43 protein-coding genes (1 of these 43 running past the window's edge) are annotated in these 57,671 nt (G+C 71.6%); 16 read left to right on the top strand and 27 right to left on the bottom strand.

Annotated features, from left to right (window positions below; all coding sequences use genetic code 11):
• Positions 1 to 701, bottom strand: the 5' portion of a protein-coding gene (locus ABZ930_RS00215; protein WP_361538913.1) for a sugar ABC transporter permease. Its footprint begins 313 nt before the window's first position; only the first 701 of its 1,014 coding nucleotides appear in the window; the start codon lies at positions 699 to 701; its stop codon lies off the left edge, out of view.
• 14 nt (positions 702 to 715) lie between these two features.
• A complete protein-coding gene (locus ABZ930_RS00210; RefSeq protein ID WP_361538910.1) occupies positions 716 to 2,032 on the bottom strand; it encodes a sugar ABC transporter substrate-binding protein in 1,317 nt (438 codons plus the stop codon).
• Between the two features lie 222 nt (positions 2,033 to 2,254).
• Here ABZ930_RS00210 and ABZ930_RS00205 point away from each other — a divergent pair, with 222 nt between their 5' ends.
• Positions 2,255 to 3,547, top strand: coding sequence for an ROK family transcriptional regulator (locus ABZ930_RS00205; RefSeq protein ID WP_361538907.1), 1,293 nt, complete (start codon positions 2,255 to 2,257; stop codon positions 3,545 to 3,547).
• Positions 3,548 to 3,550: 3 nt separating this feature from the next.
• Here ABZ930_RS00205 and ABZ930_RS00200 read toward each other — a convergent pair whose 3' ends face one another.
• The 4 genes from ABZ930_RS00200 to ABZ930_RS00185 form a co-directional block, all read right to left on the bottom strand.
• Positions 3,551 to 4,591, bottom strand: coding sequence for a LacI family DNA-binding transcriptional regulator (locus ABZ930_RS00200; RefSeq protein WP_361538904.1), 1,041 nt, complete (start codon positions 4,589 to 4,591; stop codon positions 3,551 to 3,553).
• Positions 4,592 to 4,684: 93 nt separating this feature from the next.
• Complete coding sequence (locus ABZ930_RS00195; protein WP_361538901.1) at positions 4,685 to 7,117, bottom strand: glycoside hydrolase family 3 C-terminal domain-containing protein; 2,433 nt, start codon at positions 7,115 to 7,117, stop codon at positions 4,685 to 4,687.
• Between the two features lie 66 nt (positions 7,118 to 7,183).
• A complete protein-coding gene (locus ABZ930_RS00190; protein ID WP_361538898.1) occupies positions 7,184 to 8,935 on the bottom strand; it encodes a discoidin domain-containing protein in 1,752 nt (583 codons plus the stop codon).
• Between the two features lie 86 nt (positions 8,936 to 9,021).
• Positions 9,022 to 10,107: a DUF1996 domain-containing protein gene (locus tag ABZ930_RS00185; protein ID WP_361538895.1), complete on the bottom strand. Its 1,086-nt coding sequence runs from the start codon at positions 10,105 to 10,107 to the stop codon at positions 9,022 to 9,024.
• A gap of 348 nt (positions 10,108 to 10,455) precedes the next feature.
• Between ABZ930_RS00185 and ABZ930_RS00180 the strand changes: the two genes are divergently transcribed.
• Both ABZ930_RS00180 and ABZ930_RS00175 read left to right on the top strand, forming a co-directional pair.
• Positions 10,456 to 10,989 (top strand): GNAT family N-acetyltransferase, encoded by a 534-nt coding sequence (locus tag ABZ930_RS00180; protein WP_361538892.1) that lies wholly within the window; start codon positions 10,456 to 10,458, stop codon positions 10,987 to 10,989.
• Positions 10,986 to 11,453, top strand: coding sequence for a pyridoxamine 5'-phosphate oxidase family protein (locus ABZ930_RS00175; RefSeq protein WP_361538889.1), 468 nt, complete (start codon positions 10,986 to 10,988; stop codon positions 11,451 to 11,453). The genes ABZ930_RS00180 and ABZ930_RS00175 overlap by 4 nt, the downstream gene beginning before the upstream one ends.
• A 54-nt stretch (positions 11,454 to 11,507) precedes the next feature.
• Here ABZ930_RS00175 and ABZ930_RS00170 read toward each other — a convergent pair whose 3' ends face one another.
• Positions 11,508 to 13,118, bottom strand: coding sequence for an MDR family MFS transporter (locus tag ABZ930_RS00170; RefSeq protein WP_361538886.1), 1,611 nt, complete (start codon positions 13,116 to 13,118; stop codon positions 11,508 to 11,510).
• 162 nt (positions 13,119 to 13,280) lie between these two features.
• Positions 13,281 to 13,955, bottom strand: a complete 675-nt coding sequence (locus ABZ930_RS00165) for a TetR family transcriptional regulator (RefSeq protein WP_361538883.1) — start codon at positions 13,953 to 13,955, stop codon at positions 13,281 to 13,283.
• 135 nt (positions 13,956 to 14,090) lie between these two features.
• Between ABZ930_RS00165 and ABZ930_RS00160 the strand changes: the two genes are divergently transcribed.
• Positions 14,091 to 14,624, top strand: coding sequence for a DUF4232 domain-containing protein (locus ABZ930_RS00160; RefSeq protein ID WP_361538880.1), 534 nt, complete (start codon positions 14,091 to 14,093; stop codon positions 14,622 to 14,624).
• A gap of 16 nt (positions 14,625 to 14,640) precedes the next feature.
• Here ABZ930_RS00160 and ABZ930_RS00155 read toward each other — a convergent pair whose 3' ends face one another.
• Positions 14,641 to 16,512 (bottom strand): discoidin domain-containing protein, encoded by a 1,872-nt coding sequence (locus ABZ930_RS00155; RefSeq protein WP_361538877.1) that lies wholly within the window; start codon positions 16,510 to 16,512, stop codon positions 14,641 to 14,643.
• Positions 16,513 to 16,855: 343 nt separating this feature from the next.
• Here ABZ930_RS00155 and ABZ930_RS00150 point away from each other — a divergent pair, with 343 nt between their 5' ends.
• On the top strand, positions 16,856 to 18,634 hold the full coding sequence (locus tag ABZ930_RS00150; RefSeq protein ID WP_361538874.1) for a coagulation factor 5/8 type domain-containing protein: 1,779 nt from the start codon (positions 16,856 to 16,858) through the stop codon (positions 18,632 to 18,634).
• On the opposite strand, the gene ABZ930_RS00145 is transcribed toward ABZ930_RS00150, so the two are convergent.
• The gene (locus tag ABZ930_RS00145; protein ID WP_361538871.1) at positions 18,623 to 18,874 is read right to left on the bottom strand and encodes a DUF5133 domain-containing protein; all 252 of its coding nucleotides are present in this window, start codon (positions 18,872 to 18,874) and stop codon (positions 18,623 to 18,625) included. The two genes, ABZ930_RS00150 and ABZ930_RS00145, sit on opposite strands and share 12 nt — an antisense overlap.
• Before the next feature lie 91 nt (positions 18,875 to 18,965).
• Positions 18,966 to 19,685, bottom strand: a complete 720-nt coding sequence (locus tag ABZ930_RS00140) for a PP2C family protein-serine/threonine phosphatase (protein WP_361538868.1) — start codon at positions 19,683 to 19,685, stop codon at positions 18,966 to 18,968.
• A 329-nt stretch (positions 19,686 to 20,014) separates the two neighbouring features.
• On the opposite strand from ABZ930_RS00140, the gene ABZ930_RS00135 reads away from it, so the two are divergent.
• Positions 20,015 to 21,754 carry a GAF domain-containing protein gene (locus ABZ930_RS00135; RefSeq protein WP_361538865.1) on the top strand — a complete coding sequence of 580 codons (1,740 nt, stop codon included), beginning with the start codon at positions 20,015 to 20,017 and terminating at the stop codon, positions 21,752 to 21,754.
• Between the two features lie 7 nt (positions 21,755 to 21,761).
• Here ABZ930_RS00135 and ABZ930_RS00130 read toward each other — a convergent pair whose 3' ends face one another.
• Both ABZ930_RS00130 and ABZ930_RS00125 read right to left on the bottom strand, forming a co-directional pair.
• A complete protein-coding gene (locus tag ABZ930_RS00130) occupies positions 21,762 to 22,457 on the bottom strand; it encodes a response regulator transcription factor (RefSeq protein ID WP_361538863.1) in 696 nt (231 codons plus the stop codon).
• Positions 22,458 to 22,555: 98 nt separating this feature from the next.
• Positions 22,556 to 23,023: a cyclic nucleotide-binding domain-containing protein gene (locus tag ABZ930_RS00125; RefSeq protein WP_361538860.1), complete on the bottom strand. Its 468-nt coding sequence runs from the start codon at positions 23,021 to 23,023 to the stop codon at positions 22,556 to 22,558.
• 448 nt (positions 23,024 to 23,471) lie between these two features.
• Here ABZ930_RS00125 and ABZ930_RS00120 point away from each other — a divergent pair, with 448 nt between their 5' ends.
• The 3 genes from ABZ930_RS00120 to ABZ930_RS00110 all read left to right on the top strand — a co-directional run bounded on the left by ABZ930_RS00120 (position 23,472) and on the right by ABZ930_RS00110 (position 27,019).
• Positions 23,472 to 24,332, top strand: a complete 861-nt coding sequence (locus ABZ930_RS00120) for a universal stress protein (protein ID WP_361538857.1) — start codon at positions 23,472 to 23,474, stop codon at positions 24,330 to 24,332.
• Positions 24,333 to 24,421: 89 nt separating this feature from the next.
• Positions 24,422 to 26,041, top strand: a complete 1,620-nt coding sequence (locus tag ABZ930_RS00115) for an alpha-amylase family glycosyl hydrolase (RefSeq protein WP_361538854.1) — start codon at positions 24,422 to 24,424, stop codon at positions 26,039 to 26,041.
• Positions 26,042 to 26,119: 78 nt separating this feature from the next.
• Positions 26,120 to 27,019, top strand: coding sequence for a TIGR03619 family F420-dependent LLM class oxidoreductase (locus ABZ930_RS00110; protein WP_361538851.1), 900 nt, complete (start codon positions 26,120 to 26,122; stop codon positions 27,017 to 27,019).
• Here ABZ930_RS00110 and ABZ930_RS00105 read toward each other — a convergent pair.
• Positions 27,009 to 28,256 carry a cytochrome P450 gene (locus tag ABZ930_RS00105; protein WP_361538849.1) on the bottom strand — a complete coding sequence of 416 codons (1,248 nt, stop codon included), beginning with the start codon at positions 28,254 to 28,256 and terminating at the stop codon, positions 27,009 to 27,011. The two genes, ABZ930_RS00110 and ABZ930_RS00105, sit on opposite strands and share 11 nt — an antisense overlap.
• A gap of 149 nt (positions 28,257 to 28,405) precedes the next feature.
• Between ABZ930_RS00105 and ABZ930_RS00100 the strand changes: the two genes are divergently transcribed.
• Positions 28,406 to 29,419, top strand: coding sequence for a LacI family DNA-binding transcriptional regulator (locus ABZ930_RS00100; protein ID WP_361538847.1), 1,014 nt, complete (start codon positions 28,406 to 28,408; stop codon positions 29,417 to 29,419).
• Between the two features lie 21 nt (positions 29,420 to 29,440).
• Here ABZ930_RS00100 and ABZ930_RS00095 read toward each other — a convergent pair whose 3' ends face one another.
• The 5 genes from ABZ930_RS00095 to ABZ930_RS00075 all read right to left on the bottom strand — a co-directional run bounded on the left by ABZ930_RS00095 (position 29,441) and on the right by ABZ930_RS00075 (position 35,622).
• Positions 29,441 to 30,454 (bottom strand): LacI family DNA-binding transcriptional regulator, encoded by a 1,014-nt coding sequence (locus tag ABZ930_RS00095; protein WP_361538845.1) that lies wholly within the window; start codon positions 30,452 to 30,454, stop codon positions 29,441 to 29,443.
• 97 nt (positions 30,455 to 30,551) lie between these two features.
• Positions 30,552 to 32,156, bottom strand: a complete 1,605-nt coding sequence (locus ABZ930_RS00090; protein ID WP_361538842.1) for a glycoside hydrolase family 13 protein — start codon at positions 32,154 to 32,156, stop codon at positions 30,552 to 30,554.
• 121 nt (positions 32,157 to 32,277) lie between these two features.
• Entirely contained in the window at positions 32,278 to 33,264 is a 987-nt protein-coding gene (locus tag ABZ930_RS00085; RefSeq protein ID WP_361538839.1) for a carbohydrate ABC transporter permease, read from the bottom strand.
• Between the two features lie 4 nt (positions 33,265 to 33,268).
• A complete protein-coding gene (locus tag ABZ930_RS00080; RefSeq protein WP_361538836.1) occupies positions 33,269 to 34,201 on the bottom strand; it encodes a sugar ABC transporter permease in 933 nt (310 codons plus the stop codon).
• Between the two features lie 86 nt (positions 34,202 to 34,287).
• On the bottom strand, positions 34,288 to 35,622 hold the full coding sequence (locus tag ABZ930_RS00075; protein WP_361538833.1) for an extracellular solute-binding protein: 1,335 nt from the start codon (positions 35,620 to 35,622) through the stop codon (positions 34,288 to 34,290).
• A gap of 478 nt (positions 35,623 to 36,100) precedes the next feature.
• On the opposite strand from ABZ930_RS00075, the gene ABZ930_RS00070 reads away from it, so the two are divergent.
• The 3 genes from ABZ930_RS00070 (at position 36,101) to ABZ930_RS00060 (ending at position 43,075) form a co-directional block, all read left to right on the top strand.
• Entirely contained in the window at positions 36,101 to 38,314 is a 2,214-nt protein-coding gene (locus ABZ930_RS00070) for a discoidin domain-containing protein (protein WP_361538830.1), read from the top strand.
• A 37-nt stretch (positions 38,315 to 38,351) separates the two neighbouring features.
• Positions 38,352 to 41,333: a CARDB domain-containing protein gene (locus ABZ930_RS00065; protein WP_361538828.1), complete on the top strand. Its 2,982-nt coding sequence runs from the start codon at positions 38,352 to 38,354 to the stop codon at positions 41,331 to 41,333.
• A 317-nt stretch (positions 41,334 to 41,650) separates the two neighbouring features.
• The gene (locus ABZ930_RS00060) at positions 41,651 to 43,075 is read left to right on the top strand and encodes a SpoIIE family protein phosphatase (RefSeq protein ID WP_361538825.1); all 1,425 of its coding nucleotides are present in this window, start codon (positions 41,651 to 41,653) and stop codon (positions 43,073 to 43,075) included.
• 50 nt (positions 43,076 to 43,125) lie between these two features.
• Here the strand turns inward: ABZ930_RS00060 and ABZ930_RS00055 are convergent, their stop codons facing one another.
• On the bottom strand, positions 43,126 to 44,628 hold the full coding sequence (locus ABZ930_RS00055; protein WP_361538822.1) for a hypothetical protein: 1,503 nt from the start codon (positions 44,626 to 44,628) through the stop codon (positions 43,126 to 43,128).
• Between the two features lie 236 nt (positions 44,629 to 44,864).
• On the opposite strand from ABZ930_RS00055, the gene ABZ930_RS00050 reads away from it, so the two are divergent.
• The gene (locus tag ABZ930_RS00050) at positions 44,865 to 46,022 is read left to right on the top strand and encodes an aminoglycoside phosphotransferase family protein (RefSeq protein ID WP_361538819.1); all 1,158 of its coding nucleotides are present in this window, start codon (positions 44,865 to 44,867) and stop codon (positions 46,020 to 46,022) included.
• Between the two features lie 382 nt (positions 46,023 to 46,404).
• Positions 46,405 to 48,333 carry an N-acetylmuramoyl-L-alanine amidase gene (locus ABZ930_RS00045; RefSeq protein ID WP_361538816.1) on the top strand — a complete coding sequence of 643 codons (1,929 nt, stop codon included), beginning with the start codon at positions 46,405 to 46,407 and terminating at the stop codon, positions 48,331 to 48,333.
• Between the two features lie 79 nt (positions 48,334 to 48,412).
• On the opposite strand, the gene ABZ930_RS00040 is transcribed toward ABZ930_RS00045, so the two are convergent.
• Both ABZ930_RS00040 and ABZ930_RS00035 read right to left on the bottom strand, forming a co-directional pair.
• A complete protein-coding gene (locus ABZ930_RS00040; protein WP_353940497.1) occupies positions 48,413 to 48,910 on the bottom strand; it encodes a hypothetical protein in 498 nt (165 codons plus the stop codon).
• A 71-nt stretch (positions 48,911 to 48,981) separates the two neighbouring features.
• Positions 48,982 to 51,882, bottom strand: a complete 2,901-nt coding sequence (locus ABZ930_RS00035) for an AAA family ATPase (protein ID WP_361538813.1) — start codon at positions 51,880 to 51,882, stop codon at positions 48,982 to 48,984.
• A 190-nt stretch (positions 51,883 to 52,072) separates the two neighbouring features.
• Between ABZ930_RS00035 and ABZ930_RS00030 the strand changes: the two genes are divergently transcribed.
• Positions 52,073 to 52,795, top strand: coding sequence for a leucine-rich repeat domain-containing protein (locus tag ABZ930_RS00030; RefSeq protein WP_361538810.1), 723 nt, complete (start codon positions 52,073 to 52,075; stop codon positions 52,793 to 52,795).
• Between the two features lie 4 nt (positions 52,796 to 52,799).
• Here the strand turns inward: ABZ930_RS00030 and ABZ930_RS00025 are convergent, their stop codons facing one another.
• The 5 genes from ABZ930_RS00025 to ABZ930_RS00005 form a co-directional block, all read right to left on the bottom strand.
• A complete protein-coding gene (locus ABZ930_RS00025) occupies positions 52,800 to 53,687 on the bottom strand; it encodes a universal stress protein (RefSeq protein WP_361538807.1) in 888 nt (295 codons plus the stop codon).
• 138 nt (positions 53,688 to 53,825) lie between these two features.
• The gene (locus ABZ930_RS00020; RefSeq protein WP_361538805.1) at positions 53,826 to 54,068 is read right to left on the bottom strand and encodes a DUF397 domain-containing protein; all 243 of its coding nucleotides are present in this window, start codon (positions 54,066 to 54,068) and stop codon (positions 53,826 to 53,828) included.
• 84 nt (positions 54,069 to 54,152) lie between these two features.
• Positions 54,153 to 55,322, bottom strand: coding sequence for a thiolase domain-containing protein (locus ABZ930_RS00015; protein ID WP_361538802.1), 1,170 nt, complete (start codon positions 55,320 to 55,322; stop codon positions 54,153 to 54,155).
• Positions 55,319 to 56,413 carry a thiolase domain-containing protein gene (locus ABZ930_RS00010; protein ID WP_361538799.1) on the bottom strand — a complete coding sequence of 365 codons (1,095 nt, stop codon included), beginning with the start codon at positions 56,411 to 56,413 and terminating at the stop codon, positions 55,319 to 55,321. The genes ABZ930_RS00015 and ABZ930_RS00010 overlap by 4 nt, the downstream gene beginning before the upstream one ends.
• The gene (locus ABZ930_RS00005) at positions 56,414 to 57,379 is read right to left on the bottom strand and encodes an OB-fold domain-containing protein (protein WP_361538796.1); all 966 of its coding nucleotides are present in this window, start codon (positions 57,377 to 57,379) and stop codon (positions 56,414 to 56,416) included. It abuts the gene before it with no gap.
• Between the last annotated feature and the right edge of the window lie 292 nt (positions 57,380 to 57,671).

Genomic DNA, 57,671 nt, shown 5'->3' with positions numbered 1-57,671 from the left:
GACGCGGCCTCGTACATCTCCTTGGGGATGTTCTGCAGTCCGGCCATCACGATGAGGAAGGCGAACGGCCAGCCCTTCCACACCGAGACGGTGAGCAGGGCGTAGAAGCTGTTGTCGCCGATCAGCCAGAAGGACGGCTTGTCGGTGACGCCGAGCTGGTCGTGCAGGACGTGGTTGATCAGGCCGTTGTCGTGCTGGAACATGAAGACCCAGGTGATCACGGCGGCGTAGACGGGCAGCGCGTACGGGATCAGGAACAGGGCGCGCAGGATGCCGCGGCCCTTGAACGTCTCCTGCATGAAGACGGCCGCGGCGGTGCCGATCGCCCAGCACAGGCCGACCGACAGGACGGTGAACAGGCAGGTGACGAAGAAGGAGTGGAGCAGCGCCTGGCCGACCGGGGCGTCGAAGTCGACGGCGACCTTGAAGTTGTCGAGGCCCGTCCAGGGAGCCGAGTTCCAGTCCCGGATGTAGAACTGGGTGAGCTCCTTGAAGCTCATCACGACGCCCATGACCATGGGCACGAGGTGCACGAGGAGTTCGAGCACGAGGGCGGGCAGGAGCAGCAGGTAGGGCAGGCCGATCCGGCGGATCCGCCCGGGGCGGCGGCTCTTGCCGCGCGCCGCCCCGGGGGAGTTCTTGCCGACGGCCCGCCCCTCCCCCGCGGGTGCGGGGGAAGGGGCGGTCGTGGACACAGTCATCGGGTTCTCCGTGCTCACTTGGTCGGCATCGACTGCTGCGCCTTGGTCAGCGCCGCCTTCACGGACTCCGTGGTGACCGCCTTGCCGTTGGCGGCGTCGGCGAAGAGTTCCTTGACGGCCGTACCGACCGCTGTCTCGAACTGGGACTCCTCGGCGACCTGGGGCAGCGGCGCCGCGCTCTTGGCCAGGGTGTCCTTGAGCACGCCGGTGGTCGAGGTCCCGAAGGCCGGGTCCCCCTGCGCGGCCTTGACCGGCGGGATGGAGCCGTAGGTCTTGTTGAGGAGCTTCGACTCCTCGTCGCTGGTCATGAACTTCACGAACTTCGTGGCGCCGTCGACGTTCTTGGTGTTCTTGAAGACGGCGATGTTGATGCCGGCGACCATCGAGTTGACCTGGTTGCCGGTGCCGGGGGCGCCGGACAGGACGGGCGCGGGGACCACGCCGTAGTCGTCCTCGGACATGCCCTGCGACTTGAACGTGGAGGCGGCGGCCTGCCACAGGACCATGGCCGTCTTGCCCTTGGAGAAGTCGCTCAGGGACTGGTTCTGCGCGTACTCGGCGTTGCCGGGCGCGATGATCTTGTCCTTGGCCATCAGGTCGACGTACTGCTTGACGGCCGCGACCGCGCCGTCGGAGGTGAAGTCCGGCTTGCCGTCGGCGGTGAACCAGTCGGTGCCGCGCTGCTTCGCCATCACGAAGATCTGGTGGATGTTGTTGGACAGGTTCGAGCCCTCGGCGCCCAGACCCCACTTGCCGTTCTTGGAGATCTTCTTGCCGTCGGCGACGACCTCGTCCCAGGTCGTCGGGGGCTTGGTTATCCCGGCGTCCTTGAACATCTTCTTGTTGTAGTAGAGCGCGTACGACATCGAGTACAGCGGCACCGCCGCCGGGTCCTTGCCCTCGGGGCCGGCCGAGCCGAGCGCCGAGTCGACGAACCGGTCCTTGCCGCCGATCTTGTCGAACTGCTGGGCGTCCCAGGGCAGCAGCGCGCCGGTCGCCTGCAGCGAGGCGCTCCAGGTGTTGCCGATGTTCAGCACGTCGGGGCCCTGCCCCGAGGTGGTCGCGGCCATGATGCGGTTGAGCAGGTCCGACCACGGGACGACTTCGAGCTTGACCTTGATCCCGGTCTTCTTCTCGAACTTGTCGAGCTCCGGCTGGAGGACCTTCTTGTCGACCTGGATGCTCGCACCCTGGTTCGACGCCCAGTACGTGAGGGTCTTCGGGGAGTCGTTGGAACCGCCTCCCGTGGAAGAGCCGCCGCCACAGGCGGTCGCGGCGAGGGCGAGCGAGACGGTGACGGCACCGACGGCGGCTGCTCTGATTCTGCTCATGCTCCAGGTGTCCCTTTCCGGAGGAAGTCGGCTGGGGAAGGCTCAAGAGGGCTCGACGAGGAGCGCGAAGGGGCGCGGCCAACATCGGCGAACCGACCGCCCGCTTCAACTCTTGAACACCCTTACGACTTAATTTAGGACGTGAGTTAAACCGCACGAGAAGGTACCGTCAAGGGGGTCGGAGCTAACAACTTCGAGTCAGACAGAGCCTGAAGGAGACACATGGCCGGGCGGCGCGGTGGACGGACAGTGCACGACCTGCGAAGGGAGAACCGGACCGCCCTATTGCAACAGTTGTATTTCAACGGCCCCATGAGCCGGAACGAGCTGGGCCCTGCGATCGGCCTGAGTTCAGGTTCCATCAGCAATGTGGTGGCCGAGCTCGCCGCGGACGGCCTGGTGGAGGAGGCCGGCAGCGTCGAGTCCGAGGGCGGCAGGCCCCGCACCCTGCTGCGCATCGTGCCCGGCTGCGGGCAGCTGATCGGCGTGGACGTGGGCGAGACCCGGATCAGGGTGGAGCTGCTCGATCTCTCGCTGACCGAACTGGCCCGCGCGGAGCGGCCGTTGGACCTCAAGGGGCATCCCGTCGAGGGCGTCGCCGAGCTGATCGCCTCGGGGATCCACGAGGTGCTCGACGCCGGCCGGGACCGTCCCGGCCCGCTGCTGGGCGTCGGCATCGGCGTGCCCGGCATCGTCGCGCACACCACCGAGGGCGCGGTCGTGCACGGCCAGACGGTGGGCTGGGCCGCGGTGCCGCTGGAGTCCGTACTGCGCCGCGCCTGTCAACTCCCTCCCTCGGTCGACTACTTCATCGACAACGGCGCCCGGACGCTCGGCCAGGCGGAGATGTGGTTCGGCGCGGGACGCGGTACGCAGAACGCGGTGGTCGTGCTCTTCGGCTCCGGCGTCGGCGCCTGCGTGGTGACGGGCGACGCGGCACAGGCGCGGGCCGTCGAATGGGGACATCTGACGGTACGGGTCCGGGGGCGCCGCTGCCGGTGCGGCGCCCTGGGCTGCCTGGAGGCGTACGCGGGCGCCGAGGCGCTGCTCGACCGGTGGCGGGAGGCGGGCGGGAAGCCGCCGCTGGGCGTGGACGAGGAGACGGCGCTGGCCGCGATGATGGACGCCGCGCACCCGCGCGAGCCGGGCCGGGAGCCCGAGCCGACGGCCCTGGCCATCATCGAGGAGACGGCCGAGTACCTCGGCGCGGGCCTGTCCGACCTCGTCAACCTCTTCCAGCCGGACCGCGTCCTGGTCGGCGGCTGGGCCGGACTCCAGCTCGGCGAGCGCTTCCTGGCCTCGGTACGCCGCCATCTGCCGACGTACGCGCTCTCCTACCCGGCGTCCCGGGTCAGCGTGGAACTCGGACGCCTCGGCCCCGACGCGGTGACCGTGGGCGCGGCGACGCTCCCGCTGGCGGCGTTCTTCGCCCGGGGCGGTCGCCCGCCCGAGGCGCCGCGGGAGGTCGAACCACCGGCCTGGCAGGGGGCGTTGCAGGGGCGCGCGCTGCACTGAGCGTCACGCCGACTCGCGCACCACCAGTTCCGGGTCGAAGATCCGCGAGGTGGGCTCGGTGCGCTCGCCGAGGACGAACTCGTGGAGGAGTTCGGCCATCGCCGCCGCCATGGCCTCCACCGGCTGTCTGACGGTGGTCAGGGGCGGCTGACAGGCGAGGGCGGCGCTGGAGTCGTCGAAGCCGACGACGGCCACGTCCTCGGGCACCCGTCTGCCCCGCTCGCGCAGGACGCGGCAGACGCCCTGCGCCATCAGGTCGTTGGCGGCGAACACGGCGTCGATGTCCGGGTGTTCGGCGAGCAGCCGCTCCATCGCGGCGACCCCGCTGTCCAGCGTGAACCCGCCCTCCGCGATCGGGACGTACGGCACGCCACCGCGCTCCATGCCGTCCCGGAACCCGGCGAGCCGCTCCTGTCCCGCGGGCAGGTCGAGCGGCCCGGAGACGGTGGCGGGCCGGCGGCGGCCGCGGGCCAGCAGATGGCGCGCGGCGAGCAGGCCGCCGTCGCGGTGGGCGAGGTCGACGTAACTGATCGGCGCGGCGACCGCCGGCCGCGCGAAGCACACCGCGGGCAGCCGCCCTGCGGCGAGCTGTGCGGGCAGCGGGTCCTCGGCGTGCGTGGAGACCACGAGGGCGCCGTCGGCGCTGCCCTGCCGCAGGTAGTCGACGATCTGGCGGCGCGCTTCGTCGGAGTCGGCGAACATGAGCACGGGGTGCATGGAGCGCGGCCGCAGGAATCCGACGACCCCGGTGACCACGCGGCCGAAGAACGGGTCGGCGAAGACCCGTGTGGTGAAGTCGCCCTGCCCGTCGTCGCGTTCGTCCCCGGCGCCGGACACCACGAGCGCGATGGTCTGCGCCCGCCGGGTGACCAGCGAGCGCGCGGCGTGGTTGGGGGTGTAGCCCGTCCGCTCGACGGCCTCGCGCACCAGGTCCTGAATGCTCGGATCCACGTTCCGTACGCCGTTGATGACCCGGGAGACCGTGGCCCGGGAGACGCCGGCCTCCCGCGCCACGTCCTCCAGGGTCGGCACGCTTCTGCTCATGGCCCCACCCTATCCGCCGCCCTCCCGCTTCGGGGAGCGCTCTCCGACAGTCGGTGAGCAGGTCGCGGGGCTCGTGAGGGGCTGCCCTGGGGGTCACCGGGAGGGCATCACCTCGACCTCCGTCGTCAGGGTCGGCTCCCCGGCCGAGCGGCCCGCGTGCACCCGGTAGGTGCCCGGCTCGGTGCGCCAGTCGCGGGCGTCGGGCGACCAGTGCCGCAGGGCCCGCGCGGGCACGTGCACCTCCACGTCCGTCCGGGCCCCGGGAGGCGCCGTCACGGCCGCGTACCCGGCGAACCGGAGCTCCGGGTGGTCGACCACGGAGTCCGGCCGGGAGAGGTAGACCTGGACCACGTCCCGGCCCGTCCTGCTCCCGGTGTTGCGCACGGCGACGCGGACCGTGAAACCGTCGGGACCGCACCGGGCGGGCGCCTCGATCGCGTCGTGGCTCCAGGTGGTGTAGCCGAGCCCGTGGCCGAACCAGTAGGCGGGCTCCCGGCCCGAGCGCAGCCAGGCCCGGTGGCCGATGTCCAGGCCCTCCGCGTACGCGAGCACGCCGTCGTCGGGGCGGGTCCGGGTGACGGGGGCGTCGGCGAGGCGGGCGGCCCAGGTGGTGGGGAGCCGGCCGCCCGGCTCGGCCCGCCCGAACAGGACGTCCGCGAGCCCGGCACCGGCCTCCTGCCCGGGGAACCAGGTGAGCAGCAGGGCGCCGACGTCGTCCCGCCAGGGCAGTTCGACGGGCCCGCCGGAGTTGACCACGGCCACGGTGCGGGGCTGGGCGACGGCGACGGCGGCCACCAGTTCGTCCTGGTCGCCGGGGAGGGCGAGCGTGACGCGGTCGTGGCCCTCGGACTCGCTGCCCTCGGTGGTGCCGACCACGACGACGGCCACGTCGGCCGCGCGGGCCGCCTCGACGGCCCGGGCCAGCGCCGTCGCGGGATCCGGGGGTGGCGGTGCGGCGGTCAGCAGGGTGGCGCGACCGGTGTCGGGGGCCAGGGAGCGGCGGGCCACGACCTCGACCGCGCGGCCGGGGCGGAGGTGGATCCGCCCGTGCCGGCAGGGCGGTCCGACGTGCACGACGGCCGGGTCGTCGGTGGTCCTCGGATACTCCCCCGCCACCAGTCGCCGCCCGTCGACGACGAGTTCGAGGTCGCCGAAGCCGCCGACGCCGAACGTCCACTCCCCGCCGACGGCGGGCCGCAGGACCGCGCTCAGCTCCACCGTGTGCGCGCCGGGCACCAGCGCGGGCTCCAGCATGCGGCCGGAGAGCCGGTGTTCGGCGTACAGCTCCTGTCCGGCGCGGTCGAGGACCCGCAGCAGCAGTCCCGGCTCGCCGGAGCGCGGGTCGGCGCACCGGTCCGCGTCGAGCGGCCAGGGCTGCTCGACGAGGGCGGGTCCCGGGCTGTAGGTGACCTCGGCCGTGCCGCGCAGCGCCGCGCGGATGCCGTCGAGCGGGGTGACGGAGTGCCGGGGGAAGACGCCCGCGCTGCCGCCGCCCTGGAGCCGGGGGCGCGCCGCGTGGGTGCCGATCACCGCGACGGTCCGCACGGTGTCGGCGGACCACGGCAGGACGTCGTGGTTGGTGAGCAGCACGGTGCTCGCCGCGACGGCCCGGCGCAGCAGCGCACGGGTCCGCCTCGGTCCCTGGGTCCCGGGGCGGGCCGGTGGCGGGTCGCCGAGGGCTCCGACCCGTTCGGCGAGCCGCAGCAGACGGCGGACCTTGTCGTCGATCGCCTGCTCGGACACCTCACCGGCCCGCACGGCACGCAGGAGGGCTTCGCCCCACGGGCTCTCCGGGCCTGGCATGGCGAGGTCCTGGGCGGCGCGCGCCGAGGGGACGGTGGACCGTACCGCCGCCCAGTCGGACACCACGACGCCGTCGAAGCCCCAGCGTTCCTTCAGCGGGTCGGCCAGCAGCGGACTCTCCGTCATCGTCGCGCCGCCGACACCGTTGTAGCCGGACATGACGGCCCAGACACCGGCTTCGACGGCCGCTTCGAACGGTGCCAGGTAGACCTCGTGCAGGGCGCGTTCGGGGACGCGGACGTCGACGGTGAGCCGGTCGGTCTCGGAGTCGTTGGCGACGTAGTGCTTGGCGGTCGCGGCGACGCCGCCGGACTGGATGCCGCGGATCAGGGCGGCGCCGGTGCGGCCGGTGAGTTCCGGGTCCTCGGAGAAGCACTCGAAGTGCCGGCCGGCCAGGGGTGAGCGGTGCAGGTTGAGGGTCGGGCCGAGGACGACGTGGACGCCCTTGCCCCGGGCCTCCCGGGCGAGGAGCGCGCCGAGCTGTTCGGTCAGGCCCTCGTCCCACATCGCGGCGAGCGCCGTGGCCGAGGGCAGCAGCGCGGAGGTGCGGCGCTCGTCCCAGGACTCGCCGCGCACCCCCGTGGGTCCGTCCGACATCACCATCTCGCGCAGTCCGGCCGCGGGTTGCGCGGCGGTGCGCCAGGTGGTGGCGCCGGTCAGCATCTCCACCTTCTGCGCGAGGCTCAACTTGTCGACGAGGCGTGTGAGTTCGTCGTCCTCCATGCGGTTCCCTCCCCGAGAACATGCCGGGCCCCCGCCGCGCGCCACGGCCGGCGGGGGCCCGTCCGATCAGTTGTAGACGCCGAACTCGTAGAGCGAGTAGCCGTATCCGGTCCCGCGCGCGGTGCCGTTGACGCGGACGTAGCGGCCGTTGCCGGAGACGTCGAAGTCGTCGACACCTCCGTTGCCGTCGGTCACCTCCTTGACGGTCCGCCAGTTCTGGCCGTCGTCGGAGGTCTGGATCGTGTAGGCCTTCGCGTACGAGGTCTCCCAGTTGAGCTGGACGTGCCGGAAGGACTGCTGGGAGCCGAGGTCCACCTGGAGCCACTGGGGGTCGCTCCAGTCGCTGGCCCAGCGGGTGTCGTTCTTGCCGTCGACGGCGGCGGACGCCAGGCACGGGCAGTCGCCGTAGTCGGACGTCTGCTGCGAGGAGGCGGTCGCGGGCCTGCCCTGGGCGATGTTCGTGCCGCTCACGGGCGGCGGCACAACGCGCACGGACCGGGTCTCGACGCCGACGTTGCCGCGGCCGTCGGTGGCCTTGACGTAGATCTTCCACACGCCCGGCCTGTCCGGCGCGGTCACCTTCAGCCGGCCGGAGCCCAGATCGGTGACCTTCAGCGGGGTCAGGTCCTTGCCCTGGTCGATGTACATGCTGTTGGCGAGGACCTCGTACGAGATCCGGTCGCCGTCGGGGTCGGTCACCTTGGTGGCGAGGGTGAGGTCGCGGCCCGCGGCCACCTTGGACGCGTCCCCCTCGACGCTCATCGAGGAGAAGACGGGCGGGGTGTTGTCGCCGGACGTGCTCGCGCCGTAGGCCTTCTTCACGGCGTAGTACGACAGACGCTTCTCGCCGGCGGGCAGCAGGTTGAACCAGATGCCGCCGAAGTCGTACTCGGTGCCGTAGTGGAACATCGTGGCGCCGAGGGCCACGCCCTGGTGTCCGGTGATGCATCCCCAAGCCTTGGTGTATCCCTCGGCCTTGGCCTGGTCGGTGGGCTCGGCGGGTACGCCGTTGGCGTCGTCGGGCACCTCCCACTCCCCCGCGGGACCGGTCTCCGTCACGATGTACGGCTTGGTGTAACCGCCTTGCTCCCAGGCGGACTTCACGTCGCAGACGGCGTTGTAGGAGTTGACGGCGTACAGGTCGAGGTCGGGCGCGTTCTTCTTGTAGTAGGGCCAGGCGCCGACCCAGGCGTCGGTGGAGGTGACGGGGTGGTTGGGGTCGACGGCGTGGATCTTCTTCGCCACGTCGTTGACGAACGTCGTGTACGCGTCGCGCTGCTTCTCCAGCTCGTCGCCGCTGTAGCAGTTCTGCAGCCCGAGGACCGACTCGTTGCCCACGTTCCACATGAGGACGCCGGGGTTGTCCTTGTAGGTCTCCACCCACTTGGGGAACTCGGCGAGCATGTTGTTCTTGTACGTCGTGTCGGTGAGGTAGTTGACGCAGCCGCCGCTGCCGGGACCGCCGCCGGGCTGCAGCCAGAATCCCGCGATCACCTTGATGCCGTTGGCGGCGGCCGTGTCGAACAGCGGCTTGCTGGAGGCGTCGGTGCCCCAGGTGCGGATCGTGTTGACGCCCATGGACTTGACGTCGGGCATGTACTTGGCGGCGTCCGCGACGGCGGGACCCCAGGTGAGGCCCTTCACCTGGTACGGGGATCCGTCGACGGTCAGCTGCCAGTGGCCCTGTGAGCCGGTCACCTTGACGACGCTGCCGGCGGCGTGGGCCTGCTGGCCGGGCAGCATCAGGGCGCAGGCCGCGAGGACACCGGCGGTGACGGGGGCGGCGAGACGCCGGCCTGCGGAGTGGGGTCGGGGCATGGGTATCTCCGGGGGGAAGTTTCGAGGTGGGGGTGGTGGGCGGGGCGTGGGCGGCCGGCTCCGGAAGGCACCGGCCACCGCTCACCTCAGGGGAGTTCGTAGTGCGCGTCGAGGACGGCACCGTCCTCCGGGTGGCTCTGGTCGTAGCCGCGCGGGTCGCACTGCAGACCGCCGACGACACAGTGGTCGACCATCGCCTTCAGCGTCCGGTCGTCCCAGGCGTTGAAGAAGTCGTAGTGGAAGGAGTGACCGGATCCGCTCGCCAGCCGGAGCTGCGACAGATCGCCGTTGACCGGGAAGGCCATCTTGAACTCGATCATGGGCAGCGCGACCGGGTGGTCGGTCGGGCAGATGTTGTTGTTCGTGCCGGGCTTCACCACCGGGTAGGCCATGTGGCTCTTGTGGTCCGGCGTGTCCAGGTACTTCCCGTCCCAGCAACTCGGCGCCTGGAAGCGGATGTTGACCTGGGTGTCCTGGCTGGTCGGGCAGCTCTTGGGGAAGTCGACGTTGAAGTAGCTCGTGCCGCACTCCCAGCCCTCGACGAACCCGGGGTGGTTGCGGAACTCCTCCGCCGTCTGCATCGGGCTGCCGACCACGAACCGGAGTCCCTTGGGGAACGGCCGCACGCTGGTGTAGTCGGTGACACCCGCCTTGTAGTAGATGGTCTGCTCGCCGACCGGGAGCACCGGCTTGTCCCCGTTGAGCATGGTGGGCATCCAGTACCCGGACTTGTCACCCGGGGCGAGGCACGAGGTCGAGCCGCTGTCGAGCGAGGCGGTGGTGCTGTTCGCGTCGGTCGTCGTGTTCCCCATGAAGGTGTGGTCGTGGGACTTGCCCGGCTGGCCGGGGTAGACGATCGGGTCGTCGGGCCTGGTGTGGGTGACCGTGCAGTGGGCCTGGAATTCGTGGAAGTAGCGGTGCGGCGGCTCCTTGTCGGACGGCTGGACGCCGGTGACCGGCGGGTTCGCCGGGATGTAGCCGTCGCCGTCCGGGTCGTCGCCGGACGCCTTGGTCGAGGCGGCCATCACGTGGCCCGTGTGCGCGACGGGGGCGGCGGACGCGACGGCGTCCGACTCCGCGCTGACGGCGGCCACGGCGCCCACCCCGAGCGAGGTGAGGACCAGGGCGCCGGATATCAGGGCCACCGAGAGGGATCGTGCTCTTCGAGCCATGGATACCTCCTGCGATGCAGGGTTGTTGGGGGGATGAGGGGCGCACCCTCGTGAGGTGGAGAAGCGTTGGAGAGCGCTCTCCCACATCCCGCAGTGTTCCGGCCGTGACGCGAGCCCGTCAAGGCTCGGTGAACATCTCGTTAATCGGTGGACCAACGCGCACTAGGAGCAACGGAGTTGCCTGTGCAGGTCAGAGGTGTCGACGCGCCGATGGAACCCGCGCAGGACTTCGGACCAAGTGCGCCACGCATGTCGGAGAGCGCTCTCCCAGATCGCCGCCCAAGCAGACACGAATCGGTGGATCATCGCTCTCGTGCGTGATCTGATGGCCCGGTGCAGGACGACGGCGTGAGAGACGCACCCCGGGTGAGAGAGCGCGACGAGGACGACCTCGCCGCGTGTGTCGGCGTGCTGGACACCGTGCACCGCGCGGACGGCTATCCCACGATCTGGCCGGACGATCCCGCGGCCTGGCTCGGTCCCGGCGCGGACGGCCGGGCCTGGGTCGCGGAGCGGGCGGGGCGGATCGTCGGGCACGTCGCGCTGGTCCGGCCCGCCGCGGACGACGTCGCCCCCACGCTGCTTCGGCACGGACCGACCGCCCCGCTCGCCGTCAGCCGGCTCTTCGTCGATCCCGCCGCCCGCGGGCTGCGCGTCGGCGCCCTCCTGCTGGCGCGGGCCGCCGACGCGGCGCACGCCGAAGGAGCCCGTACCGTCCTCGACGTCGTCACCACGGACAGGGCCGCGATCGCGCTGTACGAGCGGCTCGGCTGGACGTTCCTCGGGACGGGACGCCAGCGGTGGGCGCCGGGCACGTCGGTCGCCGTACGCTGCTACGCGGCGCCCGCCGCGAGCCGATCACTCCCGAGGGAGACTCCATGACCGAGGCCGCGCCCGCCCGTTCGGCGAAGCAGCGCAAGCAGGACACTCTGGACCGCCTGGAGCGCGACGTCGACGTGTGGGTGGCGACGGCCGACCCGGAGCACGGGACGCCGTACATGATGCCGCTGTCGTTCCTGTGGCACGACGGGGCGCTGATCGTCTCGACCCGGGCCACGAACCCGGTGGCCCGCAACCTGGTGGCGACCGGGAGGGTGCATCTGGGGCTCGGGGAGACCCGGGACGTCGTGCACATCGAGGGAGCGGCGGAGGTCCTCGCCGACGACGAGCTGACGCCCACGCTGGGTGACGCGTTCGCCGCGAAGACGGGCTTCGACCCGCGGGCCTCGTCGGCGCCGTACCCGTACTTCCGTATCCGCCCCCTGCGTGTCCAGGCTTGGCGCGAGGTGAACGAGCTCGACGGGCGGGACCTGATGCGCGACGGAGCCTGGCTGACCGCGGGCTGACGCACGTGTGCCCCGCACCGCGCGGGCGGTGCGGGGCACATCGGGCGGTGCGGGTCAGCCGACCGGCTGCGGCTCCTTGTCGGCCGGGGCCTCGGGACCGGCGTTCTCGGCGTGCCAGTCCGCGGTGTCGGCCAGCGGCTTCTCCTTCAGGACGAAGGCGAGCACCAGGCCGACCCCGAAGACGGGCAGCAGGTACAGGAAGATCGGGACGAGGGACTCCTGGTAGGCGTTGACGACCGTGTCGCGCAGCTCCGTCGGGAGCGACCTGACCAGCGCCGGCGTCAGCGAGTCGCTGTCACCGATCTTGCCCGCGGCCTCGGCCGGGATGCTCGCGGCGAGCTTGTCGGTGAGGCGGCTGGCGAACACGGCGCCGACGACGGCGACGCCGAGGGTCGCGCCGATCTCCCGGAAGAAGTTGTTCGCGGAGGTCGCGGTGCCGACCTCCGAGGCCGGGAAGTCGTTCTGCACGGCGAGGACCAGCGTCTGCATCATCAGACCCACGCCGGCGCCCGCGAGACCGACGTAGACGCAGACGACCCAGACCGGGTCGGAGACGTCGAGCGTCGACATCAGGTAGGCGACGATCATGATGATGACGGTGCCGACGATCGGATAGATCTTGTAGCGGCCGGTCTTGGACATGATGGCGCCGGACGGCAGGGCGGTGGCCATGATGCCGACGACCATCGGGATGAGCAGCAGACCGGACTCGGTGGCCGACTTGCCGTAGACCATCTGCAGGTACGTGGGCATGTAGCCGACGATCGCGAACATGCCGAGGCCGATCACGATCATGCCCAGCAGGGTGGCGACGTTGAAGATCGGCGAGCGGAACAGGTGCAGCGGGATGACCGGCTCCTCGGCGCGACGCTCGGCGACGAAGAACAGCACCCAGGCCACGATCGCGCCGATGCCGAGGCCGATGACCAGCGGGTCGCTCCACTCGTACTGCGTACCGCCCCAACTGGCGAACAGGACGGTGCAGGTGACGGCCGCGGCCATCAGCGCGGTGCCGAGGTAGTCGAGCGTGACGTCGACGGCCTTGCGCGGCAGCTTGATCGCGACGGCGGCGACGAAGAGGGCGAGCACGCCGAGCGGGAGGTTGACCCAGAACGCCCAGCGCCAGGAGTGGGCGTCGGTGAACCAGCCGCCGAGCAGCGGTCCGACGACGGACGACAGGCCGAATACCGCGCCCATCGGCGCCATGTACTTGGCGCGCTCGCGCGGCGGAACCAGGTCGGCGATGATCGCCTGCGAGGTGATCATGAGGCCACCGCCGCCGAGGCCCTGGAGGGCGCGGCCGGCGATCAGCGTGCCCATGTTCTGGGCGAGTCCGCAGACCACCGAGCCCACCAGGAACAGGGCTATGCCCGCGAGGAAGATGTTCTTGCGGCCCATGAGGTCGCCGAGCTTGCCGTAGACCGGCATGCCGATGGTGGCGGCGAGGATGTAGGCGGTGGTGATCCACGCCATGTGCTCGATGCCGTTGAGTTCGCCGACGATGGTCGGCAGCGCCGTCGACACGATGGTCTGGTCGAGCGCGCCGAGCAGCATGGTCAGCATCAGCGCGGCGAAGATCAGCCCGAAGTTGGCGGGCTTCACCGTGTTCTCGGCCGCCGGGTCGGGACCGGTGTCCATGCCCTCGGTTGCGGGGGCGTGCGTCATTGCGTGCTTCTCCGATGAGGTGGGTGCGAGTGGATCAGGTCTGACTGCGCGCGCGGCGTCGGGGAGAGCGGTTGCCGCGTACGGATCCCGCGGTGCCGCGGGGTGTCGGGGAGAGGTGCGTGGGTGACCGCGACGGGGGAGGTCGGTCACACGGAGGGGCGGCTACTTCACCGCGTCCGGTCCCGGCCGCACGGTGCCTGCGGCGAGGAGGGCCCGCAGGGTGGCGAAGGAGCCGCGGATGGAGCCGGCGGGGCCGTCGCCCCCCGCCCCTTCGACGGGGCCGCTCTCCTGCGACCACCGCTTGAGTCCGCTGCGCACGGTCGCCATGGCGATGCCCGCGAGCAGCTCGGCGTCCTCGCCGTCGGCCGGGGTGCCGGTGCGGCGCGCGACGGTGCCGGCGAGGTCCCGCTCCACCGCCTCGCACTGGGCGAGGAACGTGGCCAGCACCGAGGGCACGCCCTCGGCGATGCGCAGGGTGTCCTCCAGCTCCCGGGGGCCCGGGGCGGCCTCCTGGAGATGGTCGGCGAGGACGTCCCCGAGGTCGCGCAGCACGGCGTCGGTGTCCTGCCCGTCCCCCTCGGCGAAGCGGTCGGCGAGGGCGGGCGGCAGAGCGCCGGGCAGGGCGAAGAGCGCGGCTTCCTTGCTCGGGAAGTAGTTGAAGAAGGTACGGGGGGAGACCCCCGCCTCCTTGCTGATCATCTCCACGGTGACGCGCGCGAAGCCGTGCTCGCGGGCGAGACGCAGCGTCGTCGCGTGCAGTTCGGCGCGCGTCTCGCGCCGCCTGCGCGCGCGGAGGCCCTCGGCGGGGGCGTCCGGCTGCGGGTGGGAGGTGGTCACGAGCGGGATTCTTGCACACCGTGCAAACTTGCGGTCACTGCACCCCCGCGACATTCATGGTGTCCCAGATCACCCATTCGGTATAACGTGCAATGTACCCATTTCGACTTATCCACCAGTTTGCGGGGATCCACGATGCGCGCTCGTCACATCGCAGCCGCCGCCACGGCGACCCTCACCCTTGCCGTCCTCAGCGCACCGGCCGCCGTGTCGGCCACCGCGCCCGCCGCGTGCGGCGAGAACGGTCTGACCTTGCGGGCCCAGCCGTCCGACGACAGCGAGGGCGTCATCGGGCTCAGCGTGCGCAACGACTCGGACCGGGCCTGCACCGTCGACGTCGCACCGACGGTGACGTACGGAGACCTGGACGGTGCGGCCCAGCCGCGGCCGGCCACCGAGAGCGGCACGTACGAGCTGGCCCCGCACGCCACCGCGTACGCGGCCGTCCGCTCGCTCGCCGCGACGGACACCGACGACCAGCCGCCGACCGTGCCGTCCCTGCGGGTGGCCGCGTCGCCGGACCAGAGCGGCCGGGGCTTCCAGGCGATGACGCTCGGCGCCCCGACCGGGATCCAGGTCTGGGAGCCGGTGACGACACCGTGGATGGCGTCACCGGCCCGGGCCGAGCGGGTCATCGAGGACCAGACGGCCGGCTGGTTCCAGGCCTAGAAGGACGCGCCGGGCGTCAGCCCTTCTGTTCGACGCGGACCCAGTCGATCTGTGCCTGGACGCCGCCGCGCGCGATCGCGTCGACGCTGGACTGCGGCAGGCCCCAGTAGGGCTGGGTGACCTTGTTCCAGCCGGCCGGGTAGGCCCCGCCGAGCGCGAGGTTGAGGATCAGGTACTGGTTGCGGTCGAAGACCCACTGCCCGCGCGTGGACTCCAGCTTGGTGCGCGACGTGCGCTGGACGACCCGGTCGTCGACGGTGAAGCGCATCTCGGTCGGCGTCCACTCCACGCCGTAGGTGTGCCACTGGTCGGCGGTGGAGCCGCCCGGATAGTGCGCTTGCGCGCCGATGTTGCCGTCGGCGGAGTAGCCGGGGCCGTGCAGCGCCGAGCTGGTCCAGTCGCCGTAGCCGATGTTCTCCATGATGTCGGTCTCGCCGGACGCGGGCCAGGACACCGAGGGATCGTCGACATTGCTGCCCAGCAGCCAGAACGCGGGCCAGAACCCGTCTCCGACGGGCAGTTTCATGCGGGCGCTCACCTTGCCGTAGGTGAAGTCCAGCTTGGTGTGGGTGTCGATCCGGCCCGAGGTGAAGTCGTAGGTGCCGCCGCCCGCCTTGGTGCAGCCCTTGCAGTACTTGGCGGCGAGGACCAGATTGCCGTTCTCGGTGCGGATGTTGTCGGTGGAGTCGACATAGGCCTGCGACTCGCCGTTGACCGGGCCCATCTCCGTGCCGGTTCTCACCACGCGCCACTTGGAGCGGTCGAGGGCGGCCCCGGTGAAGTCGTCGAAGAACGTCGTGCGGTACGTGCCCGACTGCTCGCCGGGCAGGGCCGGGTAGGCGGCGTCGGCGCTGCCTCCGGTGCCCCAGACCTGGAACTCGTAGAGCGAGTAGCCGAATTGGGCGGTCGCGGGCGCCGGGTTGTAGAACGAGCGGCGCTCCTTGCCGAGCATGCGGATGTACCGTCCGGTGGCCGGGGAGGGCAGCTGGACGGTGTCGTGCCGGCCCGTCGCGTCGCCCGGCGACTTGATGTCGGCGCGGCGTGCGGCGATCTCGGCGGCGCTCGGGCGGTAGACGGTGCGCCAGGTCCTGTTGTCGTCGGAGACCTGGAGTTCGTAGTCGACGGCGTACGCGGCCTCCCAGTAGAGGTCGACGCTGCTGACGGTGGAGGTCGCGCCCAGGTCGACGGAGACCCAGCGGTCCGCGTTCCAGTCGCTGGACCAGCGGGTCTGGTCGGCCTTGAGGTCGGCGGGCCAGCCGCCGTCGGTGACGAACGCCGGTGAATTGCCCGCGTGCTGGTAGTAGTTGCTGTACGCGGGGTGGTGCAGGGCGAGATTGGTGCGGGCGGTGGAGGCGGGGGCCGGGGTGCCGCCGTAGACCTTGAACGAGTACAGGGAGTAACCGTAGGGCGTGGCGCGTTCGATGCCGCGCAGGCGGACGTAGCGGCCCCGCACCTCCTGCGGATAGGTGTGCGCGGTGACGCTGCCGCCGGTGCCGGCGTCCTCGGTGTAGAAGGGCTGCCAGTCGGTGCCGTTCTTCGAGACCTCGAGGACGTAGCGCTTGCCGTAGGCGGCCTCCCAGTCGAGGGTCACGCGGTCGATCCGCAGGGTCGCGCCGAGGTCGACGCGCAGCCACGCGGTGTCCGAGAACTCGCTCGACCAGCGGGAATTGGGGTCCGCGTCGACGGCCTTGCCGGGGGTGGTGCCGGCGTTCTCGCTGCCGGAGGCGGTGACGGACGCGGGGTTCGCCGCATAGGCGGCGGCCGCGAGATCGGTGGTCCAGTCGGCCGCCGCGGCAGCGGCGGTGGGCGGTGCGGCGAGGGCCTGCGGTGCGAGGACCAGGGCGGCGAGGGCCGTGGCGGCGCAAGCGAGCAGGAGGGGACGGCGCATGTCTCTCCTTCACGGGTTCACGGATGTGGAATGCCACGGAGCGTGCACAAGAGGCCGGAAGGAGAGCGCTCCGGGGCGGAACGTATGGGGGTCCTCCCCGGTGTGTCAACGGGGGCGGCGGGGACAGCGGTGACACAAGGCGAAGTACAGCCTTTCTGACACTTCCTGAAGCCCAGGGAAACCTCAACTGCCGCTTGTGGGCGTTTTGTTGAGAGTTCGGCTCGGGAATCACGCGAATTTCGGTCACAACTCTTGACGCCCGATTCACTCACCTGAAACATGCGTCGCCAGGAGAGCGCTCCCACACCCCCACTCGTTCACTTCATGAACCAGGAGAGTCGCTGTGCCCCACTCCCCCACATCCCTGTCCCGCCGTACGGTCCTCGGCGCGGCCGCCGCGACGGCGGCGCTGCCCGCGATCGGTGCCGCCACGGCGTCCGCCGCCGAGGCCCGGCCGGCCGCGACGGCGACGAAGCTCGAGGCCGGCGGCGACCTCGGCCCCAACGTCATCGTGTTCGACCCGTCCACCCCCGGGATTCAGGCCAAGCTGGACGAGATCTTCCAGCAGCAGGAGACGGCCCAGTTCGGCACCGGCCGCTACGCACTGCTGTTCAAGCCGGGCACGTACAGCGGGCTCAACGCCCAGCTCGGCTTCTACACCTCGATCTCCGGCCTGGGTCTCTCCCCCGACGACACCACGATCAACGGCGATGTGACGGTCGACGCCGGCTGGTTCGACGGCAACGCCACGCAGAACTTCTGGCGCAGCGCCGAGAACCTGGCCCTCGTGCCGGTCAGCGGCACGAACCGGTGGGCGGTCGCGCAGGCGGCCCCGTTCCGCCGGATGCATGTGCGCGGCGGCCTGAACCTGTCGCCCGACGGCTACGGCTGGGCGAGCGGCGGCTACATCGCCGACAGCCGCGTCGACGGGTCCGTGGGCCCGTACTCGCAGCAGCAGTGGTACACGCGTGACTCATCGGTCGGCGGCTGGCTCAACGCCGTCTGGAACATGGTCTTCTCGGGCGTCGAGGGCGCCCCCGCGCAGAGCTTCCCCGACCCTCCGTACACGACGCTCGACACGACGCCGGTCTCCCGCGAGAAGCCGTTCCTGTACCTGGACGGCGCCGACTACAAGGTGTTCCTGCCCGAGAAGCGGACGAACGCGCGGGGCACCAGCTGGGGCAACGGCACGCCGCGCGGCACGTCGGTGCCGCTGACGCAGTTCTACGTGGCTCAGCCCGGGGACGGCGCCGACACCCTGAACGCCGCTCTCGACCAGGGCCTCCACCTGCTGCTCACGCCGGGCATCTACCACCTCGACGCGCCGCTCCAGGTGAAGCGGGCGGGCACTGTCGTGCTCGGGCTCGGCTACGCGACGCTCATCCCGGACGGCGGCGCCACGGCCGTGCGGGTGGCCGACGTGGACGGGGTGCGGCTCGCCGGGTTCCTGGTGGACGCCGGGACGGTCAACTCCGACACCCTGCTGGAGATCGGGCCGTCGGGCGCGTCCGCCGACCACTCCGCCGATCCGATCACCGTGCAGGACGTGTTCGTGCGGATCGGCGGCGCGGGCGCCGGCAAGGCGACCACCAGTCTGGTGGTCAACGCGCGGAACACCATCGTCGACCACACCTGGATCTGGCGCGCCGACCACGGCGACGGCGTCGGCTGGGACACCAACCGGGCCGACTACGGCGTCGTGGTCAACGGCGACGACGTGCTGATGACCGGCCTGTTCGTGGAGCACTTCAACAAGTACGACGTGCAGTGGTCCGGCGAGCGCGGCCGCACCATCTTCTTCCAGAACGAGAAGGCGTACGACGCCCCGAACCAGGCCGCGGTCCAGGACGGCTCGGTCAAGGGATTCGCCGCCTACAAGGTCGCCGACTCGGTGACGGAACACGAGGGCTGGGGGCTCGGTTCGTACTGCTTCTACAACACGGACCCGACCATCCGGCAGGACCACGGGTTCGCCGTGCCGGACAAGCCGGGGGTGAAGTTCCACGGCCTCTCCGTCGTCTCCCTCGGCGGCAAGGGCCAGTTCGAGCACGTCATCAACAGCACGGGCGGGGCCACCTCGGGCTCCGACACGGTGCCCTCCACGGTCGTGTCATACCCCTGAGGTACGCGGCCGGGGCGCCCCGATGAGCGAGTCGTCGTGGACCCGGGCACCGGGCAGCCGGTACCGGGCCGCGACGAGCGCGGCGTCGACGTCCCGGGTGCCGGTGGCGACGCACAGGCTGTAGGAGACGTCGGCCAGGCGGCGGCGCGCCTCGGGGCCGCCGTCCTCGGCGTCCAGCGCGCTCAGCGACTCGTACTCGCGGACGAGATCGGCCAGCAGAACGGGGTGGGCCAGCAGCATCGGCAGGTGCTCCTCGGTTCGGGGTGAGCCGGACAGTTCCGCGATTTCCCGCGCCCCCGTCTCCCAAACGGGCGGCGGGGCGCGGGCATGATCACGCGTGCAGGAGGGCGGGCGCCGCCTCCACGGCGAGCAGCGAGGCGTCGTCCTGGAGGCTGCCCCGCGCATGGTGCAGGAGATCGGCGGTGAGGGCCGCGGTGAACACCTCGAGCGGCCGGCCCGCCAGTTCGGCTGCACGCTCGGCGAGCGGATAGAAGTCACCGTCGGCGTCGCGGGCCTCGGTGACCCCGTCCGTGTGCAGCAGCATGCGCTCCCAGGCACACGCGGGCACCGGCTGGGCGGCGCACCAGCCGTGGGCGAGGTCGAGGAGGCCGAGCGGGGGCGCCGGCGCGGGCACCGCGGCGGGCACGGCGCCGCCGTCGCGGATCAGCAGGGGCGGCGGGTGACCGCAGCAGACCAGATCGGCCGCGCCGTCGGGGGCGATCGTGAGCAGGGCGGCGGTGACGAAGCGGTCGGGTTCCGCCGAGTGCGCGACCGCGGAGTGCAGCCGTACCGCGAGCGCCTCCAACGAGCGCTCCCGCGAAGCCAGTTCGCTCCAGGCCTCCAGTACCGTGCCCGCGGTGCGCGCACCCTCGCGCCCCTTGCCCATCGCGTCGCCGATAAGCAGCCGGGTACCGAACGGCGTGTTGAGGACACCGTGCAGATCCCCGGCCGCCCCACCGCGCCCGGTCCCCGCGGTCAGCCGCCGGGCGCTGACGCTCAGGGAGCCGACCGTGTCCGGGTGGGAGGTGCGCGACGACGGGCGGACGGTCATGGGGGGCCTTCCGAAAGTGCGGCCGGATGCCAGGTGGAGAGGGGCGCGGCGGGCGGGACCCACGGAAGTGTAGTCACCTCGACGCGCTGTGTGACGGATTCCCTCAAGTCCTGGTGCATCGCGTGAAACAGGCGCGCGCCCGCGGTGTCGCGCTCCCCCGGCGACCCCGTCACCACCGGGCGCGCCGCCCCCTCCTTCCCCACGGACGCGCCGCGGACGTACGGTCCGCGGCGTTTCGCGCGGCGGGGTGCGACGAAGCAGGTCGTCGCGGCGCGCCCAGCCGCTACCGTGAGAGTCGCAACGCGTCGTCCACGTCTGGCGGAGGCGGAATGGGCGTAGAGGAGGCACGGGGGCCCGGACCACTGCCCCGTCTGCGTCTCGATGAACTCCTTGAGGAACTCCAGGTCAGGATCGATGCCGTCCGGGGCACCAGGAATCGGCTGCAGGGCCTGCTCGAGGCCGTGCTGTCGGTGGGGCAGGAGCTGGACCTCTCCCAGGTGCTGCGGCGCATCGTGGAGGCTGCGATCGTGCTGGTCGACGCCGAGTACGGCGCCGTCGGGGTGATCGGTGAGGACCGGCGCAAGCTGTCGCAGTTCCTGCCCGTCGGCATCGACGACGAACTGCGGGCGCGGATCGGCGACCTGCCCTCCGGGCACGGACTGCTGGGCGAGCTGATCCGGCACCCGGAGCCGCTGCGGCTGCACGAGCTGGCCGAGCACCCTGCCTCGTCCGGCTTCCCGCCGCACCATCCGCCGATGCACAGCTTCGTGGGAGTGCCGATCCGGGTGCGGGAGGCCGTGTTCGGCAATCTGTACCTGACCGAGAAGCGCGACGGCGGCGACTTCGACGACGAGGACGTGGCCGTGCTGCAGACGCTGGCCGCGGCGGCGGGTGTCGCCATCGAGAACGCCAGGCTGTACGAGGAGGTGCGGCTGCGCGAGCGCTGGCTCCAGCTGAGCGCGGAGTTCTCCGGCAGTCTGCTGTCGGGCGCCGGGGAGACCCAGGTGCTGCGGCTGATGGTGGAGCGGGCGCGGGAGATCACCGGAGCCGACCTCGGGGTGATCGCACTGGTCGTGCCGGGCCGCGAGGAACTGCACGAGGTGCTGGCCCTGGGCCGCCAGGCCCCCGCGCACCACGACATCGTCCTGCCGCGCCGTGGCACGTTCGCCGGGACCGCGCTGGCCGCGGGCGAGCTGGTCACCTCCGACGACATCCGCAAGGATCCCCGGATCACCTATCAGCCCGCCCGGTGGGACGGTCTCGGGCCCGCGGTGGCGATGCCCCTCGGCGCTCCCGACCGGGAGCGCGGGGTGCTGATGCTGGCCCGTCACGCGGAGGAGCAGCCGTTCTCCGCGGCCGAGCTGACCCCTCTGGTGGGTTTCGCCGGGCAGGCGACGCTCGCCCTCGAACTGTCCGACCGGCGGCGCGACGCGGAGCAGATGAGCCTCCTGGAGGACCGCGACCGGATCGCCCGCGACCTGCACGACCTGGCGATCCAGCGGCTGTTCGCGACCGGGATGACGCTGCAGAGCGCGCAGCGGTTCGTGCAGCACCCGGAGGCGGCGGAGCGTCTGATGCGGGCCGTGGACGACCTCGACACCACCATCAAGATCATCCGGTCGACCATCTTCGGGCTGCGGGAGCGCGACGCCCCGCCGACCGGCGCGGGTCTGCGGATCCGGGTGGTGCGGGCCGTGGAGGAGGCGGCGCGGGTGCTCGGCTTCACCCCTGCCCTGCGCATGGAGGGCCTGGTCGACGTGGACGTGCCGGGACCGGTGGCCGACGACGTCCTCGCCGTGCTCGGCGAGGCGCTGACCAACGTCGCCCGTCACGCCCGGGCGTCGTCGGCCGAGGTCGTCCTGGTCGTCAGGGGCGGCGCCGTCACCCTGAGCGTCCTCGACGACGGGATCGGCATCACCATCGAGCCGGACGCCCATCGCAGTGGGCTCGCGAATCTGGCGGCGCGGGCCGCGCGGCGCGACGGGACGCTGACGGCCGAACCGCGCGAGGACGGCGGCACCCGGCTGGTGTGGACCGTCCCGCTCGGAGAACCGGACCGATCGGACTGACGGCTCGTCACGGGGTCTTGGGCGGCAGCCGGGTGGCGAGCACGGCCGCCTGGATGCGGCGCTCGACGCCCAGCTTGGCGAGCAGTCGCGAAATGTTGTTCTTCACGGTCTTCTCGGACAGGAAGAGGCGCTGGCCGATCTGCCGGTTGGTCAGGCCCTCACCGACCAGTTCGAGGATGTCCCGCTCCCGTTCGGTGAGTTCGACGGCCTGGCCGTCGGGCGGTCCGCCGCTCTCCGCGGAGCGCTGCTCTGGTCCGCGCAGGCTGCGCATCAGCCGGGCCGTCGTCGCCGGGTCGAGCATCGACTCGCCGGAGGCGACGGTGCGTACGGCGGAGATCAGGTCGGAGCCCTTGATCTGCTTCAGCACATAGCCCGAGGCGCCCGCCATGATGGCGTCCAGCAGCGCGTCGTCGTCGTCGAACGAGGTGAGCATCAGACAGCTCACCTCCGGCAGCAGCGTGCGCAGTTCACGGCAGACCGTGATCCCGTCGCCGTCCGGGAGCCGGACGTCGAGCACGGCCACGTCGGGCCGCAGCGCGGGCCCCCGGGCGAGGGCCTGCGCCGCGGTCGCCGCTTCCCCCACGACCTCCAGGTCGGGCTCGGCCCCGAGGAGGTCGCGCAGCCCGCGCCGGACCACTTCGTGGTCGTCGAGGAGCAGGATGCGGACGGGTTCGTCGGCACTGAAAGTGCGTGGCGGCTGCATGGCGGCCCTCCCCTCCGAGGTCGTCCCCTAGATCCTGGGGGCGCTCGGGGGTGATCCGCCAGGGCCGAACGGCCCCGATCTCCTGCCCTACGGGACCGTCACCCGAACAGGGCCCCACCGGATCCGTACGGCGCGTAGAGGTCGAGGAGCCGGGTGCGGGTGGTCTTGAGACGGTGGGCGAGGACCTGGGCGACCCATTGGGTGACGAACAGGCCGAGTCCGGGGTCGGACGCGCACATCAGGCGGACCGTGACGGCGTCGAACTCCGCGGCCTGCACGGGAGTTCGGGCCTGTGCGCCGTACTGCCACACGTACGGCGGGAACAGCCAGGACCAGCCGACGAGTTCACCGTGCCCCAAGGACTCGACGACGGGTGCGCTGCGCCCGGGTACCCGCACGTCGAGGCCGACGCCGCCGCTGCGCACGATCCAGAAGTGGTCGGCGCGGGCGCCCTCCTCGAAGAGCCGGGTGCCCGGGGGAAACGTCACGTCACGGGCGAGGCGCATCAGCCGGTCCCGGTAGGTCTCGGGCAGGGCCTGGCTCATCCGCGGGGCCGTGGTGGTCATGGGGCGGCCTCCTTCCGGGGGCATCGCGCCGGCGACCGGGAACGTTTCCCTCCGAAGGGGTGGGGCGCGGGCGGGGCCGGACGATCGGCGGCGCCCGGTCCTGCCCGCGGCCCTCCTCCACTCCGGACTGCCGTCGTGCGACAGATCCACCCTGCGGGGCCGCCCGCCGTGCAGCCAGGGGCCGAACGGCTCTGCCGGGGGGCCTGTCGGTTCCGTGGGCACTCGGGGCACCCGGTGGCCCCACGGTGGGGCCGAACGTCCCGGTGACCAGGGCCGGTTCACCTCTCCCGGCGATGGTGGTCCCGGTGGGACCGTCCTCAGGACGTGCGCCGTCGCGAGCCCCGGCCGGATCGTGCGCCGCCCGCGCCGCACGCACGACTGACCCCGCCCTGGCGTGGAACCCGAGCGGCAGGACACCGTTCCGCCTCATCGTCCTGGAGGTTCCGTCATGACCACCCTTCGCGTCCTGAGCGTCGGGACCGACGGCTCACGCGAGAGCATGGACGCCGCCGACTGGGCCGCCCGCGAGGCGCTGCGCCGCGGGCTGCCGCTGCGTCTGGTGCACGCCGGAAGCAGCCGCAGGACCACGCCCCCGCCCCTGGACGTCGATCTGCCCCGGCGCGCCGTTCTCGACCGGACCGCGCTTCAACTCTCCTACGCGCACCCGGCGTTGCAGATCCTGGCCCGTCGCAGGCCGCAGCCTCCGGTCGGCGCGCTGCTGGAGGCGGCGGCGAACTCCGAGACGCTGGTGCTGGGTTCGCGGGGCTTCACCGGATACGCCGGGTTCCTCGTCGGCTCCGTCGCGCTCTCCGTGACGACCCGTGCGCCGTGCCCGGTCGTGCTGGTGCGGGCCGGCGCGCTCCCCCAGGACGAGCGGACGCCCGAGGGGCGGTTCCGGCCGGTGGTCGTCGGCCTCGACACGGCGTCCGTCACCGACGACGTCCTCAGCTACGCGTTCGAGACCGCGGCCCTGCGCGAGGCACCGCTGCACGCGGTGCACACCTGGCAGCTGCCGCCGCTGGACGGCCGTGTGCGTGGCGGAGCCCCGGCCGGTGACCCGGCCCACCACGAGTCGCTCGGCCGCCAGGCGCTGTCGGCCGCTCTTCAGGCCTGGCGGGCGAAGTACCCGGAGGTGGAGGTGTCGGAGCGACTGCTGTACGGGCAGCCCGGCCACCATCTGCTGAAGGCGTCGACGCGGGCGAGCCTGACCGTGATCGGGCGGCGCGCCGACGCGCTCCGGCTGGGCGCGAGCGCCCACTCCGTGGTGCATCACGCGACGAGCCCCGTGGCGGTCGTGCCGCACAGCTGATCGCGGACCGGCCGCCGGGCCCTCTACCCGGCCGCGCCTCCTCCCTCGTACGCTCGACGTCCCCACATCACGAGGGAGTTGGCGAACCCATGCCCGACGCAGCGCCGTTCCGTCCCGCCCCCGACTGGCTCGCCGAGGCCGTGTTCTACCAGATCTACCCGCAGTCGTTCGCCGACTCCGACGGGGACGGGATCGGTGACCTCGGCGGGATCGCCGAGCGGCTGGACCATCTGGCGTGGCTCGGCGTGAACACCGTGTGGATCAACCCGTGCTTCGCCTCGCCGTTCCGGGACGCGGGGTACGACGTCGCCGACTATCTCCGGATCGCGCCGCGCTACGGCACCGCGGACGATCTCGCGAAACTGGTGGAACTCGCGGGCCGGCGCGGCATCCGGATCCTGCTCGACCTGGTCGCGGGGCACACCTCCGACGCGCATCCGTGGTTCCGGGCCGCCGTCGACGATCCCGGCGACCACCGCTACATCTGGACCACCGGGGACGTCCCCGAGGGCTTCGTCCCCTCTCCCGGCAGTCGGCCCGGCGGCTATCTGCCGAACTTCTTCGACTCTCAGCCCGCGCTCAACTTCGGCTACGCGCGCACCCGTCAGGACGAGCCGTGGCGGCAGCCGGTCGACGCGGCGGGACCGCGCGCCAACCGGGCCGCGCTGCGCGAGGTCATGGACCACTGGCTGCGGCTCGGGGTGTCCGGCTTCCGCGTCGACATGGCGGCGTCGCTGGTGAAGGACGATCCGGGCAGGCGGGCGACCTCGGGGATCTGGACGGAGCTGCGGCACTGGCTCGACCGCGCCCACCCGCAGGCGGTGCTGCTCTCGGAGTGGGGCGACCCGGAGGTCTCGGTGCCCGCCGGTTTCCACACCGACTTCTTCCTCCAGTTCGGCGGTCCGGCGAACGGTCTCGCGATGCGCTCCCTGTGGAGCAACGGCACGGGGACCACGGACGAGGCCTGGGACCCGCTGGACTGCTTCTTCGACGCCTCGGGACACGGCTCGCCCGGTCCGTTCGTCCGTGCGTGGCGGCAGGCGGACGCCGCGCTCGGCGACACCGGGTTCATCGCGCTGCCGACCGCCAACCACGACTTCTCCCGCCTCAACTGCGGCCCGCGCACGGCCGAACAGCTTCCGGCCGCGTTCGCCTTCCAGCTCACCTGGCCGACCCTGCCGGCGATCTACTACGGCGACGAGATCGGGATGCGGTACGTGCCCGATCTCCCGGAGAAGGAGGGCAGCGTCCTCGGCCCGCGCTACAACCGGGCCGGGTCCCGCACCCCCATGCAGTGGGACGACGGCCCCGGCGCCGGTTTCTCGACCGCCGCCGAGGACCGCTTCTACCTGCCCCTCGACCCGGCCCCCGCCCGCCCCTCGGTGGCCGCGCAGCGCGCGGACGAGAGCTCGCTGCTGCATCTCGTACGCCGCCTGGTCGCCCTGCGCCGCTCCACTCCGGCGCTCGGGTACGGATCTCCGGTGGAGGTGCTGCACGAGGGCCATCCGTTCGTGTACGTGCGGGGGGACCGGTTCCTCGTGGTCGTCAACCCGAGCCGTGCCGGTACGAGTTGGCCGTCCGGCGCGCAGGCCGACCGGCTCGCCGGGGCGCGGCCCGTCGAGGTGCGCGGGGCGCGGATCGCGGCGGACGGCACGGCGGTCGAGTCGGACGGGTTCGGGTACGGGGTCTTCGCGCTGCCGGGAGACTGACCGGGACCGGACGCGAGGTGGCTTGAATTGATCGTCCGGTCTCGACGGCGGTCGACAAGATCAACTTGACTGACGGTCATGCGATTCGGCGTCAACCTTCTCAACTTCGGCTCCGGCACCACCCCCGAGAGCCTTGTCCGCCAGGCGACGGACGCCCGTGACCTGGGCTTCTCGTTCGCGATGATCTCCGACCACATCGCGGTCACCCCGGATGTCCACGCGGTCTATCCGGCACCGTTCTACGACCAGTTCGTCCTGGCCGCCCATCTCGCGGGCCGCGTTCCGGGGCTCGCCCTCGGCACGACGATCACCGTCATCCCCTACCGGCATCCGCTCCAGACGGCGCGGCTCGCCGCGAACATCGACCGGCTGAACGACGCGGGGTTCATCCTCGGGGCGGGCGTCGGCTGGTCGGCGGCCGAGTACCGCACGCTGGGCGTGCCGTTCGAGCAGCGGGGCGCGATCACCGACGAGTACCTGGCCGCGATCCGGGCGGCCTGGACCCAGGACCCGTGCAGTTTCTCGGGTCGCTACGTGGAGTTCGAGGACGTCCGGACGGGGCCCGCGCCGACGACCGCCCCGCAGCTGCCGGTCTGGGTCGGCGGCGACTCCCCCGCCGCGCTGCGCCGGGCCGCGCGGCTCGGCGAGGCCTGGCATCCGTATCTGCCGACGCTCGCCGGGCTGCGCGCGAAGCTGCCCGTGCTCGCGGCGGAGGCCGAGCGGGCGGGGCGGGCGGTGCCGGCGCTCGCGCCCCGGATCCAGCTCGCCCTGAGCGAGCGGCCCGCCCCCGACACCGCCGACCGGCCGCTCGGCCACGGCAGCGCCGAGCAGATCCGGGCCGACGTGGAGACCCTGGCCGAGCTCGGCGCCGATCACGTGCTGTTCGACACGTATCCGGGCGATCCGGCGCTTCGCGGATCCGCCGACGACGACCGGAAGCTGCTCGAACTCGTGGCCGGGTTCCGGGTCACCAGCTGACGGGCAGCGCCTTCGGCCCTCGGATGAAGCCCTTGCTCTGCCATTCCACCTCGGCCGGATCGACCGCGAGCCGCAGCCCGGGGAAGCGGGTGAGCAGAGCGCCGAGCATCACCTCCGACTCCATGCGGGCCAGCATCGCGCCGATGCAGTGGTGCGGCCCGTGTCCGAAGGAGAGGTGGGCCGTGCCGGTGCGGTCGAGGTCGAGCGTGTCGGGGTCGGCGAAGGCCTCGGGGTCGCGGTTGGCCGCGAGGTAGGAGGCGTAGACGGCCTCGCCCGCGCGGATCAGGACGCCGCCGACCTCGACGTCCTCGGTGGCGATGCGGGGCAGGCCCACGCCGTTGCGGTGCGGGATGTGCCGCAGGAGTTCGTCGACCGCCCGGGGCAGCAGCCCGGGCTCCGCGCGCAGCCGGTCGGCCAGTTCGGGCCGCGTCAGCAGCGTGTAGACCATGTTGGCGCTGTTGTTGCGGACGGCGTGGGCGCCGCTGACGAGGACGGCCGTGGCGAGGGAGACCGCTTCCGCCTCGGTGATCCCGCCGTCGGCGCAGGCCCGCCCCAGCACGGAGGCCAGATCGTCGGCGGGGCTCTCCCTGCGCTCGGTGAGCAGGTCCACGATGTACCGCCGCATCCGTTCCTTCGCGGCCTCGCTGGACTTCGGCCCGGGGCCGGCCGAGAGGATCACATCCGGCCAGTCGGCGAGCCGCGCCCGGTCCTCGACCGGCACGCCCAGCAGATCGCTGACGACGGTCAGCGGGAACGGGCCGTGCAGATGGGCCACCAGGTCGGCGGGCGGTCCGGCCTCCTCCATCGCGTCGAGGAGCGCGGCGACGGTGGCCTCGGCGCGCGGGCGCAGCCCCTTCATGGTGCGGCCGGTGAACGCCTTGGTCATCACCTTGCGCAGGCGTGTGTGGTGCGGCGGGTCCGCGTAGTTGAGGCCGACGGTGGCGGCGACGCGGTGCGCCATCATGCCGTTCACCTCGCGGTCGATGAGCGCGGCGCGGCTGAAGCGCGGGTCGGAGGTCACCAGGCGCACGTCCTGGTAGCGCGTGACGAGCCACGCCTCCTGCTCCTGGCCGAAGGGCATCCGCACCCGGGCCACCGGCTCGTCGCGGAGCAGTTCGGCGAGGAGCGGGTCGAAGGTGAGGGCGGGCAGGTCCGCCAGGGACCACTCACGGGCGGACGAGGTGGCGCCCACCGGTTCCGGGGCCGCCGGGTCATCGCGTACGGTCGTCTCGTTCACGCGGGCATCTGTTCCCCGGGCCGGGGCCGCGGCACGCCACCGCCGCCGTCGCGCCGCCTGATCGGCGCAGGCACCCGCGGGGCCGGGCCGCCGGACGGATGCCCCGATCACGCAAACGGACCGCAAGCGTTGCGCTAATCTTGCGTTCCATGACGCGCAGACTTGCTCAGGTGGCGAAAAAGGTCGGGGTCAGCGAGGCCACGGTCAGCCGGGTGCTCAACAACAAGCCCGGTGTGTCGGAGGCGACGCGGCAGTCGGTGCTCACCGCACTCGACGTGCTCGGCTACGAACGCCCCACCCAACTGCGCGGCGAGCGGGCCCGCCTGGTGGGTCTGGTCCTGCCGGAGCTGCAGAACCCGATCTTCCCCGCGTTCGCGGAGGTGATCGGGGGCGCGCTCGCCCAGCAGGGCCTGACCCCCGTCCTGTGCACCCAGACCAAGGGCGGGGTGTCCGAGGCGGACTATGTCGAGCTGCTGCTCCAGCAGCAGGTGTCCGGAGTGGTGTTCGCGGGCGGTCTGTTCGCGCAGGCCGACGCGGAGCACGGGCACTATCAGCGGCTGGCCGAGCGCAATGTGCCGGTGGTGCTGGTGAACGCCGCCATCGAGCGGCTCGGATTCCCATGTGTGGCCTGTGACGACGCGGTCGCGGTCGAGCAGGCGTGGCGCCACCTCGCCTCACTCGGCCACGAGCGGATCGGGCTGGTGCTCGGCCCCGACGACCACATGCCGTCGCAGCGCAAGCTGGCGGCGGCGCGCGCCGCGGCGCAGGCGGCCGGCGGCGCACTGGCCGACGACGCCGTGGAGCGCGCGATGTTCTCCCTGGAGGGCGGGCACGCCGCCGCGGCCCGGCTGATCGGGCGCGGCATCACCGGCATCATCTGCGCCAGTGACCCGCTGGCCCTCGGAGCGGTGCGCGCCGCGCGCCGGGCCGGGCGCTCCGTGCCCCGGGACATCTCGGTGGTCGGCTACGACGACTCGGCGTTCATGAACTGCACCGAGCCGCCGCTGACGACCGTGCGGCAGCCCATCGAGGCGATGGGCCGGGCCGCCGTCGAGCTGCTCGTCGCGCAGATCCAGGGCGGCGCGGTGCCGCCCGGTGAACTGCTCTTCGAGCCCGAGCTGGTGGTGCGGGGTTCGACGGCGCCGCCGCGGGCCGCCGACTGACCGGACCGGCCGGCCGACGGCCTACGCGGGGGCGGTCAGCTGTCCGGTGGAGCCGCGCACGACGAGTTCCGGTTCGAAGAGCAGCTCGCCGAGGTGCGTGCGCGAGCCCTGGAGCTGAGCCATGAGCAGTTCGACGGCCGCGCGCCCCATCGCCTCTATCGGCTGGCGCACGGTCGACAGGGGCGGTTCGGTGCAGGTCATGAACGCGGAGTCGTCGTAGCCGACGACCGACAGGTCCTCGGGGACGGACAGCCCCCGCCGGCGGGCGGCCCTGATGGCGCCGAGGGCCAGGGGGTCGCTGGCGCACACGATGCCGGTGACCCCGCGGTCGAGGAGGCGTGACGCGGCGGCCTGTCCTCCTTCGAGCGAGAACAGCGACCGCTCCACGAACGCGTCGTCCAGGGTCATGCCCGTCGCCCGTGCGACGCCGCGGGCGGCCCGCAGCTTCCGGCGGGACGGCATGTGGTCCAGGGGGCCGAGCAGCAGGCCGATGCGCTCGTGGCCGAGCGAGGCGAGGTGGCGCCACGCCTGCTCGACCGCGACCGCGTCGTCGCAGGACACACAGGGGAAGTCGAGGCCGTTGATCGACGCGTTGATGAAGACGACCGGGATCTTGCGCTCGGCCAGCCGCCGGTAGTGCCCGTGGTCGGCGTCGGCCTGCGCGAAGTGCCCGCCCGCGAACACCACGCCCGAGACCTGCTGCTGGAGCAGCAGCTCCATGTAGTCGGCCTCCGAGACGCCGTTCTTCGTCTGGGTGCACAGGACGGGGGTCAGGCCCTGCTGGGCGAGCGCGCCCCCGATCACCTCCGCGAACGCGGGGAAGATCGGGTTCTGCAGCTCCGGCAGGACCAGACCCACCAGGCGGGCCCGCTCGCCGCGCAGTTGGGTGGGGCGTTCGTAGCCGAGCACGTCGAGCGCGGTGAGCACCGACTGCCGCGTCGCCTCCGAGACGCCCGGCCTTTCATTGAGGACACGGCTCACCGTTGCCTCACTGACTCCCGCTTTCCTGGCAACTTGAGCAAGTCGTCGTGTCATATCTGCAAGATTAGCTCATCGACTTGCAAAAGACTTACACCCGTTGACATGGGATGTACCTCCATCTGCCCGCATCCGCGCCGCGTCCGCACGGGTGTCAGATCCGCAGCCATACCGCGGTGTCGCCCGGCAGTCGCCCCTGGCCGTCGAGCGGGCCGCTGCTGAGGATCAGCCGGTCGTACGACGGCAGTTCGGCGGGCCGGTCACGCAGATTGACCACGCAGACCAGGCCGCCCGGCCGGGAGAAGGCGAGCACCCCGTCCTCCACGGGCAGCCAGGACATCGGCCCGTCGCCGAACCCGGGGCCCGCACGCCGGATCCGCAGCGCGGTGCGGTACAGCGTCAGCATCGAGTCGGGGGCTCCGGCCTGCCGGTCGACCGCGTAGTCCGCCCAGTACGCGAGCTGCGGCAGCCAGGGCTCGGCCCCGGAACCGAAACCGCAGTGCGGGGCGTCGGCGATCCAGGGCAGCGGCACCCGGCAGCCGTCCCGGCCGGGGTCGGTGCCGCCGGAGCGGAAGTGCATGGGGTCCTCGATGCGGTCCAGCGGGATGTCCGCCTCGGGCAGGCCCAGCTCCTCGCCCTGGTAGAGGTAGACCGAACCCGGCAGGGCCAGCGTGAGCAGGGCCGCGGCGCGGGCGCGCCGGGTGCCGAGGGCGAGGTCGACGGGGGTGCCGAACGCCTTGGTCGCGAAGTCGAACCCGGTGTCCTCGCGCCCGTAGCGGGTGGCGGTGCGGGTCACGTCGTGGTTGCACAGGACCCAGGTGGCCGGCGCGTGGACGGGGGCGTGCTCGGCGAGGGTGTCGTCGATCGTGCGGCGCAGCCGGTCCGCGTCCCACGGGCAGCTGAGGAAGTTGAAGTTGAAGGCGGTGTGCAGTTCGTCGGGGCGGAGGTAGCGGGCGAAGCGCTCGGCGTCGGGCAGCCAGACCTCACCGACGAAGACCCCGCCGTACTCGTCGGCGATGGCCCGCCAGGACCGGTAGATGTCGTGCAGTTCGTCCTGGTCGACGTACGGGTGCGGGCCGACGCCCGCCTCGTAGTCGGGCAGGTCGGGGTGTTTGGCGAGCAGTGCGGCGGAGTCGATGCGGACGCCCGCGACACCGCGCTCGAACCAGAAGCGCAGCACGTCCTCGTGTTCCCGGCGCACGTCCGGGTGGGACCAGTTGAGGTCGGGCTGCTCGGGGGTGAACAGGTGCAGGTACCACTCGCCGTCGGGGACCCGGGTCCAGGTGCCGCCGGCGAACTCGGACGGCCAGTTGTTCGGCGGGAGTTCGCCCTGCTCACCGCGGCCGGGCCGGAAGTGGAAGCGCTCCCGCTCGGGGCTGCCGGGGCCCGCGGCCAGCGCCGCCCGGAACCAGGCGTGCTGGTCCGAGACGTGGTTCGGGACGATGTCCACGATGACCCGGATCCCGAGGTCGGCGGCCTCCGAGATCAGCTTCTCCGCCTCTTCGAGGGTGCCGAAGGCGGGGTCGATGGTGCGGTAGTCGGCCACGTCGTAGCCGCCGTCCACCAGCGGGGACTGGTACCAGGGCGTGAACCACACGGCGTCCACGCCGAGTTCGGCGAGATACGAGAGGTGGGCGCGGACGCCCGCCAGGTCCCCGGCTCCGTCGCCGTCTCCGTCCGCGAAGCTCCGGGGATACACCTGGTAGATGACGGCGTCGCGCCACCAGTCGTCGGTGCGGGACGAGGGAACAGCTGCCACGGGAGGTCCTTTCGGGCAGGTGGGACTCCGCCGCCGGCCGGTGCGGGGGCATGGATGGTTGAGGCCGGCGGCGGAGTGCTGAGGGGTGGTACTGGCTTCGGGCCCGGCGCGGTGCGCGCGGTCAGCCCTTGAGGCTTCCGGCGGTCAGGCCCGCCATGATGCTGCGCTGGAAGAAGAAGAACACGATGATCATCGGGATGCTGGCGATGACGAGACCGGCCATGATCTGGTTCTGCGTCACCGCGCCCGCGGTCTGCGACAGACCCACGCTGATGGTCATCTTCTCGCTGTCGGGCAGGACCAGCAGGGGCCAGACGAAGTCCTTGAAGATCGCGACGACGGTGAAGATGGAGACCACGCCGAGGATGGGCCGGGAGATCGGCAGGATGATCGAGACCAGGATCCGCCACGGGGGCACGCCGTCGATCTCGGCCGCCTCCAGGAGTTCGTTCGGGATCGAGTCGAAGAACCGCTTCAGCAGGAAGATGTTGAACCCGTTGGCTGCCACCGGGAACCAGATCGCCCAGGGCGAGTTGAGCAGGTGCCAGCCGAAGATCGGCACATCGGTCACGGTGATGTACGCCGGGATCATCACGACGATCGGCGGAATCATCAGGGTGGCGAACATGCCGGCCAGGATCACGTTGCCGAACATGGGCCGGAGCTTGGACAGGGCGTAGGCGGCACAGACGTCGACCGCCAGCGCGAAGAGCCACGCGCCGACGGCGTAGTACAGGGTGTTCTTCAGCAGGGTCCCGATGTCGAACAGCTTCCAGGCGTCGACGAAGACGCCGAAGTCGGGATGTTTCGGGAAGAGGGTGGGCGGCATCTGGGCGATCTCCTCGCCCGACTTCATCGCCCCCGTCACCATCCAGTACAGGGGGAAGACGAACACCAGGGTGAACCCGAGCAGGACGAACACGAGGAGCGTCCAGTAGATCTTGCGGCCCCAGCGGGACTTGAGCTCCAGCGGCGAGACGATGGTCCTGGTGTGGCCCTCGGCCCAGGCCCCGCGACGCTTGGTCCGGGTCCGTCCGGTACCGCGGTCGGCGGTCTTCTCGCCCCGGGTCTGCTCCGCCGCGTCCGGGCGGGCGGTGGTGTTGACCATGGACCTACTTCTCCTCTCGGGTCAGCCGGAGCTGAACCGCGGCGACCGCCAGCAGCACGACCATGAGCATCAGGCCGAGCGCGCTGCCCGCCCCGTAGTTGCCGCCGTAGACGAACGCGTACTGGTACATGAGGTAGACGACGGTGACCGTCGCGTTCTCCGGGCCGCCGCCCGTGAGCATGTACGGCTCGATGAACACCTGCATCGTGGCGACGATCTGCAGCATCAACATCAGCAGCAGGATCAGCCGGGTCTGCGGGATGGTGACGTGCCAGATCCGCTTGAAGATGCCGGCGCCGTCGAGTTCGGCCGCCTCGTAGAGGTCGCCGGGGATGTTCTGCAGGGCCGCCAGATAGATCAGGACGCCGGAGCCCAGGTTCATCCAGGTGGCGACGATCACCAGGGAGATCAGTGCCGTGCTGGTGGAGTCCAGCCAGGCCAGGGTCGGCAGGCCGACGAAGTCGAGGGCCTGGTTGAACAGACCGGGTCCGGGATCGTAGAACCAGCGGAACAGCAGCACCGCGACGATCGGCGGCAGCATCACCGGGAGGTAGACGACGAACCGCAGGTAGGCGCGGGCGTGCCGCAGTTCGTTGAGCACGATGGCGACGGCGAACGGGATGACGTAGCCGCACACCAGGGCCAGGAGGGTGAAGACCAGGGTGTTGCGCCAGGCCTGGCCGAACGCCGGATCGTCCACCACCGTGCGGAAGTTGTCCAGGCCCACCCAGGTGGGCGGGTCGACCAGGTTGGTCGACTGGAAGCTGAGCAGGACCTCCTTGACGATCGGCCACCACGCGAACATGGCGAAACAGAAGAGAGCTGCGCACAGAAATCCGTAGGCGCTCAGGTTTCTGCGCGCGGCCCGGCCGCGCTTGGAGGGTGGCCTGCGCCGTGGCGCGGTCTGCCGCTGGGGCTCCACCGTGAGTGTTTCCATCGTGATCTCCCGTTCCCGGCTCCGACCCGGTGCGGTGCCGACTCGGGGTGCCGCCACGGTGGGCGGCACCCCGGGACCTTGTGCCGTCAGCTCTTGGCGAGGATCGAGTTCGCCTTGGACTCGGCGTCCTTGAGCAGCTGGTCGACGTCCGCGTTCTCCCGCGTGAGGACCGCCGACATGGCGACGTCGAGGACGGCGTACAGCTCCTGCGCCTTCTCCGGCTCCAGCTTCGGCTCGACCGAGGTCGAGGTCGCGACGTACGGCTCGTAGAACTCGACCGGCAGGCTGGCGTTGGCCTTGCGCTCCTCGGCCAGCTTCTTGCCGGTGGCCGAGTCACCCATGTAGTCGTTGTTCGGAACGCCCACAGCCTCGCCGTTGGCCTTGCCGCGGGCGAAGTCGAAGCGGCCCTTGCCCGGCGTGTTGAACTGGAAGTCGATCCACTCCAGGCCGGCCTTGGTCTGCGCCGCGCTCGCCTTGGGGTTGATCATGTACGCCTCGCCACCGGTCAGCGACGCCTTGCCGTCGGGTATCCCGGTGATGCCGTAGTCGTTCACCTTGCCCTGGAACTTCTGGACCACGTCGGTGACGACGTCCGGGGCGCCGAGCATCATGCCCGTCTTGCCGGCCGCCATCTGCTGCATCAGCGACTCCCAGCCGATGTTGACCTTGCTGCCGGTGCTGTTGTCCTTCCAGCGCATGTCGTGCAGCGTCTGCAGGACGGCCTTGCCCTCGGGGCTGTTGAAGGCCGCCTTGTGGCCGGTGACCATCTCGCCGCCGCGGCTGTAGATGGCCTGGGCGAAGTGCCAGCCGCCGGTGTTGCCGCCGCCGTACTCGCCGTAGCCGATGTAGTCCTTGCCGAGTCCGGCGATCTTCTTCGCGGCGGTGCGGACCTCGTCCCAGGTCTTGGGCGGGGAGTCCGGGTCCAGGCCGGCCTTCTTGAACACGGCTCTGTTGTAGACGAGTCCGACGCTGTAGCTGACGTTGGGGACTCCGTAGACCTTGCCGTCCTTGGTGACCATGTCGCGCACGTTCTGCTTGATGTCACCGAAGTTCTTCACGTACTTGGTGTCGCTCGTGATGTCCTTCGCCTGCCGCTTGGAGATCACGTCCGCGTAGTTGGTGACGGGGACCATGAACACGGTCTCCATCTGCCCGCCGGCCAGCTTCGCCGCGAACGTCTTCGGGTCGAAGCACGGCTGCTGGTCGGTGCTCTTGACCTTCACGTCCGGGTGCGCCTTCTCGAAGGCGGCGACGTCGTCGTCCCAGGCCTTGCGCTGCTTAGGCGCGGTCTTCGCCGGCTGACAGGCCACGGTGATGCTGACCTTCCCTCCGGCGCCGTCGTCCGACGAGTCACCGCCGCAGGCTGTGGCAGTGAGTGCCAGACCTGTGGTCAGAAGGATCGCGAGGTTACGGGGCTTCATTACGGCTCCTCCAGGGGTCAAGCCCAAGCACTGCCCTTGATTCGAGACGTGACGATAGGACGACGCACAGATGACCGCAAGATTCGGATCCAAAATTGCAAGATTACGACTGCGTCACGACGGCTCGCCGGTGATGCGCCGTCAGCGCCGGACCGCTCCAGGCCGAGGGCGCGTGCGGCACACCGGCCGCGAGCGGAGCCCGATCCTCCGCCGCGCGACGGCCGCGGGGGTTCGGGCCACCGGAGGCACCGGCGGCCTCAACACCCCCTGACTGGCCAGTGATTGCGCAAGGCTGTCAATTATTTGCAGTCTTTGCCCGACATCTTGTGCAGCCTTGAACGTGATGCTTGAGTGAGCGCTGCCTGCGGCCGGGGCACCCCGCGGTCCCCGGAAGGCATCTCTGTGCCATCGGCCCCACCCTCACCCCCACCTCCCCACCCCCACCAGGAAGGCCCCACCGCAGATGAATCCGCATGTCATGGACGCGCCATCACTGACCGCGCGTCGCCTCTCCGTCCTCGCCCTCGCGGTCGCCCTGGTGAGCGCCGTGGTCGGTGCCGCCGACCCGGCGCCGGCCCACGCGGCCCCGCAGCAGCGCACCGCCGCCGCGAGCGCCACGGGCGCCACTCTCCCCTTCACCTCCTACGAGGCGGAGTCCGCCGTCACCGGCGGCACCAAGGTCGGCCCCGACCACACCCAGGGCACCCTCGCCTCGGAGGCCTCGGGCCGCCAGGCCGTGCGGCTGAGCGCGGGCCAGAGCGTCGAGTTCACCCTGGCCGGCGCGGCCAACGCCGTGAACGTCGCCTACAACGTGCCCGACGGACAGTCCGGCTCACTCGCCGTGTACGTCAACGGCACCAAGCTCTCCTCATCGCTGGCCGTCACCTCCCAGTACAGCTATGTCGACACCTCCTGGATCGCGGGCGCCAAGACGCACCACTTCTTCGACAACGCCCGCCTCCTGCTCGGCCGGGACCTGAAGGCCGGCGACAAGGTGAAGCTGGAGGCCGCCTCGACCCAGGTCACCGTCGACGTCGCCGACTTCGAGCAGGTCGCGGCGGCCGCGGCCAAGCCCTCGGGTGCGGTCTCCGTGGTCGACAAGGGCGCCGACCCGACCGGCCGGCAGGACTCCACCCAGGCGTTCCGCGACGCGATCGCCGCGGCCAAGGGCAGCGGCGGCACGGTCTGGATCCCGGCCGGCGACTTCAAGGTCGGCTCCGCGCTCAGCGGAGTGGAGAACGTGACGCTCCTCGGCGCGGGCAGCTGGTACTCGGTCGTCCGCTCCTCGCACTTCATCGACCAGACGAGCTCCGCGGGCAAGGTCAACCTCAAGAACTTCGCGGTGATCGGTGAGGTCACCGAGCGCGTCGACAACAACCCGGACAACTTCGTCAACGGCTCCCTCGGCCCGAACTCCACCGTCTCCGGGATGTGGATCCAGCACCTGAAGTGCGGCTTCTGGCTGACCGGGAACAACGACAACCTCATCGTCGAGAACAGCCGCATCCTCGACACCACGGCCGACGGCCTCAACCTCAACGGCAACGCGCACGGCGTCCAGGTCCGGAACAACTTCCTGCGCAACCAGGGCGACGACTCCCTCGCCATGTGGTCGCTGAACGGCGCGGACACCGGCTCCACCTTCTCCGGCAACACCATCTCGCAGCCCAACCTGGCCAACGGCATCGCGATCTACGGCGGCACCGACATCACCGTCAAGGACAACCTGGTCCAGGACACCAACGCCCTGGGCAGCGGCATCGCCATCTCCAACCAGAAGTTCCTCGACCCGTTCTCCCCGCTCGCGGGCACCATCACGGTCTCCGGCAACACCCTCGTCCGCACCGGGGCGATCAACCCCAACTGGGGCCACCCCATGGGCGCGCTGCGCGTCGACGCCTACGACAGCGCCATCGAGGCGACCGTGAACATCACGAACACCACGATCAAGGACAGCCCCTACAGCGCCTACGAGTTCGTCTCCGGCAGCGGCACCGGCAAGGCCGTCAAGAACGTGACCGTCGACGGATCGACCGTGGACAAGGTCGGCACGGTCGTGGTGCAGGCCGAGACGCCCGGCGCCGTGAAGATCAGCAACCTGAAGGCCACCGGAGTCGGCGTGGCCGGCGTCTACAACTGCCCCTACCCGTCCGGATCGGGCACCTTCGCGCTCACCGACGGCGGCGGCAACTCCGGCTGGTCCAGCACCTGGTCCACCTGCTCGGCCTGGCCGCAGCCCGGCGCCGGCAATCCCGACCCCGACCCGGCCCGCAACCTCGCCCAGGGCCGCTCGGCGACCGCGACCGGCTCGGTCGATGTGTACACGCCCGGCAAGGCGGTCGACGGCGACGCGAACTCGTACTGGGAGTCGGCCAACAACGCCTTCCCGCAGGCGCTCACCGTCGACCTCGGCTCGGCGCAGGCCGTGCGGCGGGTCGTCCTCAAGCTGCCGCCGTCGGCGGCCTGGGGCGCGCGCACCCAGACCCTCTCGGTGGAGGGCAGCACCGACGGATCGTCGTTCGCCACCCTGGCCGCGTCGAAGGACTACCGCTTCGATCCGGCCACCGGAAACACCGTGACCGTCACCCTGCCCGACTCGTCGCCCGCGACCCGCCAACTGCGGGTGCGGGTGACCGCCAACACGGGTTGGCCCGCCGCGCAGCTCAGCGAGGTCGAGGCGTACCTGAAGTGATCCGCCCCCGCATCCCCCACCCTGAGAGGACCACGTCGTGAGACGGAGACAAGGGAGTCGACGGCTGACCGCCGTCTGGCTCGGCGCCGCACTGACCACGCTCGGGCTGCTGCCCGTCACCGCCCAGGCCGCACCGGCGGCGGCCGGTGCGAACCTGGCCCTGAACAAGCCGGTCGAGGCGTCGTCGACCATCCAGAACTACGTCGCGAAGAACGCCGTCGACGGGAACACCGGCACCTACTGGGAGGCGAGCGGCAGCCCGTCGACGCTCACGGTGAAGCTGGGCGCCGACGCCGACCTCGACTCGCTCGTCCTGAAACTGAACCCGGATCCGGCCTGGGCCACCCGCACGCAGAGCATCGAGGTGCTCGGCCGGACGGCGGCGGGGAGCGCGTTCGGCTCGGTCAAGGCGAAGGCCGACTACACGTTCAACCCGTCCGGCAACCAGAACACCGTCACGATCCCGGTGTCCGGCCGCTACGCCGACGTCCAGCTGAAGATCTCCTCGAACACCGCGGGCTACGGCGGCCAGGTGGCGGAACTGGAGGTGCACGGCACCCCGGCGCCGAACCCCGATCTGACGGTGTCGGGCCTGTCCTGGGATCCCGCGCAGCCCAGCGAGGCAGACACGATCAAGGTCAACACCACGGTCCGCAACACCGGTTCGGCGGCCTCCCCCGCGACCACCGTGGACGTGAGCGTCGGCGGGGCCGTCGCGGGCAGCGTGGCCGTCCCCGCGCTCGCCGCCGGGGCCTCGGCCACGGTGCCGGTCACCATCGGCAAGCGCGTCGAGGGCAGCTACACCGTGTCGGCGCTCGTCGACCCGACCAACGCGATCAGCGAGCAGGACGAGACCAACAACAGCCGCACCGCGGACAGCAAGCTGACGGTCGGTCAGAGTCCGGGTCCCGACCTGGAGGTCACCGGCATCACGTCGAATCCGGCCAGTCCGCCGGTGGGCGCGAACGTCACGTTCTCGGTGAAGGTGCACAACCGCGGCACCAGCGCGGTGCCGGCCGGTTCCGTGACCCGGCTGACGGTGGGCACCACCACGCTGAACGGCACGACGCCCGCCCTCGCCGCGGGCGCGAGCGCCGACGTCACCCTCTCCGGCAGCTGGACCGCGGTCAGCGGCGGCGCCACCCTCACCGCCACCGCGGACGCCACCGGCACGGTCGCGGAGACGAACGAGAACAACAACGTCCTCGCGCGCTCGATCGTGGTCGGCCGGGGCGCGGCCGTGCCCTACACCGAGTACGAGGCGGAGGACGGCACGTACACGGGCACGCTCCTGACGGCGGACACGAAGCGCACCTTCGGTCACACGAACTACGCGTCCGAGTCCTCCGGCCGCAAGTCGGTGCGACTCAACTCCACCGGTCAGTACGTGGAGTTCACCTCGACGAACGCGACGAACTCGATCGTCGTGCGCAACTCGCTGCCGGACGCGGCGGGCGGCGGCGGTCAGGAGAAGACGCTCAGCCTGTACGCCGACGGGAAGTTCGTGCAGAAGCTGAACCTGTCCTCCAAGCACAGCTGGCTCTACGGACACACGGACGACCCCGAGGGTCTGACCAACACCCCCGGCGGTGACGCGCGCCGCCTCTTCGACGAGACGCACGCCCTGCTCGCGCAGACCTACCCCCAGGGCACGAAGTTCCGGCTGCAGCGCGACTCCGGTGACGACGCCGCGTACTACATCGTCGATCTCGTCGACCTGGAGCAGGTGGCGCCGGCGGCGAGCAAGCCCGCCGAGTGCACCTCGATCACCGCGTACGGCGCGGTGCCGAACGACGGCAACGACGACACGGCGGCGATCCAGAAGGCGGTGACCGCCGACCAGAACGGCGACATCGACTGCGTGTGGATCCCGGCCGGACAGTGGCGCCAGGAGCAGAAGATCCTCACGGACGACCCGCTGAACCGCGGCCAGTACAACCAGGTCGGCATCCGCGACGTCACCATCAAGGGCGCCGGCATGTGGCACTCGCAGCTCTACACCCTGACCGCGCCGCAGAACGCGGGCGGCATCAACCATCCGCACGAGGGCAACTTCGGCTTCGACATCGACGACAACACCAAGATCTCCGACATCGCGATCTTCGGCTCGGGCACGATCCGGGGCGGCGACGGCAACGCGGAGGGCGGCGTCGGTCTCAACGGCCGGTTCGGCAAGAACACCAAGATCTCCAACGTCTGGATCGAGCACGCCAACGTCGGCGTGTGGGTGGGCCGCGACTACAGCAACATCCCGGAGCTGTGGGGTCCGGCCGACGGCCTGGAGTTCAGCGGCATGCGGATCCGGGACACGTACGCCGACGGCATCAACTTCTCCAACGGCACCCGCAACTCGAGCGTCTACAACTCCTCGTTCCGCACCACCGGTGACGACGCGCTGGCCGTGTGGGCCAACAAGTACGTCAAGGACACCTCGGTCGACGTCGGGCACGACAACGTCTTCCGGAACAACACGGTGCAGCTGCCGTGGCGGGCCAACGGCATCGCCGTGTACGGCGGCTACGGCAACAAGATCGAGAACAACCTGGTGTACGACACGGCGAACTACCCCGGCATCATGCTCGCGACCGACCACGACCCGCTGCCCTTCTCCGGGCAGACGCTGATCGCGAACAACGGCCTGTACCGCACGGGCGGGGCGTTCTGGAACGAGGACCAGGAGTTCGGCGCGATCACCCTGTTCGCGCAGGGTCAGAACATCCCGGGCGTCACCATCCGGGACACCGACATCCAGGACTCGACGTACGACGGCATCCAGTTCAAGACAGGTGGCGGCGCCATGCCGGGCGTGAAGATCAGCAATGTGTCGATCTCCAAGTCCGTCAACGGGTCGGGCATCCTCGCCATGAGCGGGGCCCGGGGCGACGCCACGCTCTCCGGCGTGACGATCAAGGACTCGCGCGACGGTGACGTGCTCATCGAGCCGGGCTCCCAGTTCGTCGTCAACGGCAGCGCCACGGCGGCGTCCTCGTCCGCGCCGGGCACCCGGCTGGGGAGGTAGCGGGGACGGCGACCCCTGGTGACGCGTGCCGCCCGGACCCCTTCGGCAGGGGTCCGGGCGGCGCCTGTCCGGCGTAGGAGGGCTACGCGTTTCGCACCTCCCGCCGTCCGGCCCTGACCACCCGAACTACGCCATAACCGGTCATTCGTTCGACCAAACCGCCCGGGAGAACGATTCAAGGGGACAAGGGCATATGCCAGAAGCACCACCGCATCGTGTATGGCCAAATCCCTTACGGGGCCTCGCGGGCTGTGCCAGAGTCTCTAGCGGTCCTTCCGTCCGCCTCGGCCGTTCCCGCGCCTGCATCGGAGTTCGTCATGCCGTCCCATGTCTTCGCGGACCGCCCCGCCGGCCAGCCGCCGGAGCGTGGCACCGTCGACGCGCTGATCGACCAGACACGCCGACTGCTGGGCGACGTGGACGCGGTGCGCCGCGACTCCGTCGACGCGGTACCCGACGAGACCGCCCCCGAGGCCCGCTGGCAGCGCGCCCTGTACGAGCTGGCGGTCCATCAACTCAGCGACCTGGACCGGCACTTGGCCCAACTGCGCGACGGCCCGGCGCTGCGCAACGGTGTACCGCCCCAGCGTCCGGCCGCCGGCCCGCACCCCGGCTCGCTGGTCACCCGCGTCGGCAGCGCGGACTGGAACCTACTGACCGACGAGGCCACCTGGTCCGAGGAGCTGTACGAGATCCTGGGCCGCGACCCCGGCTCCCCCGCCCTGACCCTCGACGAGCTGTCCACCGTGGTGCACGCCGACGACCAGCCCAAGCTGACCGCGATGGTCACGGACTGTCTGATCGACGGCAAACCCATCGACGGCGAGTTCCGCATCGTGCGCCCGGACGACGCCGTGCGCGCGGTGCACATGATGGGCGAGCCCGTGCTCGACGCGGACGGCTCGACCGCCTCCATGTGGGCGGTCGTGCGCGACGTCAGCGACCTGCGCCGCAGCCAGCGAGCGGTGAGTGAGACCCGTGACTCGCTCCAGCGCCAGCGGCACATCGCGCAGACCGAGCACCGGCTCGCGGTCGAGCTGCAGGAAGCCGTGCTGCCGCCGTGGCGCGGCTCCCTGCGGCTCCCGCACGGCGGCCCCGGCGGTCTCCATGTCGCGGCCCGCTACCTCCCCTCCTCCTCCGGCACCCCGACCGGCGGCAATTGGTACGACGCACTCGAACTGCCCGACGGAAAGACCCTGCTGACCGTCGGCGACCTCACCGGACAGGGCGTGGCCGTCACCTCCGGCATGGCGATGCTGCTCGGCGCCGTCCGCGGCATGGCCGTGTGCGACACCCCGCCGGCCGAGCTCCTCGGCCGCCTCGGCCACCTCCTCGACAACGCCGTACGGCCCGCCCTCGGCAGTGCCCTGTGCTGCCGGTACGACCCGGTGGACCGCACACTGGCGTGGGCGCAGGCGGGACACCCCGCCCCGCTGCTCTTCCGCGACGGGACGGGGCGTGCGCTCACGCCGCCCCAGGGCGTGCTGCTCGGCGCCACCTCCGGTGCCCGGTACGAGCAGGCCGACGTGCAACTGCGCAGCGGTGACGTGCTGCTGCTGCACACCGACGCACTGGTGCCACGACGCGGCGAGAAGGCGGCGGCCGGCCGACTGCTCGCCCTGGCACCACGCCTGGCCCGGGCAAGCGACGCACAGGAATGCGTACGCGTGGTGGCCGACGCGGTCGGTTCGGGTGAGCGCGAGGACGACGCCTGTGTGCTCATCGCCAGGATCGACTCCTGACGTCCTCATCCATCGACGTCCTCTGTCGATGACGCCCCGCCGGATTCGGCTCAGGCCTGCATCCTCTTCCCCGTGCTCCTCGGCAGCGCCAGTTTGATCTCCTGTCGCAGGTCCTCGATCTTCGGATAGCCGGCGTACTGGCCGGTGAGCCGGTACATCTCGCGCAGCCGGTCCCAGGTGCGGTGCGAGGAGTTCGCCCCCATCGAGGAGAGGGCGAGGCGCGCGTACCGGTCCGCCTGCTCGGGGTCGTCGGCGATGAAGCAGGCCGACGCCAGCGACAGGTGGTCGAAGATCTTCGACCGGTCCCGGCCGCCGGCCCTCAGCGCAAGGGCTTCCCTGGCGTGCTGCTGGGCGATGACGGCGGCGCCCGGCTCGTGCTCGGCGAGGGTGCGATAGGCGAGGGCCTGCATCCCGTGCAGGTCCGCCTCGTCGAACATCTGCATCCAGGTCGGCGGCTCCACGTCACCCTTGTCGGAGACGAAGAGGTCCTCCGCCTGGCCGAGGGTGCGCCGCATCGCCTGCCCCTTGCCCATCGAGGCCTGGGCCCAGGCCTCGATGGTGTAGAGCATCGCCTTGGTGCGGGGCAGCACCTGGTCGCCCGAACCGGACTTGGCGAGCTTCATCAGGTCGAGCGCCTCGTCGGGGGCGCCGAGATGGATCTTCTGGCGGGCGGCCCGTGACAGGGCCTCGCCGGCCCGTGGCCGGTCCCCGCCCTCGCGCGCGGCGTGCGCGGCGATGACGAAGTACTTCTGGGCCGTGGGCTCCAGGCCGACGTCGTGCGACATCCAGCCCGCGAGGACGGCGAGATTGGCGGCGACGCCCCACAGGCGCCGCTGGAGATGGTCGGGATGGCGGTACGAGAGCATTCCGCCGACTTCGTTGAGCTGGCCCACGACTGCCTTGCGCTGCAACCCGCCGCCGCGGGAGGCGTCCCAGGCCCGGAACACCTCGACCGAGCGCTCCAGTTCCTCGATCTCCTGAGACCCGATGGGGGCGGCCTCGTAGCGGTCGAACCCCGCGGAGTCGGCCGTGCCGGCCCCGGAGAGGGGATCGGAGGTCCGGGGAGCGTCGGCCGCGAGGGCCGGGTCGGTGTGCAGCCAGTCGTGCATGGCGCTGCTGAGTGCGGATCCTGCGGCGAGCGCGGCACCCGCGCCCACCAAGCCGCGTCGGTTGAGCATGAGGTCCATTCCCGTGAATTCGGTGAGGACCGCAGCTGTCCGCTCGGGCGCCCACGGCACTCCGTCGGGTCCCTGTTGTTCCAGGTCTCCGCCGCCCTGCCGTTTCCCCGCGCGCCCGTGTCGGACAAGACCGAGATCCTCGATGGTCACGACACGGCCGAGTCGCTCGGTGAACAGCGCCGCCAGCACCCTCGGCACCGGATCGCGCGGGATCTCTCCCATGTCGATCCAACGCCGCACCCGCGAGGTGTCCGTCGCCAGCTGGGGGTGGCCCATGGCCGCCGCCTGCCGGTTGACGAGTCGCGCGAGCTCGCCCTTGGACCAGCCGGCCAGGCCGAACAGGTCGTTCAGACGGGTGTTGGGTTGTCCGCTCACTTCAAGCCCCCAGGTTCTCGGCTGAAGTTGACAGTAGCCCTCTGTCAGTTGCTGAGCGACTATTCGCCACGGTTCGCCAGGGTGCGCCAGCTGTTGTGCTCCTGTCCCCCGGGTGTCAGGTAGGAATGCGCCACCCCGACCCGGTCGTCGCAGGGCATTCCCCAGGGTGTTACCGAACTCGACCGGGCCGGGAGGCGCACGCAACTGATCGGCACACGAAGGGATCTGTATCTCCCATGTACGCAGCATCGTCCTCCGTGTCCGCCCCGCCCCGGCCGCTGCGCTCCGCCCGCCCGGTGGCCGGCGGCGGCCCGTACCTCGACCCCGCGCGACCGGGGTCCACGGCGCTCGGTGGCGTCGGCAGGACCCGGCGTGTCCCGGGGCTCGGCACGCAACCGCTCAGCGGGAGACTCGACTTGTCCGGCCCTCAGGGCGCCCAGCTGCGCACGGCCATCGCCTCGGTGCACCGGATCTGCCCGGAGTTCCATCCGGTGCAGGTACTGCGCCGCAGCCCGCGGTCCGTGCTCCTCGTCGGTACGACAGGGCGCAGCACCGCCGTCGCGAAGTGTTTACTGGACCACTCCCCCGTGTGGGCGGAGCGGGTCCGGCACGAGATAGCCGCCTACCGCTCGTTCGTCCGGCACCGGCCCCCCGTGCGGGTGCCGCGCCTGATCGCGGCGGACCCGGACAACGGGACGCTGGTGATCGAACGGATGCCCGGCCGGGTCGCCGCCCTGCAGAGGCACCCGGCCGAGGCACCGCCCCGGGCGGACATCAGGGCGGCGCTCGGCGCCGTCTGCCGGCTCAACCAGTGGCGGCCTCCGGCGGGCACCTTCGCCGCGCCGCTGGACTACGCGGAGCGGATCAACCGGTTCCACGATCTGGGTCTGCTGACCGACCGTGACATGGGTGATCTGCAGAAGCTGCTGCACGGCATCGCGCACACCTCGGGCCGCGGCACGATGGGCCAGTTCTGTCACGGCGACGCCCTGCTGTCGAACGTCCTGCTCTCCCCCGCGGGCCCCGTGCTCGTGGACTGGGAACACGCGGGGTGGTACCTGCCGGGGTACGACCTGGCGACGCTGTGGGCGGTGCTCGGCGACGCGCCGGTGGCCCGCCGTCAGATCAGTCAGCTCGCGCAGTCCGGCGGCCCGGCCTCCCGCGACGCGTTCCTGGTCAATCTGATGCTCGTCCTGACCCGCGAGATCCGTACCTACGAGACAGTCGTGCAGCGTTCGATGCACGACCAGGCCCCGGCGGCACCGGCCCAGTCCGGTCACCCCCAGCCCGGTGCCGTACCGACCGGCGAGGAGCAGCGGCTGTTGCTGCGCCGCCTGCACGACGACTGCAACATGGCCCGCAAGGCGGTGCGTGCGGCCGTCGGCACTCGCTGACCAAGACGAAGATCCGCGGTATGCCGGGGTGGAGGATGGCGTACCGCGGATCTTCCCTGTGTCCAGGGACCGGGACCTCACCCAACTCCCGCATGACCGCTCTCCGTTGCCGCACATTGGTCCACACCACTGACGCGCCGCAGGCGGCCGCACCACCGCGCCGGAAACCCCCGCACACGCGTGTTGACATGGGAAATCCCGCGAATCTCCGTTGCCCGTCCGATCATTGACGGATCGTCGGTGAGCCGATACCACTGACGACGATCGGCCCGCACGCACCGCGCATCAACCCGAGATTCGCCGGCCCCTGGAGGCACCGTTGCAACGAACCCCGCGTTCCCTCACTGGCAGAGGTCCCGGCGGCAGCACGCGCGCTCGGGCCGTGGGCACCCTCGCGACCGGCGCCCTGCTCCTTCCCCTCCTCGGCGCGGCCCCGCCCCAGGAGACGGTGGCGCCGTCGGCCGCGCTGCAGAGCGCGTTCGCGTCCGCGGCGGCCGAGTACCAGGTGCCGCAGAGCGTGCTGCTCGGTGTGTCGTACCTGCAGTCGCGGTGGGACGCACACGCGGGCGCGCCCAGCGTCAGCGGCGGTTACGGCCCGATGCACCTGACGGACGCGCGCACCGCGATCGCGAACACGGTGGCGCACGACCACGCGGAGGGCGACGCGCGCGGCGACGACTCGCGGGCCGCGCTCCGGGCCACCCCGGCGTCGCAGACGGTCCCCACGCAGTCGCAGCTCCCGGCCCGGCTCAAGACGCTGTCGCGCGCCGCCGGCCTGACCGGCATCCCGGCCGGCGACCTGCGCACCGACCCGGCGGCGAACGTACGCGGTGGCGCGGCCCTGCTCGCCGCCGCCCAGAAGCAGCTCGGCAAGCCGCTCAGCTCCGACCCCGCGGACTGGTACGGCGCCATCGCGAAGTTCTCCGGCGCGGACGACACGTCGACGGCGGCGACGTACGCCAACGATGTCCTCGCGGTGATCCGCGACGGCGAGCAGCGCACCACCGACTCCGGGCAGCAGGTGACGCTGGCCGCGGACCGGGCCGCGCGGCCGCAGGCGGCGCAGCTCAGGTCGATGGGCCTGAAGAAGACGGACGCGTCCGACACCGAGTGCCCGAGGACGGTGTCGTGCGAGTGGATCCCGGCGCCGTACGAGGAGTTCGGCGACGGCGACTACGGCAACCACGACCTGGCGGACCGGCCGAACGACCAGAGCATCGACTACATCGTCGTCCACGACACGGAGGCGACCTGGGAGCAGACGCTCAAGCTGGTCCAGGACCCCACGTATCTGGCGTGGCACTACTCGCTGCGCTCGACGGACGGCCACATCGTCCAGTCGATCAAGGCGAAGGACGTCGGCTGGCACGCGGGCAACTGGTACGTGAACGCGAAGTCGATCGGTCTGGAGCACGAGGGTTTCCTCGCGCAGCCGGACTCCTGGTACACGGAGGAGATGTACCGCTCGTCGGCGCGGCTGGTGTCGTACCTGTCGAAGAAGTACGACATCCCGCTGGACCGGCAGCACATCCTCGGCCATGACACGGTGCCGGGGCCGACGACGTCCACCATCCCGTCGATGCACACCGACCCGGGTCCGTACTGGGACTGGGCGCACTACTTCCAGCTGATGGGGAAGCCGTTCCACCCGACGGCGGGTCCGGGCGGCGGTGTCGTCACGATCGACCCGCGGTTCGCGCGGAACCAGCCGGAGTTCACGGGCTGCGAGAAGGCCGGTGAGGCGTGCGCGCCGCACGGTTCGAGCGCGGTGCGGCTGTACACGGCGCCGAGTGAGGACGCCCCGCTGGTCAAGGACATCGGGCTGCGTCCGGGCGGCCAGGACTCCACGATCGACGTGAACGACATGGCGTCGCGGGCCTCGACGGGCCAGCAGTACGCGGTAGCGGGGCGCGAGGGCGACTGGACGGCGATCTGGTACCTGGGGCAGAAGGCCTGGTTCAAGAACCCGAAGAAGCAGCCGACGGCCTTGAACGCCAGGGGACTTGTGGTCGAGCCGAAGGACGGCGCGGAGTCGGTCCCGGTGTACGGGCGGGCCTACCCGGAGAAGGAGGCCTACCCGGCGGGGATGACGCCGCAGGCGGTCTCGCCGCTGTCGTACACGCTCCTCGCGGGCCAGCGCTATGTGGTCGGCGGGAAGACCACGGGCGAGTACTTCTACTCCCCCACCTTCGACACGTCGTCGCACCGCGTGGTCAAGGGCAAGGACGTGTACTACGAGATCCAGTTCGGGCACCGCGTCGCCTACGTGCGTGCGGCGGATGTGCGGGTGGTGCCGTCCACGGTGAAGTGACGGCCGTGTGCGGGTGACAAGTGGGGCCCGGGTCCGCGTGTGCGGTCCCGGGCCTTCGTCGTGCGCCGGTCGGTGAGGCTCAGCCCTGCTGGAACAGCTCGGCGGGCAGCGGCTTCAGCAGTGCGTACAGGTCGTCGGTGATGGGGCGGTCCCAGGAGGCGATGGTCACCAGGACACCGTCGCTGCGGTCGAACTGGACGCAGGAGATCCGCGTCTCGGAGAGCTTGAGGCGACGCACGATGAGGAGGTTGTCGCCCTGCATCACCGGGACGTCCTCGACGTCCGTGACCGTGACCTCCTCGTCGTTCTCCAGCGCGATGAGCAGCTGCGCGACCTCGAAGGGGATCTCGCCCTCGGCGACCTCGCGGGCCGGGGAGCCCTCGGGCAGGTTGCCGATCACCATCGCGGGGCCGCGGCCGCCGAACAGGTCGTAGCGCAGGAACACGCCCTGGCAGGTGCCGTCGGGGGCGGGCAGCAGGCCCGCGCCGAGGTTGCCCGGCCAGTCGCCCGGGTCCATGGCCAGGACGTCGAAGTCGGGGCCCGCGGGGGTCGCTGCTCGGCGGCGGAGGAAGGACATGCCGCCATGGTACGTCGCCCGGACGCCTTCTCCCGCTTCGGGGCTCCCCGGCCGAGGAGCCCCGCGCGGAGCTAGGTGTGCAGAGCCGCGGCCAGTCCCGCCTGGTCCGTGCCGACCTTGCGGTACACCGCGGACAGCAGCCGCACCACGTCCGTCTCCGCCAGGTGCAGCTCGGCCGCCGTTTCCGCCGGGTACAGGCCGCGTACGGCACAGGCCGCGGCGGCCCGCTCGCGTGCGGTGAGGGCGTCGGTGGTCGCTCCGCGCAGCGGGCGGGGCCGCAGGCCGGCGGCGGCGAGCTCGTCCCTGGCGCACTCCACCACGCCGTCGGCGCCGCAGCCGGCGGCGGTCTCCAGGCCGCGGTACAGATGGTCCGCGGCGTCCTTGGCATGTCCGCTGCGGCGGGCCTCCGCGCCGAGGGCGACCAGCGAGCAGGCCAGTTCGTAGCCGGCCGGTGAGCGCTCCAGATGGGCGACGGACTCCTCCAGGAGTTTGCCGCGCGCGGAGCGCGGCGAGACGTCGGCGGCGGCCCGCAGCGCCATGCCGATCGCGGACGGTGCGCCGAAGTGGCGGGCCCGGTCGACGGCGTCGTGGGCGAGGGCGAGCGCCCGCTCGGGGGCGTCGTGCGCCTCGGCGCGGGCGAGGTGCAGCTGCCAGGGGCACCAGCCGGGGTTGCGCATGCCGCGCGGGTCGAGGCGGCGCCCTGCCGCGCCCAGCTCCGCCGCCGCCTCCTTGGTGCGGCCGAGCGCGAGAAGCAGTTCGCCGTACACGGTCTGCGCGTCGGGGAAGACGACGGCGGCGGGGAACGGCGGCCCGAAGCCGTGGGTGTGCGCGATCTTCTCGGCCTCCGCGACGCGGCCGCGGGCGAGCAGGACCTCGATGAGGGTGCCGCTGGCGTACCAGTGGGCGGGGGTGCCGGGCCCGACCCGCCGGGCGAGGCGCAGCCCGGCGCGGACGAAGTCCTCGGCCTCGGCGAGCCGGCCGCGCCGGTGGCGGACGTAGGCGAGCAGGGTGTAGGCGAACGAGAGGTGGGCGCCGTGCCAGCCCGCGCGCTCGAAGTCGGCGATGCCGTCGATGAACAGTTCCTCGGTGCGGCCGGGCCGGTCGGCGTACGTGAACGCCATGGCGACCAGGACGGGCACCTCGAAGCCGCGGTCCTCGTCGGCGGCCCAGCGCAGGCCGCCTTCGAGGGCGCGCTCGGCGTGGTGCAGGACGACGTCCGTGGGTTCGCCGCGCAGGGTGGCGTCCCAGGTGCGCAGGCCGATGATGTACCGCTCGGTGAGGTCGCGTCCGGTGAGCCGGTCGGCGAGCCTGGCCAGGCGCCGGGAGCGGGCCGGTGAGTCGGGTTCGTCGGCGCGGAAGGCGTCCCACATGAACTGTTCGGCCTGCATGCGCAGGCGGACGCGGGCGTCGTCGGTGGTGCGGATCTCGCGGGCCAGGATCTCCGACGCCTCGGCGAGCCGGTCGCTGTGGGCGAGGACCTGGGAGAGGCGGTAGACGATGCCGTGGCGCAGCGCCGGGTCGGTGACCGTCTCCTCCAGGGCGGCGCGCAGGTGGTTGACGGTGGTGGCGGGTTCGGTGAGCAGGGAGGCGCTGCCGAGTTCGTAGAGGACGGCGGCGCGGTCCTCGAGGGGCGGGGGTTCGCGCAGGGCGCGCGCGAGATAGCGGCGGGCGGCGTCGGGGGCTCCCGCGCGGACGGTCTCGCGGGCGGCGGCGCGCAGTTCCCTGACCACCCAGCCGTCGCCGTCGGGGTGGGTCTCCAGGAGGTGGCGGGCGGCGGCGGACGGGCCGAGTCCGGCGGTGATGACGGTCCAGGCGGCCTGCCCGTGCAGGGCGACGCGGACGCCGCCGGGGATGGCGCGGTAGACGGCGGTGGCGATGAGCGGGTGGACGAATTCGAGGGTGCCCTCGGCGGTCACCTCGCCGGTGAGGATGCGGGCGGTGCGCAGCCGGTCGGCGGCGTCGGCAGCCTCCTCGGCGCCGAGACCGGCGACGCTCGCGGCCAGCTCGGGGGAGGTCTCGGTGCCGAGGACCGCACAGGCCCAGGCGAAGCGGACGGTGGAGGTGCCGAGGCGTTCGAGGCGGGCGACGAGTCCGCTGCCCTTGACGGCGGCGGCGAGGTCGCGCAGCAGGTGGGCGCCGCTCTCGGTCGGGGCGAGGCCGCGGTCGTGGACCTTGGCGGTCAGCTCGACGGCCTCGAAGGGGTTGCCGGCGGTGACGGCCCAGCACTCCCGGCAGAACGCGTCGTCGGCGTGCGCGCCGAGGGACTCGCGCACCAGGCGGGCGACGGCGGGCGCGCTGAGCGGTTCGAGGCCGAGCGGTCGCTGCCCGCTGCGGCCCGGCAGGCCGCGCAGGGCCTCGCCGTGTTCGGGCAGTTCCTCGGGGCGGTAGGCGACGACCATCAGCAGGGGCAGTTCCTCCGCACGCGGCGCGAAGGCGGCCAGCCAGCCGAGGGATTCCGGGTCGGCCCAGTGGGCGTCGTCCAGGACGAGGACCATGGGTGAGCTCTGCACGGCGAGGTGGGTGAGGACCCAGTCGAGGCCGTCGCGCAGGCCCTGCGGGTCAGGCGGCGCGCCGTCGGAGTCCGCGCACAGGCCGAGCGCGGGGCCCACGATGGCGTACCAGCTGCCGAGCCTGGCGCGCAGTTCGGACTCGGGCAGCGCCGCGAGCCGGGGCTGGATCAGCTGGCGTGCGACGTGGAAGGCGACGCCCTGTTCCTGGTCGCCGCCGCGGGCGTACAGGACGGTGCAGCCCTGGGCGGCGGCGCGCCTGCGCACCTCGACGAGGAGGGACGTCTTGCCGAGTCCCGCGGGCGCGGCGACGGCGAGCAGCGCGCCGTGCGGCCGCTCGGGCGGATCGCCGCCGTGCGGTATCCCGGTCAGCTCGCCGAGCGCCTCGTCGACCGCCGCGAGTTCGCTCTCGCGCTCGAACAAGGTCCCTCGTCCTGTACCGCCCCGGCCAGCACGCAGCGCCATGACGCACCCCCTCCCGCGGTGGCCGTCCGGCGCGGGGAGCCGGTGCGCGCCGCGGGTTCCAGGCACCTCAGCGTACGCCGACGCGGCCCGCCGGGGGCGGTTCTCGAGGGACCCGACGCGGGCATCCGGACGAGCCCTGTCGGGGCAGTTCCCTAGGATGCGCGATCATCGGCGCGGGAGGGGAGGGCCCATGGACAAGCTGCGGCTCGATTACTGGCGTGCGGGTCTGGACGACGTACCCGAAGAGGTGTGGACGCACCCCGGACCCGAGGTACTGCTGCTGTGCGACAACCGGCTCACGGCGGTCCCGGCCCGCATCGGCACGCTGACGGCGCTGCACACCCTCGACCTCGGCCACAACCGACTCGCCTCGGTTCCCCCGGAGATCGGCGCGCTCACGGGTCTGACCCGGTACCTGTATCTGCACGACAACCGGCTGACGGTCCTGCCCGACAGCCTCGGCGCGCTGACCGGGCTCGCGTACCTCAACGTCGGGGAGAACCGGCTGGCCGCGCTGCCGGAGACGCTCGGCGCGATGACCGGGCTCGTGGAACTGCGGGCGCAGGACAACCGGCTCACGCGGCTGCCCGCGGGACTGGGCCGGCTCACCGCGCTGCGGGAACTGTGGCTGCGCGGCAATCTCCTGACCGGTCTGCCCGACTCCGTACGGGATCTGCGCGAGCTGCGCGAACTGGAGCTGCGGGACAACGCGCTGGAGACGGTCCCGGAGTCGCTGCGCGGCCTGCCCCGGCTGCGCCGTCTCGATCTGCGCGGCAACCGTCTGTCGGAGCTGCCGCGCTGGGTGGCCGAGCTGCCGTCGCTGGAGAAACTGGATCTCCGCTGGAACGACGTACGCGTTCCGCCCGGCCTGCTCGACGAGCTGGCCGGGCGGGGCTGTGTGACCCTGCGGTAGAGCCTTACCGCTGGGGCGCGGGCGGGACCACGGCGACGGGGCTCTTCGCGTGCAGCAGCACGGCGTGGGTCACCGAGCCGAGCATGGGCGCGGGCCGGGTGAAGCGCCGGCGGTGGCGGCCGACGACCACGAGGGCGGCTTCCTCGGAGTTGTCGACGAGCTGCCCGGCGGCGTCGCCCGGAGCGACCAGAATCTCGACCTCTACTTCAGGGTGAGAGTCGAGCAGCGGTGCGAGGGCCTGCCGGGCCAGCGCGAGCGTCTCCTTCTCGACGGCCTCCTGCTCCTGACCGGTCAGGGCGAAGTCGCCGTACGCGGTCCAGGCGAGCACCGGCCAGGCGTACGCGGCGACGACGCGCACCGGCGCACCGGTGCGCGCGGCGTGGTCGAGCGCGAAGGCGAGCGTCGTCTCGTCGGGGTCGTCCGGCTGCAGGCCGACCACCACCCGCCGCGGCGTCGCCTCCTGGGCGCGCACCACCACGACGGGGCAGGCGGCGTCGCGGGCGACGGCCACCCCGTTCGAACCGAGCAGCAGGCTGGCGAAGCCGCCCCGGCCGCGCGAGCCGAGCACGATGAGCCGGGCCTCCCCGCCCAACTCGGGCAGCACCGCGGCGGGTACGCCCTCCAGGCAGACGAACTCCACCGGCGGCAGGTCTGAACGCCCTTCGAGTTCCTTGCGTACCTCTGCGATGACGGGGTCGTCGGCCGGTTCCTCCGGCCCGGCCGTCAGGACGGCGGGCTGGAGGGAGGGCGCGTACTGACGGACGTGCACGACGCGCAGAGCGGCGCCGCGCCGGGTCGTCTCGGCGAGCGCCCACTCCAGGGCCGCGCGGCTGTCATCGGACCCGTCGACCGCGACGAGGACGGGAAGGTTCTGCGACTCGGGCGTGCTCATGGATCATTGCCTCCGACACCGGGCACGCTGGCCGTGCCCTCATTGACCGGCTGTTCCTGTGTTCTCGTGGCCAGGGTCGCGCACACAAGAGCCACAGGACAGGGCCGAAAGTCACGTGTCGGAGGCGCTCCGGGGTCTCTACGTCAGATCGAACTCGCCCTCGCGGGCCCCGAGGACGAACGCGCCCCACTCGGCGGGAGTGAAGATCAGCGACGGGCTCTGCGGGCTGCCGCTGTTGCGCATCGCGATGAAGCCCTCGATGAAGGCGATCTGGACATCGCCCAGTCCCCTGCTGCTGGAGCGCCAGTCCGCTTTGCTCAGATCCAGGTCCGGCTTCTCCCATCCCGCGAGCGGGTGCTGGTCGATGGTGCTCTCGGCCACGTCCGTGCTCCTCCCGGTTCGTCGTCCGTGCGTCAGCCTAGCGATCGGCCGGTGCCGCGCACAGGCCACGAAAGGGGCCGAAGGTCAGTGGGTGGGCGGCTCGGCGCCGACCAGCCACATGGAGAAGAACTGCGAGCCGCCGCCGTAGGCGTGGCCGAGCACCTTCCGCGCCCCTTCCACCTGGTGTTCTCCCGCCTCGCCGCGGACCTGGAGGGCGGCCTCGGCGAACCGGATCATCCCGGAGGCGCCGATGGGATTCGTGGACAGGACTCCGCCCGACATGTTGACGGGGAGGTCTCCGTCGAGTTCCGTGACGCCTGATTCGGTGAGCTTCCACCCCTCGCCCTCGGCGGCGAACCCCAGGTTCTCCAGCCACATCGGCTCGTACCAGGAGAACGGCACGTACATCTCGACGGCGTCGATCTCCCGGCGCGGGTCGACGATCCCGGCCTGCCGGTACACGTCGGCGGCGCAGTCCTTTCCGGCCTGCGGCGACACGAAGTCCTTGCCCGCGAAGAGCGTCGGCTCGCTGCGCATGGCGCCGCCGAGCATCCACGCGGGGGGCTTCGGCGAGCGGGCCGCGCCCGCCCGGTCGGTGAGGATCATGGCGCAGGCGCCGTCGGACGACGGGCAGGTCTCGGAGTAGCGGACGGGGTCCCACAGCATGGGCGAGGCCTGGACCTTCTCCAGGGTGATGTCGTGCTCGTGGAGGTGGGCGTACGGGTTCTTCAGGGCGTTGCGGCGGTCCTTGTACGCGACGAGCGAGCCGACGTGGTCGGGTGCGCCGGTACGCCGCATGTAGGCGCGTACGTGAGGCGCGAAGAAGCCGCCGGCTCCGGCGAGCAGCGGCTGCTGGAACGGGACGGGGAGCGACAGCCCCCACATCGCGTTGGATTCCGACTGCTTTTCGAAGGCGAGGGTGAGGACGGTGCCGTGGACGCGGCCCGCGACGAGGTTGGAGGCGACGAGGGCCGTGGAGCCGCCGACCGAGCCGGCGGTGTGCACGCGCAGTATGGGCTTGCCGACGGCGCCGAGCGCGTCGGCGAGGTACAGCTCCGGCATCATGACGCCCTCGAAGAAGTCGGGCGCCTTGCCGATGACGACGGCGTCGGTGTCGGCCCAGGTCAACTCGGCGTCGGCAAGGGCTCGTTGGGCGGCCTCGCGGACGAGTCCGGCGATGGAGACGTCGCGCCGGGCGGCGACGTGCTTGGTCTGGCCGATGCCGACGACCGCCACCGGTTCCTTGTTGGTCATCGGTTCTCCCCTTCTGACGCTTCTGCGGACGCTTCTTCGGAGGCTTCGAGTACGGCGACCAGGTTCTGCTGGAGGCAGGGCCCGGAGGTGGCGTGGCCGAGCGCGCGGCGGGACTCGCCGCGGTGGATGCGGGCGGCGGCCTCGCCGATGCGGATGAGTCCGGCGGCCATCATCGGGTTGGCGGCGAGCGCGCCGCCGGAGGGGTTGACGGTGACGTCCTCGCCGAGCCGCAGGGCCTTCCTGAGGACGACCTCCTGAGAGGTGAAGGGTGCGTGCAGTTCGGCGGTGTCGACGGGGCGTTCGAAGGCGCCGGCGCGCTCGGCGGCGAGCCGGGTGGACGGCGAGTCGGTGAGGTCGCGCACGCCGAGGCTGTGGGCCTCGATGCGGTGGTCGATGCCCCGGATCCAGGCGGGCCGCTCGCACAGCTCGCGGGCCCGGTCCCCGGCGGCGAGGATCACGGCGGCGGCTCCGTCGCCGATCGGCGGGCAGTCCCCGGTGCGCAGCGGATTTACGACGTAATCGCCGTGCGGCACGTCGGGGCCGCGCAGCTGGGCGTGCGGATTGTCGGCGGCGGCCGTGCGGCTGCGGGCGGCGACCGAGGCGAGGGCGCCCTCGTCGGTCTCCCCCGTGTCGATGAGGGACTGGGCCTGAAGTGCGGCCAGGGCGACGGCGTCGGGCCACAGCGGTGCGACGTAGTACGGGTCGAGCTGACGGGTGAGCACGTCGCGGACGCTGCCGGGGGACGACTTCCCGTAGGAGTAGACGAGCGCGGTGTCGGCCTCGCCGGTCAGCAGCTTCGTCCACGCCTCGTACAGCGCCCACGCGCCGTCCATCTCCACGTGCGACTCGGAGATCGGCGGCCAGGCGCCGACGCCGTCGAGCGCCATGGTGAAGGAGAAGGCGCGGCCCGCGAGGTAGTCGGAGGAGCCGGAGCAGGTGAAGCCGATGTCGGCGGTCTTCAGGCCGGTGGCGGCCAGTACCTGATGCAGGACGGGCATCAGCATCTCCACCTCCGACATCTCGTCGGTGGTGCGCAGATGGTCGCTCTGGGCGAAGGCGACGACGGCGATGTCCCGGATCGGCGGCCGCATCTAGATCAGCTCCTTGTACGTGTCGTAGTCGGCGTCGGGTTCGCCGGTCGGCCGGTAGTGGTCCGGGTAGCGGCCGCCCTCGCTCCAGACGGGTTCGACGCGCAGGCCCATGCGGACCTGGTCGTAGGGGATGCCACCGATGCGGCCGTGGAGCGCGAGGTCGGCGCCGTCGAGCGCGATGTGCGCGTAGACGTAGGGCAGTTCGATGTCGAGGTTCTTGGCCTTGACGTTGACGATGCAGTACGTGGTGACGGTGCCGGCCGGGCCGACCTCGACCTGGTCGGTGGTGGCGACGCCGCAGGTGGGGCAGGCGCCGCGGGGCGGGACGTACACCTTGCGGCAGGAGGGGCAGCGCTCGCCGACGGTGCGGTTGTCGGCGAGGGCGTTGATGTAGCGGCTCTGGGCGCCGCCCGGGCTGTAGGTGTAGTCGAGCCGCGCCTCGGCGACGATGCCGGTGACCGGGTCCTCGTCGAACGTGCCGGAGTGCGGTGCGGGCGGGGTCTGTTCCGGCTGTCCGTCGTACGGTTCGAAGCAGGCGATGTCGGTGATGGCGCCGGTGCGTTCGCCGGCCCAGCGGACGCGGACCCGCATGCCGGTGTGCACGGCGTCCGGGCCCGGGGCGGCGAGGGCGTGCAGCAGGGCGGTGTCGGCGCCGTCGAGCTTGACCAGGATCCAGGCGAACGGGGTGTCGAGGGGCTGGCCGCGGCGCGGTTCGGGGTTCCAGGCCCAGGTGGTGACGGTGCCGGTGTCTCCGACTTCCACCAGGTCGCGGAGTTCGTCGGCGGTGACGGGGTCGTACTCGACGGGTGGGACGAGGGTTTTGCCGTCGGTGGTGCGGACGCCGAGGACGGTGCGGTGGCGCAGGCCGGTGAGGAAGGCGCTCTGGACGGGGCCCAGGGAGCGGGTGAAGGGGAACTCCACGACCAAGGGTGCGCGGAGTACCTCCGGTTGGGGCGCGGTTGTCATCGGGGCTCCTCTTTGGTGCGGGGTGTTTTTTTGGGGGGGCTGATTCGTCGTCGGGTGCGGGCTTCGTCGTGGCTGGTCGCGCAGTTCCCCGCGCCCCTGAAGGCATGCGCTGCGCGCGCCTTCCCCTGTCCCTGGGCGAGCGGAGCTCGCTTCCAGGGGCGCGGGGAACACGAGAACGCCTCCCAACCCGTCACGGCGGACATCGCACTGACAGCACTCATCGGCCTCTATGCCACTGCCGGTGGGGTTCCGCTGACTCTGGAGCTGGCTACGGCCTATTGGGATGCGGATT

The organism is Streptomyces sp. NPDC046716 (genome assembly GCF_040645755.1).
Taxonomy (GTDB): Bacteria; Actinomycetota; Actinomycetes; order Streptomycetales; family Streptomycetaceae; genus Streptomyces.
The sequence above is the reverse complement of the archived record's forward strand: the minus strand, read 5'-3'. Positions and strand labels throughout refer to the sequence as shown.

Bases quoted from the DNA above. Each gene is read 5' to 3' on its own strand.
- ABZ930_RS00100 (WP_361538847.1), top strand. From the start codon at position 28,406: ATGACGCGCAGACTTGCTCAGGTGGCGAAAAAGGTCGGGGTCAGCGAG.
- ABZ930_RS00205 (WP_361538907.1), top strand. From the start codon at position 2,255: ATGGCCGGGCGGCGCGGTGGACGGACAGTGCACGACCTGCGAAGGGAG.
- ABZ930_RS00030 (WP_361538810.1), top strand. From the start codon at position 52,073: ATGGACAAGCTGCGGCTCGATTACTGGCGTGCGGGTCTGGACGACGTA.
- ABZ930_RS00070 (WP_361538830.1), top strand. From the start codon at position 36,101: ATGGACGCGCCATCACTGACCGCGCGTCGCCTCTCCGTCCTCGCCCTC.
- ABZ930_RS00190 (WP_361538898.1), bottom strand. From the start codon at position 8,935: ATGCCCCGACCCCACTCCGCAGGCCGGCGTCTCGCCGCCCCCGTCACC.
- ABZ930_RS00185 (WP_361538895.1), bottom strand. From the start codon at position 10,107: ATGGCTCGAAGAGCACGATCCCTCTCGGTGGCCCTGATATCCGGCGCC.
- ABZ930_RS00015 (WP_361538802.1), bottom strand. From the start codon at position 55,322: ATGACCAACAAGGAACCGGTGGCGGTCGTCGGCATCGGCCAGACCAAG.
- ABZ930_RS00080 (WP_361538836.1), bottom strand. From the start codon at position 34,201: ATGGAAACACTCACGGTGGAGCCCCAGCGGCAGACCGCGCCACGGCGC.
- ABZ930_RS00040 (WP_353940497.1), bottom strand. From the start codon at position 48,910: ATGTCCTTCCTCCGCCGCCGAGCAGCGACCCCCGCGGGCCCCGACTTC.
- ABZ930_RS00120 (WP_361538857.1), top strand. From the start codon at position 23,472: ATGACCACCCTTCGCGTCCTGAGCGTCGGGACCGACGGCTCACGCGAG.
- ABZ930_RS00160 (WP_361538880.1), top strand. From the start codon at position 14,091: ATGCGCGCTCGTCACATCGCAGCCGCCGCCACGGCGACCCTCACCCTT.
- ABZ930_RS00145 (WP_361538871.1), bottom strand. From the start codon at position 18,874: ATGCTGCTGGCCCACCCCGTTCTGCTGGCCGATCTCGTCCGCGAGTAC.
- ABZ930_RS00170 (WP_361538886.1), bottom strand. From the start codon at position 13,118: ATGACGCACGCCCCCGCAACCGAGGGCATGGACACCGGTCCCGACCCG.
- ABZ930_RS00035 (WP_361538813.1), bottom strand. From the start codon at position 51,882: ATGGCGCTGCGTGCTGGCCGGGGCGGTACAGGACGAGGGACCTTGTTC.
- ABZ930_RS00075 (WP_361538833.1), bottom strand. From the start codon at position 35,622: ATGAAGCCCCGTAACCTCGCGATCCTTCTGACCACAGGTCTGGCACTC.
- ABZ930_RS00125 (WP_361538860.1), bottom strand. From the start codon at position 23,023: ATGACCACCACGGCCCCGCGGATGAGCCAGGCCCTGCCCGAGACCTAC.
- ABZ930_RS00140 (WP_361538868.1), bottom strand. From the start codon at position 19,685: ATGACCGTCCGCCCGTCGTCGCGCACCTCCCACCCGGACACGGTCGGC.
- ABZ930_RS00025 (WP_361538807.1), bottom strand. From the start codon at position 53,687: ATGAGCACGCCCGAGTCGCAGAACCTTCCCGTCCTCGTCGCGGTCGAC.
- ABZ930_RS00115 (WP_361538854.1), top strand. From the start codon at position 24,422: ATGCCCGACGCAGCGCCGTTCCGTCCCGCCCCCGACTGGCTCGCCGAG.
- ABZ930_RS00175 (WP_361538889.1), top strand. From the start codon at position 10,986: ATGACCGAGGCCGCGCCCGCCCGTTCGGCGAAGCAGCGCAAGCAGGAC.
- ABZ930_RS00050 (WP_361538819.1), top strand. From the start codon at position 44,865: ATGTACGCAGCATCGTCCTCCGTGTCCGCCCCGCCCCGGCCGCTGCGC.
- ABZ930_RS00195 (WP_361538901.1), bottom strand. From the start codon at position 7,117: ATGGAGGACGACGAACTCACACGCCTCGTCGACAAGTTGAGCCTCGCG.
- ABZ930_RS00200 (WP_361538904.1), bottom strand. From the start codon at position 4,591: ATGAGCAGAAGCGTGCCGACCCTGGAGGACGTGGCGCGGGAGGCCGGC.
- ABZ930_RS00135 (WP_361538865.1), top strand. From the start codon at position 20,015: ATGGGCGTAGAGGAGGCACGGGGGCCCGGACCACTGCCCCGTCTGCGT.
- ABZ930_RS00210 (WP_361538910.1), bottom strand. From the start codon at position 2,032: ATGAGCAGAATCAGAGCAGCCGCCGTCGGTGCCGTCACCGTCTCGCTC.
- ABZ930_RS00005 (WP_361538796.1), bottom strand. From the start codon at position 57,379: ATGACAACCGCGCCCCAACCGGAGGTACTCCGCGCACCCTTGGTCGTG.
- ABZ930_RS00155 (WP_361538877.1), bottom strand. From the start codon at position 16,512: ATGCGCCGTCCCCTCCTGCTCGCTTGCGCCGCCACGGCCCTCGCCGCC.
- ABZ930_RS00085 (WP_361538839.1), bottom strand. From the start codon at position 33,264: ATGGTCAACACCACCGCCCGCCCGGACGCGGCGGAGCAGACCCGGGGC.
- ABZ930_RS00095 (WP_361538845.1), bottom strand. From the start codon at position 30,454: ATGACACGACGACTTGCTCAAGTTGCCAGGAAAGCGGGAGTCAGTGAG.
- ABZ930_RS00060 (WP_361538825.1), top strand. From the start codon at position 41,651: ATGCCGTCCCATGTCTTCGCGGACCGCCCCGCCGGCCAGCCGCCGGAG.
- ABZ930_RS00110 (WP_361538851.1), top strand. From the start codon at position 26,120: ATGCGATTCGGCGTCAACCTTCTCAACTTCGGCTCCGGCACCACCCCC.
- ABZ930_RS00130 (WP_361538863.1), bottom strand. From the start codon at position 22,457: ATGCAGCCGCCACGCACTTTCAGTGCCGACGAACCCGTCCGCATCCTG.
- ABZ930_RS00010 (WP_361538799.1), bottom strand. From the start codon at position 56,413: ATGCGGCCGCCGATCCGGGACATCGCCGTCGTCGCCTTCGCCCAGAGC.